We start from the raw sequence: 56,506 nt of genomic DNA on the forward strand, positions 1-56,506 counted from the left end.
ACTGCAGGCTTGTGATCTCGCTGCGCCGCATGGCGGTCTCGATGGCGAGGATCAGGATCGCCTCCATGGAGGTGTTGCGGGCCGGGTGGTTGTGGTGCCCCGGCTGGCGCTCGGGGCGAGCAGCGCGCAGGAGGTATTCCTCTTCCGGGCCGCGCAGACGACGGTCCCGCGCACCGCCCGATCGGGGCTTGCGGATACGTCGTACGGGGTTCTCCTTGAGGTTATACCCCCAGTCCTGAATCGCGGCCTCGATCACACGGCTGAGCAGGCCAAGCTCCTTGTTGACGGTGCTGGGCTTGACCACCTCCAGGCGGTCATCACGCCAGTCGGAGAGCTGTCCGCGGTGGATCTCGTTGAGCGGTACATCTCGCAGCGGATGCGAACGGATCCAGCGGCTCAGGCGTGCCGAGTCGGAATCGCCGCCCTTGAGGGTGGGGCAGATGTCGGTGATGTAACGCTGACAGGCGTCGGCGAGCGTGAGCTTGGAGACGTCCTGCGGATTGGCCTTGAGCTCCCGACGGATCTCGCCCTCGTGCTCGCGCAGCCAGGTTCGGGCCTCGCGTCGGGTATCGAACGTCTGCGCGTGGCGACGTCGCTTGCGGTCGTAAGGGTTAATGACCTCGATCTGGGTCTGGTAGACGGTCTGGCCCGCAGGCCCTTTGCGTTCGATGATGGTTCCCATGGAACCCTCCTTCTGCAGGTGAATGCAAAAGGGAAGGGATCCTCGATCACACCGAATTGCACCGAACGCAAAGCGAACCCTTCCCTCAGCCCCTGCAAGCGCCCTGCAAAGGTCTGTGAAGCGAAGGGTTCCGACTCGGAGATGGCTCTAAGCCGTTGATTTGGTTGGTGGGCGGCGCTGGGATCGAACCAGCGACCCCTGCCGTGTGAAGGCAGTGCTCTCCCGCTGAGCTAGCCGCCCAACTCTGGAACTACGCAGTGTACCGGCGCCGTCTCCCTGCGTCAAATGGGGCGCGTGGGCGGTGGTGCATTTGGTAGCATACGCGCCTTCAGCACGGGGAGAAGAAGGAAGACAGGCCACCATGACCATGATCCGCACGCGTTTCGCGCCCAGCCCGACAGGCTACCTGCACATCGGCGGTGCCCGGACCGCTCTCTACTCCTGGCTGCACACCCGCCGTCACGGGGGCCGGTTCGTGCTGCGGATCGAGGACACGGATCGCGAGCGCTCCACGCCGGAGGCGGTCAACGCCATCCTCGAGGGCATGGCCTGGCTCGGGCTCGATTACGACGAGGGCCCCTTCTACCAGACCGAGCGCTACGACCGGTACCGCGAGCACCTGCAGACGCTGCTCGACTCCGGGCAGGCGTATTACTGCTATTGCACCAAGGATCGGCTGGAGCGGCTGCGCACCGAGCAGCAGGCGCGCAAGGAGAAGCCGCGCTACGACGGCCGGTGCCGGGATCTGGATGGGCCGCCTTCCGGGGACGTCGCCGATGAGCCGGTGATCCGCTTCCGCACGCCGCTGGAAGGTCACGTGGTGGTCGAGGACGCCATCCGCGGCAAGGTCCAGTTCCTCAATTCGGAGCTCGATGATCTGGTCATCGCACGCGGCGACGGCTCGCCGACCTACAACTTCACCGTGGTGGTCGATGACCTGGAGATGGGGGTGACGGATGTCATCCGCGGTGATGACCATCTGAACAACACGCCGCGGCAGATTCACCTCTACCAGGCCCTGGGGGTCGAGCCGCCGCGCTTCGCCCACGTGCCCATGATCCTCGGTGAGGACGGCAAGCGCCTGTCCAAGCGCCACGGCTCGGTCAGCGTGCTGCAATATCGCGACGAGGGGTATCTGCCCGAGGCGCTGCTCAACTACCTGGTGCGGCTGGGCTGGTCCCACGGCGATCAGGAGGTCTTCGGCGTTGAGGAGCTGATCCAGCTCTTCGACATCAACGACGTCAACCACTCGGCGTCGACCTTCAATCCCTCCAAGCTGCAGTGGCTCAACCAGCAGCACATCATGCGCGCGGCGCCGAATCACATCGCCCGCCACCTGGGGCCGTTCCTCGCCGAGCGGGGCGTGGACCCTGCCGAGGGGCCGTCGCTGGAGGCGGTGGTGCGCACCCAGCAGGAGCGCGCCAAGACGCTGGTGGAGATGGCCGACAACAGCCTGTTCTTCTACCGCCGCCCGGAGGCCTACGAGGAGAAGGCCGCGCGCAAGAACTTCAAGGAGGGCACCGCCGAGATCCTCGAGCACTGCCAGCACCTCTTTGTCGGGCTGCCGAGCTGGGATGCCGAGTCGATCCACGGGGTGGTCACCGAGGCGGCCGAGGCCTTCGAGGTGAAGATGGGTAAGGTGGCCCAGCCGATTCGGGTGGCGGTCTCCGGCGGTGCCGTCTCGCCGCCGATCGATGCCACGCTGGAGCTGCTCGGGCGCGAGGAGACCGTGGCGCGGCTCAGCGCGGCCGTCGAGTGGGTTCGGGAGAATGTGGGGGTAAATGGCTCCGAGGGGTGTTGACGACCCCCGGGGCCATCCCTAGAATACGCACACATAACGCAACGGGGCCATAGCTCAGCTGGGAGAGCGCCTGCATGGCATGCAGGAGGTCGGCGGTTCGATCCCGCCTGGCTCCACCAAACAAGCAGGGCGATACAGTCCTCCGCAAAGCCCCGAGTCGGTTTCCGGCTCGGGGCTTTTCTTTTTTCGGGCGCCCGCCGCGGCTCAGGGGTGGGCCGCGCTAAGCTCCAGCCGGGCGACCTCCACCCGCGCCTCGAACGCTGCCCCGTAGGCCACCACGGCCACCGACGTGAGCCGTGCCGGATCGAGGTCCGCCTGCAGTCCCCGTGGTTCGAAGGCCGTGAAGGGGACCACGACGTCCTGCCAGTCTTCCGCGACGGCCAAGGGGGCGCGGTAGTGCTGCCACGGTTGGTGGGTGTCGGCGCTTCGCACGTGCAGGCAGTACGGGCCGGGCGTTCCACGCACGGTGACGCCGAAACCCGACCATGCGGAGGCGTCGAAGCTTTCACCGGATGGGGCGAGGGGCAGTCGGCTCTGGATGAACCCGCCGTTGTTCTCGAGCCGGACCTGGCCGCTGAGCCGGAGGGCTGGCCCCCGGTCCGTCTCGACGATGCCGGCGTGCATGTCCGAGCGCCCGCCCATGACCCGGTCGGTGAACCCTTGCCAGGCGGTGCCGATCGCCGCCCGGCCGTCCGCGGCGGTGAAGTCGTCCAGGAGGTAGGCGGCGGGTGATTCCGTTCCGGACATGGCGGGCTCCTTCCGGGGCTGGATGGCTGCGGGCCAGTGGTCCGCGATGGTGATCTCAGCTTATCCGCGGGCGTGGCCGATGGCCAGGGTGGCCCGGCGGCCCTCGGCGCGCCGGCAGGGTAGATGCCCCGTGTTTTGTGGGCTGTCTGATGCTAGGCTGAGATCTAGAATTGTTCCAGACAAACACGGCGAGGAGCCCACGATGACCGCATCCACCACACGACCGGTCGTATTCTTTGATGGGCAGTGCCCCGTCTGTAGTCGCGAGATCGGCCTCTATCAGCGCCTGGATACCGCCGGAGCGGTGGAATGGCGCGATCTGCACGCACCGGGGGCGCTCGACGACACCGAGCTGACCTGGGATCAGGCCATGCAGCGCTTCCACTGCCGGGACGCCGATGGCGTGATGCGCAGCGGCGTGGACGCCTTTGCCCTGGTCTGGTCCTATCTTCCCTACTGGCGTTGGGCGTCGCGGGTCGTGCGCGGGCTGGGGCTGGTCAGGCCCATGGAGCCGCTTTACGATTGGTACGCACGCCGTCGCTACAGCCGGAGCTGCTCGGTACAGGGGGACTGCCGCTAGGCGCAGGGGCCTGGACCGCACCCGGGTGGGGCAGGCGCGGGTGCGTGTTCAGACTCCGGCGGAAAGGAGCCCCGCTTGGCGGCCGAGGAGCCCATCGAACCTGGTTTTCTGACCATCCATGGCAATCGCCTGGAGGACCTGCGGCAGGTGGCCGTGGAGTGGGTGCAGCGCCACCCGCTTGCGCCGCTTGAGGACGAGGTCTTCCTGGTCCAGAGCAATGGCATGGCCCAGTGGCTGCGCCTGGCCCTGGCGCGACACCCGGAGGCGGAGCAGGGCGGCTGCGGGATCGCTGCGGCGGTCTCGATGCAGTTGCCGGCGCGCTTTCTCTGGTCGGTCTACCGCGCGGTCCTCGGCCCGGAGGGCGCCCCGCGCGAGTCGCCCTTCGGCAAGGATCCGCTCCTCTGGCGGCTGGCCCGCCTGCTCCCCGCACTTGGTGATCAGCCTGGGTTCGAGCCGCTGCGCGGCTTCCTGGCCGACGACCCGGATGGGCGCAAGCGCTACCAGCTCGCGGCACGCATCGCCGATCTCTTCGATCAGTACCAGGTCTACCGTGCGGACTGGTTGGCGGACTGGTCGCGGGGCGAAGACGTCTGCCGCGATGCGCGGGGACAGGCACGCGATCTGGCCGAGACGCAGCGCTGGCAGGCCTCGCTCTGGCGCGCCGTGTGCGCGGAGCTTGCCGAGGTGGCGGGTGAGGCGGGCCAGGCCACGGTCCATCAGCTCTACCGGGAGCGCATCGCAAGCCTGGACACCGCGCCGGCCGGTCTGCCGCGGCGGGTGATCGTCTTCGGCATCTCGTCGCTACCGCGCCAGACCCTGGAGGCGCTGCAGGAGCTCTCGCGTTTCGCCCAGGTGCTCGTCTTCGTCCATAACCCCTGCGCCTTCTACTGGGCGGATATCATCGCCGATAAGGATCTGCTGCGTGCCGGCCCCGGGCGGCGGCCGCGCAAGGCCGGCATGCCCGAGGTGCTGGAGGCGGAGGAGCTGCACAACCACGCCCACCCCCTGCTCGCCGCCTGGGGCAAGCAGGGCCGCGACTACATCGGTCTGCTGGACGCCCACGAAGACCCCCACGCCCATCCCCACCGGGCCCTGGCCCAGGCGGGCGAGCGCATCGATCTCTTCAGTAACCCGGAGACCGGATCGCTGCTCGGCCAGCTCCAGGACGATATCCTCCAGCTGCGGCCGCTGGCCGAGACCCGGGAGGTCTGGCCGGCGGTCGGGTGCGAGGATGCGTCGCTGCAGTTCCATCTCGCCCACAGCGCCCAGCGCGAGGTCGAGGTCCTCCATGACCGGCTGCTTGCCGCATTCTCGGAGGATGCGTCGCTGCGCCCGCGCGATGTGATCGTGATGGTGCCGGATATCGACGCCTACGCCCCGCACATCGAGGCCGTCTTCGGCCGTTTTGATACCGGCGATGCGCGCCATATCCCCTATACGGTGGCCGACCAGGGCGAGCGGGGGCTGGATCCGCTGCTCATCGCCGTGGAGCAGCTTCTGAGCCTGCCCGAGTCGCGCTGCGGGCTGAGTGATCTGCTCGATCTGCTGGAGGCGCCGGCGCTGCGCCGGCGCTTTGGGATCACCGAGGCGGATCTCGCCACCCTGCACGGTTGGGCGGAGGAGGCCGGGGTCCGCTGGGGGCTCAACCGCGATCAGCGCGCCGGGCTGCAGTTGCCCGAGGGGCTGGAGCAGAACACCTGGCGCTTCGGCCTGCGCCGTATGCTGCTCGGCTACGCCGTCGGCGCCGGCGAGGCGTGGTCCGGGGTCGAACCGTATGCGCAGGTGGGCGGGCTGGACGCCGCCCTCGTCGGGCGTCTCGAGCGGCTGGTCGGCGCCCTGGAGGGCACCTGGGGCGAGCTGCGCGCGGAGGCCACCCCACAGCAGTGGGGCGAGCGGCTGCAGCGGCTGCTGGGGACCTACTTCGAGCCCTCCGGCGAGGGGGAGTCGTTGACCCTGGAGCGGCTGCGCGATGCCCTGGAGAAGTGGCAGCGGGACTGCGAGAGCGGGGCGTTCGCCGAGCCGCTGCCGCTGAACGTGGTGCGCGAGCATTGGCTGCAGGCGCTGGAGGATACGCGACTGAGCCAGCGCTTCCTGGTCGGGGCGGTGAATTTCTGCACCCTGATGCCCATGCGCGCGATCCCCTTTCGCCACGTCTGCCTGCTGGGGATGAACGATGGCGACTACCCGCGCAGCCCCACGCCCCTGGATTTTGATCTGATGGCCGATGATTACCGGCCCGGCGACCGCTCGCGCCGCGAGGACGATCGCTACCTCTTCCTCGAGGCGCTGCTCTCGGCCCGGGATCGGCTCTACATCAGCTGGGTCGGGCGCAGCGTACGCGATAACGAGCCGCGTCCGCCCTCGGTGCTGGTCGGTCAGCTGCGCGATCACCTGGCCGCGGGCTGGCGCCTGGCCGACGATGAGCACGGCGGCGGTCTGCTCGAGGCGTTGACCGTCGAGCACCCGCTGCAGCCGTTCAGCCGCCAGAATTTCCAGACCGACCCCTCGGCGCGCCACTTCACCTACGCCCGCGAGTGGTGGGCGGCCCATCAGGGCGATGAGAGCGAGTCCGAACCTCTGGCCACGACGCTGCCCGAGCGGCCGGTGGAGGAGCCGCCGGCGCCGGTCACGCCCGAAACCTTGGGGGCGCTGCTCAAGCAGCCCGTACAGACCTTCTTCAACCGTCGCCTGGGGGTCCATTTCGACGACGATCCGCTGGCCAGTGAGGACCAGGAGCCCTTCGGCCTCGACGGGCTGACCCGCTGGCAGATGCGCGAGGCGCTCTTTCTGGCCGGGCGAGAGGCGGCCGGCGATCCCGAGATACGCCGCGAACGCCTGGCCGCCGAGGCGCAGCGGTTGCAGCGCACCGGCGCGCTGCCGCTGGGCCCAGCCGGCACCGTCTGGGCCGAGACGCTCCAGCTCGAGGCCGATGAGCAGCTGGAGCGCTACCACCGGCATCTGGCCACCTTCGCCCAGGAGCTGGAGCCGCTGCAGCGGCTGACGCACCGCTACGGGGATTGGCAGCTGGAGGGCGGGGTGGATGGGATCCGCAGTGACGGGCAGCGGCGTGTGCGCCTGACCCACCACCTCAGTCGCCTGGCGGTCAACCGCCGGGAGGTACGCTGGCGCTTTGACCTGCTGGCCGCACCCTGGGTCACCCACCTGATGGCCAACGCGGCCGGCGAGCCGCTGACGACCGTGATCATCGGGCACGACCTCGACGTGGCCCTGGCGCCGCTGGAGCCGGGTCAGGCCGGCGAGCACCTGAGCCAGCTGCTTGCTGGCTGGGCGCAGGCGCAGCGCCGACCGCTGCCGGTGCCCTGCCAGCCAACCTGCGCCTGGCTGACCGCGCAGGACGAGGAGCGCGGTGATCCGGCGGCCGCAGCCGAACGGGTCTACGCCGGGGACACCTACACCCGGGGGGCCGCCGACGCCCACGACCTGCGCGCCTTCCCGCGGGCGGCGGACTGGCTGGAGGATGAGGGCTTCCCGATCTGGCGCGAGGCGCTCTACGCGCCGCTGCAGCGGGCGGTCCAGGCGTACACGGAGGACGGCGATGGGCACGGCTGAGGACGCCAGCGCGCTCGAGCCGCTGCGCTTCCCGCTGCACGGGTCGCGGCTGATCGAGGCCAGCGCCGGGACGGGCAAGACCTACACCATCGCCGCGCTCTACCTGCGCCTGGTCCTCAACCACGGGGGTGAGGCCGCGTTCGGGCGATCGCTGACCCCGCCGCAGATCCTCGTGGTGACCTTCACCGAGGCGGCCACCCGCGAGCTGCGCGAGCGCATACGCAGCCGCCTGGCGGAGGCGGCCGCGGTCTTCCGGGATCCGGAGCAGGCCGCGGAGGTGGATCCGTTTCTCGATGGGCTGCTGCGGGCGTATCCGCAGCACTCGGAACGGGCCCAGGCCGCCCGGGTGTTGGAGCTGGCCGCCGAGTGGATGGACGAGGCGGCCGTGGCCACCATCCACGCCTGGTGCTATCGGATGCTGCGCGAGCACGCCTTCGATAGCGGCAGTCTCTTCACCCAGGATCTGGAGACCGACCCCGGCGATCTGCTCGCCGAATCGGTCCGCGATTACTGGCGGACCTTCGTCTATCCCCTCGACCCGGCGGCCTTCCAGCTCTTCCGGCACGCGGTGGGCGCGGCGGACCCGGAGGCCCTGCAGCGGGCGCTGTCGCGCCTGATCGGCGCCGATGAGGAGCTCATCGACGACGCGGACGGCTGCCTGCTCGAGCCCCACGGCCTGGCCGAGCGCCTGAGCGCCTGGCACGAGGCGTTGGAGGCGATCAAGGCGCCCTGGCGCGAGGAGCGCGAGGCGGTGGAGGCCGAGTTCCTCGATCTGCACCGCCGGGTGCTCAACGGCAATAAGTACAAGAACCCACAGCGCTTACTTGAGCGCATGGCGGCCTGGGCGGACGATCCGGCCCAACCGGTGCCTTTGAATGATCAGGGCAAGCCCGACCCGGGCCTGCTCGAGCGCATGAGCGCCGCCGGCCTGGCGGACCCGTCGCGACACAAGAAGGGCCAGAGCCTGCCGGCCTCGCTCCATCGCGCCTTCCAGGCGCTGGATCGTCACGCGGAACTGGATGCACCCGGGGTGGCAATCCTGCGCGCCGCCGCCTGCTGGATCACCCGGCGTTTCCAGGCCGAGCAGCGCCGCCGGGCGCAGCTCGGTTTCCAGGATCTGCTCACCCGGCTGCGCGATGCCCTGCGCGGCCCCGGCGGCGCCCGTCTGGCGCAGACCATCCGCAGCCAGTTCCCGGTGGCGCTCATCGACGAGTTCCAGGACACCGACCCGGTCCAGTACGAGCTCTTCGAGACGGTGTACCGGATCACGGACAACGACCCCGGGTTGGGGCTGTTCCTCATCGGGGATCCCAAGCAGGCGATCTACGGCTTCCGCGGGGCGGACATCCACAGCTACCTGCGCGCCCGGGCGGCCACCGCGGGGCGGCACTACACGCTGCCGCGCAACTTCCGCTCCAGCGAGGCGCTGGTCGGCGCGGTCAACCAGCTCTTCGCCCGGGCCGAGGAGAACTGGCCCGCGGGCGCCTTCGCCTTCCGGGGTGGCCCCGGGGGCGGGTTGCCCTTCCACCCGGTGCAGGCCCAGGGACGCGCCGAGTGCTTCGAGGAGGCGGGGGCGGAGCACCCGGCGCTGAACCTCTGGTGCCACGACCCTGGCGTGTCGGTGGCGAAAAACGCCTACCTCCCGGTCTACGCCGAGGCGTGTGCCGCGCGCATGGTGGCGTTGCTCAACGGCGGTGCCGCGCGGCCGGCCGTCACCGGGTTCCGCCACCCGGATGGTCGCCTGGAGCCGGTGCGCCCGCGGGATATGGCGGTGCTGGTGCGTGATCGCCACGAGGCGCGCGCCATCCAGGATGCGTTGGCCGCCCGCGATGTGCGCAGTGTCTACCTGTCTGATAACGACTCGGTGCTGGCCACCGCCGAGGCCGACGATCTGGTGCGCTGGCTGCGCGCCTGTGCCGAGCCGACGGAGGAGGGCCTGGTGCGGGCGGCCCTGGCCACGCCCACCCTCGGGCTGGCGCTGAGCGAGCTCGACCGGCTGGTCACCGATGAGCTGGCCTGGGAGCGGCGCATCGAGCAGTTCGGCGGGTATCGCCGACTCTGGCGCAGCCGCGGGGTGCTGGCGATGCTCCACCGCCTCCTGCACGACTTCGGCGTGCCGCAGCGGCTGTTGGCCACTGGCGGCGGCGAGCGCTCGCTGACCAATCTGCTCCATCTCGCCGAGCTGTTGCAGCAGTGGGCGCGCGAGCACGACGGTGAGCAGGCGCTGATCCGCCACCTCGTGGAGCTGCGCCAGCGGGCCCGCAACGGCGTCGAGGATCAGATCCTGCGCCTGGAAAGCGACGAGGACCTGGTCAAGGTGGTGACCATCCATAAGTCCAAGGGGCTGCAGTATCCGTTGGTCTTCCTGCCTTTTGCCTGCACCTTCCGCGCGGTCAGCGCGGGGGACGCGCCCCGCCGGGTGCCGGATCGGGACGGGCGGCTGCGCTGGCGTTTCGAGCTCGATGCGGAGGACGTCGAGGTGGCCGATGCCGAGCGCCTGGCCGAGGACCTGCGGCTATTCTACGTCGCCCTGACCCGCGCCCAGCACGCCTGCTGGGTCGGCATGGCGCCGATCACCCAGGGCAACAACAAGCGCAGCCTGCTCGAGCGCAGCGCGGCGGGCTATCTGCTCGCCGGGCCGGATGGGGTGGAACCCGGGGGGCTTGAGACCGTGTTGGAGCGAGTCGCGGCCGTCGATCCGGGGATCACTGTCAGCGAGCCGCTGCTCGATGCCCCGAGTCGTTTCGTCGGGGATCCGGCGCTGCCGCCGCTCGGCGAGCCGTGTCGGCCCCGGCGGCGGGCCGCGGATGCCTGGTGGATCGCCAGCTACAGCGCCCTGGTCCGCCACGATACCGGCGGGAGCGCCCACCCGGCGCCGGCGAGCGCGGCCGAGGACGTGTTGCGCGAGGAGTCGGGGCAGGCGCCGGCCCAGGAGGCCGGGGGGACGGCCGGCTCTTGGCACGGCTTCCCACGCGGTCCGGATGCCGGCACCTTCCTGCACAACCTTCTGGAGTGGGCGGCGACGCAGTTGGGGCTGGCCGTGGCCGGGTCGCAGCCCGAAGGGCTGGATGCCGAGGTGGAGCGGCGCTGCCGCTTTCGCGGTTGGGAGGATCACACGGCGACGGTGCAGGGCTGGCTGCGCGCGCTGCTCGCTGCCGAGCTCTCCTTGCCCGGTGCGCAGACGCCCCTCGCGCTGGGACGGCTGCAGACCTATCAGGCGGAACTGGAGTTCCTGATCGAGACCCAGCCGCTGCGCGCCGAGCGGCTTGATGAACGGGTGTGCCAGCACCTGCTGCCGGGCCGGGCCCGTCCACCGGTGGCCCCGGCGCGGCTCAACGGCATGCTCAAGGGCTTCATCGACCTGGTCTGCTGCCATGAGGGGCGCTACTACGTCGCCGACTACAAGTCCAACTGGCTTGGCGGTGGCGATGGACACTACGCCCCGGAGCACCTGGAGGCCGAGGTGCTGGAGCGCCGCTACGACCTGCAGCTGGTGATCTACACCCTGGCGCTGCACCGGCTCCTGCGTGCCCGCCTGCCGGATTACGACTACGACCGCCACGTCGGTGGCGGCTTCTATCTCTTTCTGCGCGGCGTACAGGCGCCGGGGCAGGGCGTGTTCCACGCCCGTCCGCCGCGGGCCCTGATCGAGGAGCTCGATGGGTGGCTGCGCGACGGGCCGGATGGGCAGCAGGAGCAGGCGTCGTGAGCGAGCGCTTCGATCAGCAGGCGATCCTCCAGTGGCTGCGCGAGGCCGAGGCGCTGGGCTGGCTGCGCCCGCTGGACGGGGCCCTGGCGGAGTTCCTGCGTGAGCAGGTGCCCGATGCGCCGCCGTTGCTGCTGCTGGCCGCGGCGCTGACCAGTCATCAGGCCGGCCGTGGCCATGTCTGCCTGGATCTCGATCAACTCTGGGAGCGGGCCGAGCCGGTCCTCAGCCTGCCGCCGGAGACCGCCGAAACCCCCGAGCCGGTGAGGCCTCCCGGGGAGCTCCTGGCCGCCGCCGGCGGTCGGGATGCCTTTGAGCGGCAGCTGGCGTGCCCGGAATTGGTGGGCAGCGGCCCCGGATCCACACCGCTGGTGCGCGACGGACCGAGGCTCTACCTGCGCCGCTACTGGGCCTGCGAGCGCACCATCGCCCAGGCGGTGCGCCAGCGCGTCGATGCAGCGGCGCAGTGGCGCGCGCAGCTCGACCCGGCCGCGGTCCGGCGCTGGCTGGATGGGTTGTTCGGCGCGCCGGCGGACGGTGGCCCGGATTGGCAGCGGGTCGCCTGTGCCGTGGCCGCCGGGGGCGGTTTCAGCGTGATCACCGGCGGACCGGGGACCGGCAAGACCACGACGGTGTTGCGCCTGCTGGCGTTGCTGCAGGGGCTCCACGGCGGGGCCCTGCGCATCCGTCTGACGGCGCCCACCGGCAAGGCGGCGGCGCGGCTGAACGCGAGCATCGCCGGGGCGGTGGACCGGCTGGGCCTGGAGGCGTTGGAGGGCGGCGCTGAGCTGCGCGCGCGGATCCCCACCGAGGTGGTGACGGTCCACCGGCTGCTGGGCGCAGGCGGCGGGCGGCGCTTCCGCCACCACGCCGGGGAGCCCCTGGCCGCCGATGTGGTGGTCGTGGATGAGGCGTCGATGATCGATGTGGAGCTGATGGCGGCGCTGCTGGAGGCCCTGCCGGATGGGGCCCGGCTGGTGCTGCTCGGCGACAAGGATCAGTTGGCCTCGGTGGAGGCCGGCGCCATCCTCGGCGAGCTCTGCGCCCGGGCGGATCAGGGCGGTTATCGGCCCGAGAGCGCCGAGTGGCTGGAGGCGGTCAGCGGTCAGCGCATCCCGCCGGCGCTGATCGATCGCGACGGCGGGGGGATCGACCAACACGTCGTCATGCTGCGGCACAGTCACCGCTTCGGTGCCGACAGCGGGATCGGGCGCCTGGCTCGGGCGGTGAATGCCGGTGACCAGGCGGCGGTCGAGGCCTGGGGCTATGGGCACGAGGGCGATCTGGCGCGGGTGAAGCTCGCCGACGGCGAGCACGATCCGGCGCTGATCGACTGGGCGGTGGACGGCGGGCAGACCGGGGTCGGGCATGCGGTCTATCTGCAGGAGATCCAGGCGCTGCGGCCGGGCCGGGATGCGTCCGCCGCGGCCTACGCCGACTGGGCCGCGCAGGTGCTGGGGACGCACGGGGCGTTCCAGTTGCTGGCGGCGCTGCGGCGTGGACCGTACGGGGTCGAGGCCCTGAATGAGCGCCTGGCGGCAGCGCTGCGCCAGCGCGGTCTGATCCACGGGGAGGGGGCCTGGTACGAGGGGCGGCCGGTGATCGTCACCCGCAACGACTATGGCCTGGGGCTGATCAACGGGGATATCGGCATCGCCCTTCGGGTCCCGCGTTCGCTGGTGCAGGGGCCCCAGGCGCAGGGCGCCGAGGAGGACCGGCAGGCGGTGCTGCGGGTTGCCTTCCGCGCCGCCGATGGCAGCGGGCGGATCCGCTGGATCCCGCCCCATCGGCTGGAGTCGGTGGAGACGGCTTTCGCCTTGACGGTGCACAAGGCCCAGGGCTCGGAGTTTCGCCACGCGGCGCTGTTGCTGCCGGATCGGCCCAGCCCGGTGCTCACCCGGGAGCTCCTCTACACCGGCATCACCCGGGCCAGTCAGTGGTTCACGTTGCTGGAGTCGCAACCGGGCGTCCTGAAGGCGGCGGTGCGCCAGCGTACGGTGCGTGGCGGTGGCCTGCGGGCCATGCTCGAGGACTTCGGCTAGGCGGCCGCCGGTGAGGGCGCACAAAAAAAAGCCGCCCTGGAGGGCGGCGAACGTCATCGTCATGTGGAGTCGGAAACGCTGGTGGCGGCTGGGGGCGGCCGCCGGTGTTGCGGAGGATCGTTGGCGATAGCTCGAACGTTACGGTTCCTACCTTAAGCATCGCGCCCCGATGCGTACAGTCTTTATTCTGAACCGCTGTGATAGCACAAACCTATTGGGGCGCCGCGGTCCGGCTCACAGCTCCTGGCTGATCGCCATGGCGCAGTGGCGGGGCCCGCACATCGAGCAGAAGGAAGCCTCTTTGTGGGAGGCCTTCGGCAGCGTCTCGTCGTGATAGGCACGGGCCCGCTCCGGGTCCAGAGAGAGGTTGAACTGGTCCTCCCAGCGGAACTCGTAGCGGGCGCGGGAGAGCGCATCGTCCCGATCGCGTGCCCCCGGGTGGCCGCGCGCCACATCCGCCGCGTGGGCGGCCGCCTTGTAGGTGACGATGCCGGTGCGCACGTCATCGGCGTTGGGCAGCCCCAGGTGCTCCTTCGGGGTGACGTAGCAGAGCATCGCCGTGCCGTGCCAGCCGATCTGTGCCGCGCCAATGGCCGAGGTGATGTGGTCGTACCCCGGCGCGATGTCGGTGACGATGGGGCCGAGGGTGTAGAACGGGGCCTGAAGGCAGGTCTCGCTCTGCAGGCGCATGTTCTCCTCGATCTGGTTCATCGGGATGTGCCCCGGTCCCTCGATGATGACCTGCACGCCGCGCGCCCAAGCGCGTTCAGTGAGCGCACCCAGGGTCCGCAGCTCGGCCAGCTGTGCCTCGTCCGAGGCATCGGCCACGGAGCCCGGCCGCAGGCCGTCACCGAGGGAGATGGTGATGTCGTAGCGGGCCAGGATTTCGCAGATCTCGTCGAAGCGCTCGTAGAGGAAGCTCTCGGCCTGGTGGTGGCTGCACCACTTGGCCATGACCGATCCGCCGCGGGAGACGATCCCGGTCAGACGGCCGCGGGCCAGGTCGACGTGGTTGTAGCGTACGCCCGCATGGATGGTGAAGTAGTCCACCCCTTGTTCGGCCTGTTCGATGAGGGTGTCGCGGAACACCTCCCAAGTGAGGTCTTCCGGGCGTCCGGCCTTCTCCAGCGCTTGGTAGATCGGCACGGTGCCGATCGGCACCGGCGAGTTGCGCAGCAGCCAGGCGCGGGTCTCGTGGATAGCCTCGCCGGTGGACAGGTCCATGACGGTGTCGGCGCCCCAGCGCACGGCGTGGATGAGCTTCTCGAGCTCTTCCGGGATGCCGGAACTCAGCGGCGAGTTGCCGATGTTGGCGTTGACCTTGACCTTGAAATGGCGGCCGATGGCCATCGGCTCCGCCTCGGGGTGGCGATGATTGGCCGGGATCACGGCCCGCCCGCGGGCGATCTCGTCGCGCACGAACTCCGCCGACAGGCCCTCGCGCAGGGCGACGTACTCCATCTCCGGGGTGATGACGCCGGCACGCGCGTGGTCGAGCTGGGTGGGGGTCCTGGTGCCGCGCTCGGCGATCCAGGGAGCGCGGACGGGGTGGATGCCCCGGGCGGGGTCGAGCTTGGCCTCGGCATCCGTGTAGGGGCCGCCGGTGTCGTAGACGCGCAGGGGCGGGTTCTCGCGCGGCCCGTCGCTGGTCTGGGTCGGGCTCTGGACGATCTCGCGCATGGCCACCCGGAGATCCTCCCGGCTTCCCTGCAGGTAGACCCGGTGCGAAGCCGGGAACGGGCCGGCGGCTGCACAGGCACGCTCGCGGACGGCTTGGCTGAGCGGACAGTTGCTGGTGTCGCGGGTCTGATCCGGGGTCGGCGGACGGGTGGTTGCGGAATCCATCTCGTTCAAGGCTCCATCTCCCTTGTCATTGGCCGTTTGGAGACGGAGCGGGGCGGGTGTAGAGCGTGCGGGCTCAGTCCGAGGCTGGCGCGCACCACCCGGAAGCTCCCTACGCCGGTACGAACCGGATCAGGTTCCAAGGGACTCTCTCAGCCCCCCGGCCGGCTGGCCGGGGGGCACCCCCGCTTCCGTCTTGAGCCGCATTAGAGCATTTGCGGATCAGGTGTGCAAAGATGCCCCCTAGGGCCTGCAGGAAGCGGAGGTTGCCATGGGAGCGGAGCGCCAGGACCCTCGGGTGTGGCTTGAGCGTTGGTTCCAGGCGGCTTTGGCGGCGGTGGATCCGGCCCGTTGTCTGCCCCCCATGCTCCCGGAGCCCGGGGCGGGCAGGACGGTGGTTGTGGGCGCTGGCAAGGCGGCTGCCTCGATGGCAGCAGCCGTCGAAACGAACTGGACTGGCCCGCTGAGCGGCACCGTGATCGTGCCGTACGGACACGCCATGGCTACCGGCAGCATTGTGGTGCGCGAGGCCGGCCATCCGGTGCCGGACGAGGCGGGTGTTGAAGCGACGCAGGAGCTGCTCGGCCAGCTCGACGGCCTGGGGTCGGACGACTTGGTCCTGGTGCTGCTCTCCGGGGGTGGGTCGGCGCTGCTGACCGCCCCTGCACCGCCGCTGACCTTGGCTGGGAAGCAGGCGACAACCCGGGCCCTGCTGCGCAGCGGTGCACCGATCGATGCCATCAACACCGTCCGCCGTCACCTGTCGGCAGTGAAGGGCGGGCGCCTGGCTGCGCGCGCCCACCCGGCACGGGTCGTCACCCTGCTGATCTCCGACGTGCCGGGAGACGATCCGGCGACCATCGCCTCCGGCCCCACCAGCCCGGATACTTCGACACCGGAGGATGCGCGCCGAATCCTGGATCGTTATCAAGTGCCCTGCGACCCCTCGGTCACCGCAGCGCTGGAGCAGGCGCAGCCACCCCCGCGGCCCGATGATGCGCGTCTGCGGCGCGTGTCATGCCATGTGGTCGCCGGGGCTCAGGCAGCCCTGCAGGCCGCGGCGCAGGCGGCCCGGGCGGATGGTGTGACCCCGCTGGTACTGGGCGACACCATCGAGGGCGAGGCCCGCGAGGTGGCGCGCGTACTGATTGGCATGGGTCGCTCCTGCCGGCGTTGGGGCGCGCCGGTGCCGCCGCCCTGTGTGCTGCTCTCCGGTGGCGAGACCTCGGTGACCGTGCGCGGTTCGGGCCGGGGGGGTCGCAACACCGAGCTGGCCCTGGCGGCGGCCCTGGCTGCCGACGGGATCCCGGGCTTCCACCTGCTCTGCGCCGATACCGACGGCATCGACGGCAGTGAAGACAACGCCGGCGCGCTGGTCGATCCGGCCACCCTGGAACGCGCCTGTGCCCAAGGGCTGGACGCCTGGGCGCACCTGGCGGAGAACGACAGCTACGGCTTCTTTGAGGCCGTCGGGGGGCTGCTGCACACCGGGCCGACGCTGACCAACGTCAACGACTTCCGCGCGCTCCTGGTCCCGTAGGCAAATCCCGCGGGCCGTTTAAGGTGTCCCGGTTCCGGGGAGGGGACCTACACTGGACGGGAAGGACCGTGGTCAACCGTGGAGGTAGTCGAGATGAGTCTGACCGAGAAGACGTGCGTGCCGTGCCAGGGCGGCGTGGCGCCCATGGACCGGGAGCAGGCGGAGGGCATGCTGGCGCAGGTCCCCGAGTGGTCCCTGGATGCCGATGCCCGGATGATCTACCGGCGTTTCAAGTTCCGCAACTTCATTGATGCTCTGGCCTTCGTCAATCGGGTCACGGAAGTGGCCGAGGCGGAGGATCACCACCCGGACATCCTCCTCGGCTACGGCTACGCCGAGGTGCAGATCCAGACGCACAAGATCGAGGGGTTGCACGAGAACGACTTCATCCTCGCCGCCAAGGTCGATGCCCTGGGCGCCTAGTCCGGATCGTCGCCCCAGTGCCCGGAGCGTCCGCCTCGCTTGTGCACGAGACGGACGCCGCCAATTTCCATGCCGCGGTCGAGCCCCTTGCACATGTCGTAGACGGTCAGCAGGGCTGTCTGCACCGCGGTGAGCGCCTCCATCTCCACCCCGGTGGCGCTGGTGGTTTCAACCCGGGTGCGGCAATGGACCCGGTGGCTTTCCGCCTGCAGGGTCAACGTAACCTCGGCGTGACTCAACGCCACGGGGTGGCACAGGGGGACGAGTTCTGCCGTGCGCTTGGCGGCCATCAGCCCGGCGATGCGGGCCGTGGCCAAGGCGTCGCCCTTTTTCAGGTTGCCGGCCTCCAGGGCCGAGAAGGCCGATTCCGACAGGGCGATCCAGCCCTCGGCGACGGCCACCCGTCGCGTGGCCGCCTTATCGCCGATATCGACGATGTGCGCCTCGCCGCTACCTGTCAGGTGGGGCAGCGGTGAGGCGGCTTGATCCTTGTGGCCAGACCCGTCGCCCATGGGCGTGCCTCCTCGGCGGGGGCTCCGGTCAATCCTGGACGTAGTAGCTGCGCTGCACGCCCAGGTTGTCGTCTAGCTCGTAGACCAGCGGCCGTCCGGTGGGAATCTCGACCTTCATGATCGCGTCATCAGCCAGCCCGTCGAGGTGCTTGACCAGCGCACGCAGGCTGTTGCCGTGGGCGGCGATGAGCACGCAGTCGTACTGGCGCAGCGCCGGTGCGATCTCGCGCTCCCAGCAGGGGAGCACGCGCTCCAGGGTCAGCTTGAGCGACTCCGTACCCGGCAGCTGCTGCGGATCCAAATCGGCGTAGCGCGGATCGTGGCGCGGGTGGCGTTCGTCGTCCGGCTCCAGGGCCGGGGGCGGGGTGTCGTAGCTGCGCCGCCAGATGTGGACCTGCTCGTCGCCGTACTGCTCGGCCGTTTCCGCTTTGTTCAGGCCGGTGAGTGCACCGTAGTGGCGCTCATTCAGCCGCCAGTCCTTGATCTCGGGGATCCACATGCGGTCGAGTTCGGCGAGGCTCAACCAAAGGGTGCGAATGGCCCGTTTAAGCACCGAGGTGTAGGCGACCTGCGGGGTGATCCCCGCCTCGCGTAGGGCGACGCCTGCCTCCCGGGCTTCGTCGATCCCCTGATCGCTCAGGTCGACGTCGTACCAGCCCGTGAACCGGTTCTCGAGATTCCAGATGCTCTGGCCGTGACGCAGTAGAACGAGTTTCGGCATCAGGTTCACACCCTCCGTGACGGAAAGGGCCGATAGTGTAATGCCTCGGGCCGTCCTCGGCGAGGGGGGGCGCCGTTGTGACGGCGCACGCTACGGGTTGTATGGTAACGCCATTCACGTGGTTCAAGTGGAGGATGAAGTGGCGCAAGAAATCGAGCGCAAGTTTCTGCTCAGCGGCGATGATTGGCGTGAGCATGCCGATACCGGACAGCGCATGCGCCAGGGGTATTTGGTGGGGGCGCAGCGCGCCTCGATCCGTGTGCGCGTCGCCGGAGAGCAGGCGTGGCTGAACATCAAGAGCGCCACCCTGGGAGTGGAACGCCGTGAGTACGAGTATCCGATCCCGCTGCGGGATGCCGAGGAGATGCTCGCGGAGCTCTGCGAGCGGCCGCAGATCGAGAAGGTGCGCTACGAGGTGCCGTGGGCGGGGCATACTTGGGAGGTTGATGTCTTCGAGGGCGACAACGCGGGACTGGTGGTTGCCGAAATCGAGCTCGGCGATGCCGATGAGGACTTCGAGTGCCCCCCTTGGGTCGGCGAGGAGGTCTCCGATGACCCGCGCTACTACAACGTCTGCCTCATCCACAACCCCTACTCGCAATGGGCCGCGCGGTGAGCCGTGCCCTGCCGCAACGCTGGCTGGGTGTTGATCTGCCGGCGCAGCGGTTGACCCTCCACGAGGGGGAGGCCGCGCTGCGCGTGTTCCCGGTGGCCACGGCTGCCCGCGGTCCCGGGGAGCGCCATGGCGGTGGCGGGACCCCGCGCGGCTGGCACTCCGTGCGGGCCCGCATCGGCGCCGATCAGCCCTGCCGGGCGGTGTTCGTGGCCCGGCGCCCGACCGGCGAGGTGTGGACACCGGCCCTGCACCGAGAGCACCCGCAGCGTGACTGGATCCTGAGTCGTATCCTGTGGCTATCCGGCCTGGAGCGCGGGGTGAATCGCCTCGGTGCGGTGGATACCATGAAGCGGTTCATCTACATCCACGGGTGCCCGGACAGCGAGCCTGTCGGTGTGCCGTGCTCCCACGGATGCATCCGCATGCGCAACGCGGACGTGATCGAGCTGTTCGACGCGGTGGATGCGGGCACCCCGGTCTGGATCGGTTCGCGCTGGCCGAGCCGGCCGATGCCGACCCGGGGCGGCTGATTCGGGGCGACAGGGAGGGGCACGCCATGCTGGGCCCGTTGATGATCGGTATCGAGGGGGTGGAACTCCCCGCGCAGTCGCGGGAACTCCTGCGCCACCCGGCCGTCGGTGGCGTCGTCCTCTTTGCCCGCAACTTTCAGAATGTGCAGCAACTGCATGATCTCACGCGGGACATCCACGCCGTGCGCGAGCCGCCGCTGTTGATCGCGGTGGATCAGGAGGGTGGGCGCGTGCAGCGATTCCGCGAGGGGTTCACGCCGCTTCCCCCCGCTTCTTGGCTGGGTCGCCTGAACGATCTCGACCCGCATCAGGCTCGGCTGACCGCACAGAGGACCGCGTGGGTCATGGCTGCGGAGCTCCGCGCCTGCGGAGTGGATCTGAGCTTCGCCCCGGTGCTGGATCTCGATGGCGGGATCAGCCGCGTCATTGGCGCGCGCGCCCTGCACGGGGATCCGGCCACGGTGGCGCGGTTGGGGCATGCCTGGATGCGCGGTATGCGCCAGGCGGGTATGGCGGCGGTAGGCAAGCACTTCCCGGGGCACGGCTCGGTTGAGGCTGACAGTCACGTTGCGCTGCCGTGCGATGGGCGGCCATTGGCAGAGATCGCGCGCCGGGATCTGGTACCCTTTCAGCGCCTGGCCGCCGCCGGGCTGCCGGGGATCATGGCGGCGCACGTGGTCTACCCCGAGGTGGATGACCGGCCCGCCGGGTTCTCCCGGCGCTGGATCGGTGACATCCTGCGTCGTCGCGTGGGCTTCCTCGGGGCCGTTTTCAGTGACGACCTCGGTATGCGCGGGGCGGAGACGGCCGGCACCATGCTGGAACGGGTGGATGCGTGCCTCGGGGCCGGCTGCGATGCAGCGCTGGTCTGCGATCCGCCGCAGGCCGAGGCGCTGCTCGGCGAGGTCGCGGCAGACCGCTGGCTGGAACCTGCATCCGGACTGCGTATGGTGCGTATGCATGGTCGGCCGGCCCCGGCATGGTCCGAACTCCAGGAGGATGCTGCCTATCAGGCAGCGGTCCGCGAGCTGACTGAGGGGATCCCGGGCTTCGAGGCGCCGGGGTGAGTCCATCGAAATCGACAACGGTAAAAGACAACGGTACCAGGAGGGCTGCGATGCCTTGGGACGATGCCCCGGATCTGCGCGGGGCCGAACTGATCCATGACCGGCGGGCCATCGAGCGGGCCCTGGACCGCATGGCCGCGGAGATCACCGAGGATCTCGGCGGGCGCAACCCGCTGATCCTGGGCGTCATGATCGGCGGGATGATCCCGGCAGGGCGGCTGCTGCCGCGCCTGGAGTTCCCGCTCGAGGTCGACTATGTCCACGCCACCCGGTACCGCAACGAACTCAGCGGCCAGGATCTGGTGTGGCATGCGCTACCCACGACGCCGATGGAGGGGCGAGACCTGCTGATCGTCGATGACATCCTGGATGAGGGCCATACGCTGGCCGGGATCATCGAGGCCTTCCGCAACGGCGGGGCGCGCTCGGTGCGAACCGCCGTGTTGGTCGATAAGCGCCACGATCGCAAGTTCGAGGGGCTGTGCGCCGACTACGTCGGGCTCGAAGTGGAGGACCGCTACGTCTTCGGCGCCGGGATGGACTGCCGGGGGCTGGGGCGCAACGCCGATGGCATCTACGCCATCGATGCCCGCACCGAGCAGGCCGCAAGGTCGCAACAGGAACCGGATACGGAGGAGCGTTGATGAGTGTTGGCATTATCGGCGGGACCGGGCTGACCTCCCTCGAGGGGCTGGAAATCACCCGTCGCGAGGTGGTCCGGACTCCGTTCGGCGAGCCATCGGCGCCATTGATCCACGGCACATTCCGTGGCCACGATGTCACCTTCTTGGCGCGCCACGGCCACAGCCACAATATCCCGCCGCACCAGGTCAACTATCGCGCCAACATCTGGGCCCTGCGTCACGTCGGCGTCGACCGGGTGATCGCCGTCGCGGCGGTCGGTGGCCTAGGGGAGGAGTACGCGCCGCGCCGGGTCGCGATCCCGGATCAGATCATCGACTACACGCACTCGCGTATCGCCACCTTTTACCACCAGGATCTGGATCACGTTACCCACATCGATTTCACCTATCCCTACGACGGCACTGTGCGGGAGTGGCTGCTCGGCGCCGCGCGCGAGGCCGGCGTCGATGCGATCGATGGCGGCACCTACGGCGCCACCCAGGGGCCGCGCCTGGAGACGGCTGCGGAGATCCGCCGCATGCGCCGGGACGGCTGCGATCTGGTGGGGATGACCGGCATGCCGGAGGCGGCGTTGGCGCGCGAGGCCGAGTTGCGCTACGCCCACTGCGCCGTGGTGGCCAATTGGGCCGCCGGCATGGGCGACGGGGCGGAGCTGTCCATGGACGAGATCCGCGATCACCTCCTCCACGGCATGGAGGCGGTGCGCAGGATCATCGCGGCGCTGAGCTAGACGACCGGCCCAGACGGAAGCCGGCGACGCGCAACGCGTCGCCGGTCGGCCCCCGAACGGGGCGCCTTCGGTCAGCCGTCGGGCGGTTGGTCGGCTGGGTGGATGATGATGAGCACGCCCAGAGCTGGATGGTCCAGGTAATGGAGCTCGCCGCTGCGCATGCGGCGGTTTTCTTGCATACGGTGGAGCGGGGCCCGAATCTGCTCGGCCTCATCGATCTCCCGCCCGACCGCTCGCCAGTGCAGACGCAGATCGACTGCGGCGTGGAGGAAGCGCTCCCGATAGATGCGGATCAGCCCAAAGGCCGGGGGCTGATACTGTGGGTCGCGGAGTTCCTGGTTCCGGGCCTCGGCCTCGGTGGGCGGCGTCCAGTGGTAGGGCACAGGGACCGCTACGGCCCGGTCCCGCCCGACGCCCGGCTGCAGCCAGGCGAGGTGGTACAGCGGCTGGTAGGCGTCGGATCGGGTCAGGGCTCCCCAGTGGGCGGTTAACCGCCGCCGCTCGGCGGGCAGGCAGTGTAGGCGGGTCTCTTGGGCGTCCAGATCGTCGGTCTCGATTTCGGCCGAGGCCGGGTCGTCCTCGATGCCGAGTTCCCGCCGGCTCGCCTGGTCGCTTCCACATCCGGCCGGAATCTGCCAGAGCGGGTAATGGGGGAGGTCGGCGCGGGTTGGCCAGCGCTCGGCGTGGCGCCCGCCCTGTTCCCACTGCCGGAAGACGATGACCTCCACCTCGTACCATTCATCCGCCTCGGCCGCCTGTGCCGACACGGACACGCCCGCGCCCCCGGTGAGCAGAAGCGTCGCGCTCAGTACCACGCCCGCAAGCCCGCGCCGCGGTCTCCGCGTGCCGGGAGTCACCCCTCTCATCCTGCCACCTCCTCGCTGGCGTGAAGCCTCTCCAGAAGTCGCTCGATCACTTCGAAGCGGGTCTGCTCATCGCTGAGATCGGCACGGACGTGGAGACGCTGCTGCCCGTCCAGGCGGTACTTGTCGGGCTCCTGCTGAACCATCTGAACCAGGCGAGCCGGATCGATTTGGGGCTGTGGGCCGAACTGGATGGTCCCGCCGGAGGGGCCGGCCTCGATCTTGCGAATGCCCAGCGCCTCGGCCCGAAGCTTGAGGGCGGCCGTCCGGAAGAGGTTGCGTGCTGCATCGGGCAGCAGGCCGAAGCGGTCGATCATCTCCACCTGGAGCTCTTCGAGGTCGGCGTCGCTGCGGGCGCTGCTGATCCGCTTGTACTGCACCAGGCGGGTGTGGACATCCGGCAGGTAGTCGGCCGGGAGCAGGGCGGAAAGGCGCAGGTCCACCTCCACACCGCTCTCCAGCTCGGCCTCCGGTGCCGGATCGCGTCCGGCCTTGAGATCCTTGACCGCCCGCTCGAGGAGCTGACTGTACAGCGTGAACCCGACCTCCTGGATCTGTCCGCTCTGCTCATCGCCGAGCAGCTCACCGGCGCCGCGGATCTCCAGGTCGTGGGAGGCAAGCGCGAAACCGACGCCGAGGTCCTCGAGCTGAGAGATAGCCTCCAGACGCTTGAGCGCGTCGGCGGTCATCGCGCTCGGCGGCGGCGCGAGCAGATAGGCGTAGGCCCGGTGGTGGGAGCGCCCGACGCGGCCGCGAAGCTGGTGCAACTGGGCGAGCCCAAAACGATCGGCCCGATGGATAATGATCGTATTGGCGGTGGGGATATCGATCCCCGATTCGATGATCGTGGTACACACCAGGATATCGAAGCGTTGGTGGTAGAAGTCGAGCATCACCTGCTCGAGTTCCCGCTCGCGCATCTGGCCGTGGGCAACACCGATCCGCGCTTCCGGCATCAGCTCACGCAGATGGTTGGCGGTGCGATCGATCGTCTTGACGTCGTTGTAGAGGAAATAGGCCTGCCCGCCCCGCTGGAGTTCCCGCTGGCAGGCCTCGCGGATGAGGCCGTCGTTCCATTCGTGGACAAAGGTCTTCACCGCCAGGCGTCGCTCCGGCGGCGTGGCGATGATCGACAGGTCCCGGATACCCGCCAGGGACATGTTTAGGGTGCGCGGGATGGGCGTGGCGGTCAGGGTCAGGACATCGACCTCGGCGCGGAGGCGCTTGAGCCGTTCCTTCTGCCGGACGCCGAAGCGCTGCTCCTCGTCGATGATCACCAGCCCCAGGTTCTTGAACTGGATCTCGCTGCCGAGCAGCTTGTGGGTGCCGATGACGATGTCGGCTTGTCCGTTGGCGATCCGATCCAGGGCCTGCTCGTTGCCCTTCTTGCCCGTGAAGCGCGACAGCGACTCGATGCGCACGGGCCAGTCGGCGAAGCGGTCGGCGAAGTTCTGGTAGTGCTGCTGCGCCAGCAGGGTCGTCGGCACCAGCATGGCCACCTGGCGCCCGGCCTGCACACCGGCGAAGGCGGCCCGCATGGCCACCTCGGTCTTGCCGAAGCCGACATCGCCGCAGACCACCCGGTCCATGGGCTGATCCGAGCGCAGATCCTGAAGGACCGCCTGGATGGCCGCTTGTTGGTCCGGTGTCTCTTCGAAGGGGAAGGCGGCGGCGAAGGCCTCATAGGCCTCGTCGTCGAACAGACAGGCATCGCCGGCCCGGGCCTGACGCCGCGCGTAGAGGTCGAGCAACTCGGCGGCCACGTCGCGGGCGCGCTTGGCCGCCCGGCGCCGCGCCTTATCCCACTGATCGCTGCCCAGGCGGTGCTGCGGGGCCTCATCGGCGTCGGCCCCGGTGTAGCGCGAGATCCGATCCAGCGCGGAAACCGGGACGTAGAGCTTGTCGCCGCCCGCGTACTCGAGGGTGAGGAATTCGGTGGTAACGTCCCCGACGGTGAGGCTCTGCAGGCCGACATAGCGGCCGACCCCGTGGTCCTCGTGGACTACCGGGGCGCCCTCGTGCAGGTCGGAGAGGTCGCGGATCACCGCCGCCGGGTCGGTGGAGGCACTGGAGCGCCGGCGCCGGCTTTGCCGGGCGCGCTCGCCGTAGAGCGCGCTCTCCGGAATGATAGCCATCCCGTCAATGCGCGCGCCGCTCTCCAGCGGGGCGACGGTGATCGCCGCCGTCGCGTCGCCGTCGAGGAATTCGCGCCAGCCACGCACCGGCTCAGCCTCGATGCCGGCTCGGGTCAGCCGTTCCTGCAGCCCCTGGCGGCGTCCGGCGCTCTCGGCAGTGAACAGGACCCGTCCGTTGTGTCCGGCGTGGAAGTGCTCGAGCCGTTCCAGTGGTCTTTCCGCCTGGGGCCGGGCGGCCAGCTCGGGCAGGGCGCTGACTTCGGCCTCGGCGCCGCGCCCGGGTTCGGTGTGCAGCGCCACCTGGGGGCAGCGGTTGAGGCCGGCGCGTAGCTCGTCCCCGTCGAGGAAGACTCGACGGGGCGGCAGTGGGGGACGGTCCATATCGCCAGTGCGCTGCTCGTAACGGTCCTGAACCTGCCGCCAGAAGCTGTCCGCCGCTTCGTCGACCCCCTCCAGACGCACAGACAGGGTCCCTTCCGGCAGGTAGTCGAACAGCGTGGCCGTCTCCTCGAAGAAGAGCGGCAGGTAGTACTCGATCCCCCCGGGGATGCGGCCCTCGCTGACGGCGCGATAGAGGAAGCTGCGCCCCGGATCGCCCTCGAACTCGGCCCGGAATGCCTGTCTGAAGCGGGTGACCCCGTCCTCGTCGGTGGGGAACTCCCGGCCCGGCAGTAGCTCGATGGCGTCGACCTTCTCGGTGGTGCGCTGGGTCTCGGGATCGAAGCGGCGCAGGCTCTCGACCTCGTCGTCGAACAGGTCGATGCGATAGGGCGTTTCGCCTCCCATCGGGAAGAGATCGAGTAGGGCGCCCCGGACCGCGAATTCACCGTGTTCGCCGACCTCGGGGACGCATCGGTAGCCGGCGGCCTCCAGACGTCGGCGCATGGATTCGATCTCCAGCTGGTCGCCGGGACGCAGCATCAGCGATCGACCCTCGAGCCAGCCGCGCGGCGGCAGGCGATGCATGAGGGTTGCCACCGGAACCACCAGAACGCCGCGGTCCATCCCCGGCAGGCGGTAGAGCCCGAGCAGACGCTCCGAGATGATGTCCTGATGCGGGGAGAAGACGTCGTAGGGCAGGGTTTCCCAGTCCGGAAAGCCGAGCACGGACGCGTCGTCTCCCAGGAAAAAACCGAGCGCCTCTTGCAGGGCGGCGGCCTGCTGCGGCGTTCCGGTAACTGCGATGACTGGTCCGTCATGCTGCCGGGCGGCTTCCGCGATGGCTAGCGGCTGGGCCGCGCCGAGCAGCCCGGACCAGTCCCGCCGCTCGGCGGGGCGTCGGGGTAGGGGCAGATCGCCGAGCAACACGCCGCTAACCGCTCCGGCTCCAGCCGAACAGCCAGGTCTCGGGGTCGGGGATCGGCTCCCGCGCATTGAGCTGACGCATGCCGTAGATACAGCGTACGAGCAGCCAGATAGTCAGGAACACGCCGAGCAGGAAACCGAGGCCGTAAAGGGGCATGGTGATGATGGCCACTGCGAAGATCAGCAGACCGATCCAGAAGGTGTTGATCTGGAATTGGTAGTGGCTCTGGACCCAAGGCGCTGCGTCACGGCGCTGCATATAGGCGACGATCACCCCGATGACCGCCGTCAGGCCGATGAACAGGCTACCCAGGTGAAGGATGTAGACCGCCCACGGGGCGACGCCGGGGGGCGTGTCGGCGGGCGGCTGCTGGCCGTTTTCCGTCTCTTGCATCGGTTCGCCTCACACTAGCGGATACCAGAGGCTGAGCATATTACCAGCCCGGCGCGGCGCCGTCCTACGCGTCTCCCGGGGTGTCGAGGTAGCGCCGGGCGAGGCCTTGGTAGGCTTCAATGCGCCGGTCGCGCAGGAACGGCCACATGCGCCGGACCTCCTCGGTGCGGTGGAGGTCGAGGCGGACAACGAGGACGGTCTCTTCCTCGCCGCCGCGGGCAAGGATCTCGCCCTGTGGGCCGCAGACGAAGCTGCGGCCCCAGAAACGGGCGGCCGGCTCGGTGCCCACCCGGTTGCACGCTGCCACCGGTAGGCCGTTGGCGATGGCGTGACCGCGCTGGATGGTCTCCCAGGCCTCGAGTTGCCGCGCCTGCTCATCGGCGGGCTCCTCCGGGGCGAAGCCGATGGCGGTGGGGTAGAGCAGGATTTCGGCCCCGGCGAGGGCCATGAGCCGGGCTGCCTCCGGGAACCACTGATCCCAGCACACCAGCACGCCCAGCCGCCCGGCGGAGGTGTCCACGGGGGTGAAGCCGCCATCGCCGGGGGTGAAGTAGAACTTCTCGTAATAGCCCGGGTCATCCGGAATGTGCATCTTACGATAGGTGCCGGCCAGCGTGCCGTCGCGCTCGAGCACCACCGCGGTGTTGTGGTAGAGCCCGGCCGCCCGGCGTTCGAAGAGCGAGCCGATGACCACCACGCCGTGTTCAGCAGCCGCCCGGCCCAGCCGCTCGGTCCCCGGGCCCGGGATGGGCTCAGCTGCGTCGAAATGGGCCGGGTGCTCCTCGTAACACGGGTAGTGCCCGCAATGTAGCTCCTGAAGCAGGACCACATCGGCCCCCGCCTCGGCGGCGCGGGCAATCCCCGCCTCCGAGCGTTCCAGGTTCTCTTGCCGGTCCGCACTGCACGGATGCTGGACCAGACCGAGCGTGGTTTGGCGGCTCATGCCTCGTGAACCCTCCCTGCGCCCGCAGTTGGCGCGGCCAGACCATCGACGATGACGCCCTCCGGCAGCTGCATCGTGGCGCAGTGAATGCTGCCGCCCTGGCGAATGAGGTCCCGCGCCGGCACCCGGACGATATCGCGATCCGGGCAGGCCTGGGCGAGCCGCGCGCAGGCCACTGCATCCGCAGGGTCGTCGTAGACCGGCACCAGCACGGCGCCATTGATGAAGACGAAATTGGCGTAGGTCGCGGGGAGGCGGTTGCCATTTTCGTCATGGATCGGGGCCGGGAGGGGCAGCCCGATCAGCCGGTAGGGCTCGCCGTGGAGGGTGCGTGCGGCGCTCAGCTCGGCGCGCAGCGCCTCCAGCGGTGCATGATGCGGGTCGTCGCGGTCCTCGCAGACCGCGTGGGCGATGGTGTGGCGGTCGACAAAGCGGGCCAGCATGTCGACATGGCCGTCGGTGTCGTCGCCGCAGAGCCAGCCCGACTCCAGCCAGAGTACACGGCGGACGCCGAGGCGGGCGCGGAGCTGGGCCTCCACTTCCTCGCGCCCGGAATCCTTGTTTCTATTGGGGTTGAGCAGGCAACGCGAGGTGGTCAGCAGGGTGCCGGCGCCGTCGCTGTCGATGCTGCCGCCTTCGAGGATCCACTCGATGCGCCGGTAGGACTCCCCCCCGACGACGCCCTCCTCGGTGAGTCTCCGCGTCAGGCGGTCGTCCTCGGCGGCGGCATAGCGCCCGCCCCACCCGTTGAAGCGGAAATCGAGCAGCTGCGCCCGGCCGCCCGCGCGCAGGACGGTGATCGGGCCGTGGTCCCGTGCCCAGACATCGTCGGAAGGCGCTTCGCTAAAGATCAGGCGCTGCGCCGGAACCCCCGCGGAGCGCAGGCGGTTGCGCACGCGGCCACTGGTTCGGCTGTCGGGACAGACGACAAGTACGGGCTGGTACTGCGCCGCAGCCGCAGCCAGGCGCTCGAGATTAGCCTCGGCGGCGGCGAGGTGTTCGCCCCAGTCGCCGCCGGAGTGGGGCCAAGTGAGCATCAGCGCTGCCTGGCGCTCCCATTCGGCGGGGAGGCGCGGATGTTGGCAATCGGGGTGAACGGGCGCGGACATGGCGTTGGTCGGATCCCGAAAAGGCGACACGGACTATACCCGATCACCGAGTCATGTAAAGGGTATGAGCGATGTGCCGCGGACGCGTAGACTGAGCGCGGATCAAGCCCGGAGGAGCCGTGTCGTGGAATTCGAGCAGGGGTTGACGGAGGCGCGACTGGTCCGCCGTTACAGGCGTTTTCTTGCCGATGTGGAGGACGCTGGCGGCCGACAGTGGACCGTGCACTGCCCGAATACCGGCTCGATGCTCGGTTGCACCGAGCCTGGCTCGCGGGTGTGGCTCAGCCACTCCGCGCGCCCCGGTCGGAAGTATGCGCACACCTGGGAACTGGTCGAGCTGCCGGGGTCGATCGTAGTGGGGGTCCACACTGGGCGCGCCAACGCGCTGGTCGGCGAGGCGCTGGATGCCGGATTGCTGCCCGGGTTGTCGGCTTACGCCACGCGTCGCCGCGAGGTCCGGGTGCCGGACGCCCCCATGCGTGCCGACTGGCTTCTGGAGGACCATCCGGGCGGGGAACCGCCGTGCTTTGTTGAGGTCAAGAACGTGACAGCGGCGGTGGAGCACGGCCGGGCGCTGTTCCCGGATGCGGTCACCGAGCGCGGGCGGCGGCATCTGGAGGTCCTTGCCGACTGGGTCCGCGGTGGTGGCCGTGCCGCCTTGATCTTCTGCGTGCAGCGCAGCGATGCGCTGGAGGTGCGTCCGGCCGAGTCGATCGACCCGCGCTATGCCGAGGCGCTGCGCGAGGCCGCAGCGGCGGGCGTCGACCTGCGGGCGATCCGGCTGCATCCGAGCGCCACCGGGATCCGCCCCGACTGTCCCCTGCCGGTCCATCATCAAGAGGAGCCGTAGTCCGTTGTTCCGACCTGTAGAGCTGTTCATCGGCCTTCGCTACACCCGGGCCCGCCGGCGGGGGCACTTCGTCTCGTTCATCTCCATGACCTCGATGATCGGCATCGCCCTGGGCGTGGCGGCCCTGATTACCGTGCTCTCGGTCATGAACGGGTTCGAGCGTGAGCTGCGCGAGCGGATCCTCGGCATGGTCTCGCACGCCGAGGTGCATGGCGCTCAGCGCCAGGTGGATGATTGGCCTGGGGTGCTGGAACGCGCCGAGCAACATCCCCGTGTGGTGGGGGCCGCGCCGTTCATCGACGGAGAGGTCATGGTGACCCGCGGCGGCCAGGTTAGCGGGACGCTGATCCGTGGCGTGGATCCGGATCGGGAGCCTCGTGTTTCCGATGTGCTGGATCAGGTCATCGCCGGGGATGCGCAACTGGAAGCCGGGGAGTTCGGGCTGATCATGGGCTCGGCCCTGGCGCGCGAGCTCGGCGCACGGATCGGCGACCGGATTACCGTGATCACCCCGGAGGCCCGTGTCTCTGTCGCCGGCATTACCCCCCGCATGCGGCGTTTCACGCTGACCGGTATCTTCGAGGTGGGGATGCACGAGTACGACCGGACCCTGGCCATCGCCCATATCGGTGATATGGCGCGGGTCCAGGGCATGGGCGACGCGGTCAGCGGCATCCGGCTCAAGCTCGACGACATGATGGCCGCGCCCTGGCTGGCCCGCGAGGTGGCCAACGAATTGCCGGGGCACTACCGGGTGGTGGACTGGACCCGCCAGCACGCTAATTTCTTCCGGGCGGTGCAGACCGAGAAAACGGTGATGTTCGTCATCCTGGCGCTGATCGTGGCGGTGGCGGCCTTCAACATCGTCTCGACGTTGGTGATGGTCGTCCGCGATAAGCAGGCCGATATTGCCATACTGCGCACCGTCGGGCTGAGCCCCGGCAGCGTCATGGCGGTGTTCATCATCCAGGGGGCGGTGATCGGCGTCGTCGGGACCGCGCTCGGGGTCGCCGGAGGTGTATCACTGGCGCTCAACGTGGAGAACATCGTCCCGGCGGTGGAGCAGCTGCTCAATTTCGAGTTCCTGCCCGCCGATGTCTACTACATCAGCGATCTGCCCTCCGAACTGTGTGGCGAGGACGTGGGGCGGATTACGGCACTGGCGCTGGTGCTGTCCCTGGTCGCCACGCTCTACCCGGCGTGGCGGGCGGCACGCACCGAGCCTGCGGAGGCGTTGCGCTATGAGTGATGCCCAAGTGGTCATCGACTGTCGGGGGGTGGCCAAGCGTTTTAGCGAGGGGCCGCAGGAGATCGAGGTCCTCAGCGGTCTGGATCTGCGCGTGCGCGCCGGTGAGCAAGTGGCCGTGGTCGGGCCATCCGGCTCCGGCAAGAGCACCCTGCTGCACATCCTCGGCGGTCTTGACACCCCTTCCGCCGGCGCGGTCCACGTGGCCGGCCAGCGGATCTACGACCTTAAGCAGGCGGCCCGCGGGCGCCTACGCAACGAGGCGCTGGGGTTCGTCTACCAGTTTCACCACCTGCTGCCGGAGTTCACGGCTCTGGAGAACGTTGCCATGCCGCTTCTCATCCGGCGCGAGCCAGCGGCACGGGCGCGTGCCACGGCGGCCGGGCTGCTCGAGCGGATCGGGTTGGAAGCGCGCATGAGCCACCGCCCGTCGGAACTCTCCGGAGGTGAGCGGCAGCGGGTGGCCATTGCGCGCGCCCTGGTGACGCGACCGAAGTGCATCCTCGCCGATGAGCCTACCGGGAATCTGGATCGTCATACGGCCGAGCGCGTGTTCGGGATGCTGCAGAGCCTTAACGAGGAACTCGGTACCGCGCTCGTCTTCGTGACCCACGACCTGGACCTGGCGCACCGCACCGAGCGGGTCTACAAACTCGAGGACGGCCACCTGCTGGCGCAGCAGGGGCGGTCGCAGGAGCCGGCGTTGGGCTAGCGGTCAAGGCTTGTCGCCGCCTTGCCCCTGCGCGGTGATACTACGGCGTCGGTGAGCGATGCGGATCCGGCGCTGGTTGCGCTCGCGGTGGACGGCGTAGCGCCAGATCAGCAGGACCGCAATGTAGGTGATGACCCCGGCAAGCGCCCCGAGCACCAATGATCCGGCTAGCACCGGCTGCCAGGCCTGGTTCAGATTGCCCAGGAACCACTGCACGGTGTTGTCGTAGTCGAACTGTTCAAACTCCGCGCCGAGCAGCCACGCGCCAGTGCGGTAGCTGGCGTAGATCATCGGCCCCATGGTCAGGGGATTGCTCACCCAGACCAGAATCACGGCGAGGATCAGATTAACGCGGACCAGGATGGCGATGACCGCGGCCAGCAGCATCTGCAGCGGGATGGGCAGGAAGGCCACGAACACCCCGATCGCGACACCGCCGGCCGTCGAGCGGCGGTTTAGGTGGAACAGGAACGGATCCTCAAGCAGTCGGCCCAGGAAGCCGAAGCGCCCCTGCTGCTTGAGCCGCTGCAGATCCGGTAACGTTCCCTTGAGCCACCGTCGCATGAATGTTCCTCGATACCTGCCTGACCGGGCCGCTGTCCAAGCCGGGGCGCTGGCGCCCCGGCGGGGTTCTCAGCTAGCCTAACCGACCACGCATACGCCAAGGATGGCTGATGCGAGCCGGATCGCTTGCTTTCGCGGCCGGAATCGTACTGGTCGTGAGCTTGTTACGGGAGCCCCCCGGCGTCCTGTCGGTCGTGGCGGCGACTGCCACCGCGCTCGGGTGGGCCCTGATCGCCCCGCGTGGTTGGCGCTGGCCGGCTGCCGGTTTGCTGGGTTGCGCTTGGGCCCTGCTCAGCGCCTGCTGGCTCTTGGCCCACGAACTCGACCCGGGCCTGGATGGTACGGACGCCTGCCTAGAAGGGCGGATCGTCTCCATCCCCGAGGTTGAGAGTCATCGAACGCGTTTCGAGTTCCGTCCGGAGCGGCAGGTCGAGGGCAAGCTGACCGATCCGTTGCCGCGTCGGGTTCGCGTGGACTGGTACGGTGCGGGGGAGGGCCAGCCGGGCCCCGGGGAACGTTGGCACCTCTGCCTGCGCTTGCGCGCCCCGGACGGCTTCCTCAACCCGGCGGGTTTCGACTACCAGCGCTGGCTATTCCAGCACCGCATCGGTGCCACGGGCTACGTGCGGGATGCGGATCGCGCCGAGCGCCTGGCCGGCCGCTGGCAGATGGATCGGCTCCGAGCGCGGATTGCCGAGGTGATGGCCGAGCGGCTCGGCGATTCGCGGTATCTGGGGCTGGTCCAAGGGCTCGGCGTCGCGGTGCGCGCCGGAATCAGCGACAATCAGTGGGACGTGCTCTCGGTTACCGGGACCGCCCATCTGTTGGCCATCTCCGGGCTGCACATCGGTCTGGTCGCCGGATTGGCCGGGATGCTGGCTGGCGTGCTCTGGCGCTGGATCCCGCCACTGGTTCGCCGGGTGCCGGCGGTGGTCGCCGGCACCCTGGCCGGAGCGCTGGCTGCTGCGGGCTACGCGGCCCTGGCCGGTTTCACCCTGCCCACCCAGCGCGCGCTGGTTATGGTGCTGGTCTTCGCGGGGGCGCTCGCCCTGCGCCGCCCCCTGAGCCCTTGGCACAGCCTCACCGTGGCCGCGGCCGCCGTCCTGGCCGTCGACCCCTGGGCGCCCCTCGGGGCCGGATTCTGGCTTTCATTCGGGGCCGTGGCCATCATCCTGGCGGCTACGACGGGTCGGCCGGTGCAGCGCGGCCCGCTGCCCTGGCTGCGCATTCAGACGCTGGTGGGCATCGGCATGTTGCCCGCGACTGCCGTCTGGTTCGGGCACTTGCCGTTGCTCTCGCCGCTGGCCAATCTCTTGGCCGTGCCATGGGTCAGCCTGCTGGTAGTGCCCCCGGTGCTGGCTGGTATCGCCCTGCATCCCCTGGTGCCTGCCTGGGGCGGCTGGTTGTGGCAGGCCGCGGAGGCCTCGCTTGGCCTGCTCATGTCGGTGCTCGGCTGGATGGCCCAGGCCTTCGGGGCCGTCGAGGTGCCTGCCCCCTCGGCGGGCGCCGTGGCTCTGGCGGTTTTCGGGGTGGCGCTGGTGCTCGGTCCGCACGCCTTGCCCGGGCGCTGGTTGGCCGGTCCGTTACTAGCCCTGCTGCTGCTCGGCCCGGGCGACCACGGGGGGGGGCAGACTGCGCGGGTGGTGGTCTTCGACACCGGCTCCGGGCTGACCGCGCTGCTCTGCGACGGGGAGCGCGCGGTGGTCTATGGCGGCGGCCCCGGCGGAGGGCTCGATGCGGCGAGCGTGGCCGTGGAGCCGTTTCTCGAGGCCCGGGGGCTAACCCTCGAAGCGTGGCTGGTACCGCGCAAGCAGTCCCCCTGGGACGGGGCCGTGGCCGAAGCGCGGCAGCGCTGGGCGGACGCCGAGTGGTTGGGAGCCGGGCGCGAGGCGGAGACCGATGGGTGGTCCATCACCCTGGGCAGTCTGACGCTGCGGGCCACGCCCCTCGACGACGGGGCATGGGGGCTCGATGTGGAGGGCCGGGCGGATGACCTGTCTTTGCGACCGGAACTCGATGCCGACACTGCCGGATGGGTCGTGGGGGCGGCTGGCTGCGCCGAGGACCGAGGTACGTGCAGCGCGGCCGTCGCGCCAGAGGATGGCCGGATGCTGCGCACCGACGAGCACGGGGCACTAATCCTTAGCGACGATGGGCGCACATGGCAGCTGCGCAGCGAGCTGCAGCGCAGTGGCCGGATCTATCATCGGGGCGGTGCGGCTGCGTCGGCGGGCGGGATGCTTTAGAATCCGCCGCCACGCCCACCCGTTTCCGGACTGCGCGCCCTTGACCGACCCCGGGGAGTGATCATGCTTGAGCTCATCCAGGCCGGCGGCTGGCTGATGGTGCCGATCCTGATCGGCTCCGTGCTCGCCCTAGCCATCATCATCGAGCGTTTCTGGACCCTGCAGCAGCGGCGGATCCTGCCCCAGCCGCTGCGCGGTCGGGCCTGGCGCCTGGCGCAGGAGCATGAGCTCGAGGCCCATCACCTAGAGACGCTCAAGGAGAGTTCACCGCTGGGCCGGATCCTGGCGGCCGGTCTGGCCAACCGGCACCACGGCCGCAGTGTGATGGCCGAGGCTATTGAGGATGCCGGCCGACACGAGGCGCACCGTCTCGAGCGCTACCTGAATACACTGGGCACGATCGCTGCGATCAGCCCGCTGCTGGGCCTGCTGGGTACCGTGATCGGGATGATCAAGGTGTTCGGTGCGATCAGTGCCGAGGGGCTTGGGGACATGCAGGCGCTCTCCGGGGGTATCGCCGAGGCGTTGATCACGACGGCCTCCGGGCTGACGGTGGCCATTCCGGCGCTGATGGCGTACCGCTATCTGCGCGGGCTGGTGGATGACCGCGTGGTCGAGATGGAACAGGAGGCCATGCTGCTGCTAGAGGCCAGCGATCCTGAGCGCTCGGCACAGCGCGATCGGGGGACAGCTTGAACCTGCGACGCCGCCAACGCCGGGACGAGCCAGATCTCAATCTGACGCCGCTGATCGACGTCGTCTTCCTGCTGCTGATCTTCTTCATGGTGACCACCACCTTCGTCGATCAGGTCGGCCTCGACATCACACTGCCCGAGGCCGAACAGGAGACCGAGGAAGCGCAGCCCCGTTTGCTCGAGATCGGCATCAGCGCCGAAGGGGAGTACTTCGTCGACGGCAGCCCCCTGGTCAATCGGGAGATCGACACCCTGGTCCGGGCACTGGAGGAGGCGCGGGAGGCCGGAGACGTTGCCGGAATCGTGGTCCGCGCCGACGCTGATGCTCCGCACCGGGCCGTGGTCCGTGCGCTCGATGGGGCCGGCCGGGTCGGTATCGATCGCGTTTCCATCGCCACCAAACGCTCCGACGACCCGTGAGGGAGACGGTTTGAGCACGCAAGCACAAGCCCCTGGGCAGCCACTGCCCGACAGCGCTCAGACGCGCAAGCTGGATCGCCGGACGTGGCCGACGTTCCGTCGGCTGTTCGTCGGGTACGTCCTACCGCACTGGAAGGTGGGAGTGGTGGCGATCCTGGCGATGCTGGCGCTTGCCGGCACGCAGACCGGCGTGGTGGCGTTGATCCGGCCGCTGCTCGATGACGGTTTCGTCGAGCAGGATGCAGCCACGATCCGCTTTTATGCGTTGCTGCTGATCGTGTTCATCGTTTTCCAGGGCGTTGCTCACTTCACCTCCCACTATCTGATGACCTGGATCGGTCGCCAGCTGGTCAAGCGTTTGCGGCTGGACGTTCACGACCGGCTGCTGGTCATGCCGAATTGGGTCTTCGACCAGCAGTCCTCGGGCCGGTTGGTTTCCAAGCTCACTTATGAAGCCGAGCAGGTGGCCGGTGCGGTGACGCGTGCCGTCTTGAGCCTAATCCAGGACGGCGCGCGGGTGGTCTTTCTGCTGGGCTACATGACCTACCTCTCACCGTGGCTGATGCTGATCGTGCTCGGGGTTCTGCCCGTGGTCGGTGGGATCATCGCCTACATCACCAAGCGCTTCCGCAAGATCAGCAAGCGCATCCACCACGCCGTCGGTGGCGTGGGCAGCGTGGCCGAAGAGAGCGTGCACGGTTATCAGGTGGTCAAGGCCTTCGGGCAGGCGGATCGCGAGCGGCAGCGTTTCGAGCGCGTGAACGAGCGCAACCGCAAGCAGTTCATGAAATTCATGGCCACCAAGTACGCCTCGGTTCCGCTGATCCGCCTGGTTGCCGGCATCGCCCTGGCGGTGGTGATCTACCTTGTCACCGTCGATGCGGTGGTTGAGACCATAACTGTGGGTACTTTTGTCTCGTTTGCCGGCGCTATCCTGTTGCTGAATCCGCCGCTCAAGTCCCTGGTCGCTGTCAACGCGACCATCCAGAAGGGGCTGACGGCTGCGCAGAGCATCTTTGATGTGGTGGACGCCCCGCAGGAGCCGGATCATGGTACACGGGGCATTGATCGCGCCGGGGGGCACGTCGAGCTGGAGGGTCTACGGTTCTCCTACGACGGCGAGCGGGAGGTCCTGCGCGGGATCGATGTGGATGTGCAGGCCGGCGAGACCGTGGCGCTGGTGGGGCCGTCGGGCAGCGGCAAGACGACGCTGGTCAATCTGCTGCCGCGCTTCTACGAGCCGACCGGCGGTGAGATCCGCCTCGACGGGCTGCCGCTGCAAGAGTACCGGCTGGCCGATCTGCGCCGACAGTTCTCGATGGTCGGGCAGAATGTGATGCTGTTCAACGCCTCGGTGGCCGACAACATCCGCTTCGGGGCCCAGGGGGCGGTGAGCGATGACCAGGTCCGCGCGGCAGCGGATGCCGCCAACGCAACCGGCTTCATCGAGGCCCTGCCGCAGGGCTTCGAGACCGAGGTGGGTGAGGATGGGGTGCTGCTCTCCGGCGGGCAGCGCCAGCGCATCGCCATAGCCCGGGCGGTGCTCAAGGATGCTCCGATCCTGATCTTGGACGAGGCGACCTCGGCGCTGGACACGGAGTCCGAGCGACACATCCAAGGGGCGCTGGAGCGTCTGATGGAGGGCCGGACGAGCTTTGTCATTGCCCACCGGCTCTCGACGGTCGAGAACGCGGATCAGATCCTCTTCCTTGACGGCGGACGAATCGTCGAGCGCGGTACGCATCGCGAGCTGCTCGAACGCGGCGGGCGATACGCCGGGCTGTACCGGATGCAGTTCGAAGACCGCACCGATCCTCCGGTGGAAGGGTAGGCTGATGTCCGTCCCGCGCTTCTGGCTGGAAGGCGGTCCGGCAGCGCGCGCTCTGGCGCCGCTCGCCGCGTTCTACGGGGGTGTGGTGGCGTTGCGTCGGGGACTCTACCAGCGCGGCTGGCTTGGCCGTCCGGTATCCCCCGTGCCGGTGATCGTGGTCGGCAACCTCTTTGTCGGTGGCACGGGCAAGACCCCGCTGGTGGCGTGGCTGGTCGCCCGGTTGCGGGAGCAGGGTTGGCAGCCGGGGATTGTAGCGCGCGGTTACGGCGGTCGGGCCGGGAAGGGGCCGGTGACCGTGACTGCGGAGTCGGACCCTGGGCAGGTGGGTGACGAGCCGGTGTTGCTTGCGCGGCGTTGCGGGGTGCCGGTACGGGTCGGTGCTGATCGCCCGGCCGCGGTACGCGCGGCCTGGCAGGCGGGCTGCGATGTGGTGGTCAGTGACGACGGGCTACAGCACTACCGGATGCGGCGAGCCGCCGAAATCGTGGTTCTGGATGCGCGGCGCAGGCTGGGCAACCGGCGACTGCTGCCGGCCGGGCCGTTGCGGGAACCGGCCGGTCGGCTGGCCACAGTGGATATCGTTGCGGTGAACGGCGACGCGGTCCCCGAGGGCGATAGCGTGTTTCGTCTGCGTCCGGGCTCCCCCCTTGCCGTGGATGGCAGCGAGCGGCCCTGGCCGGATGGCATGGCCCACGCCGTGGCCGGTATCGGCCATCCCGAGCGGTTCTTTGCTTCCCTGGAGGAGGCGGGGATCCGCGTGGCGGAACGTCACGTATTCCCAGACCACCACGCCTTTTCACCGGGGGACTTTGCCTTTGTCGATGAGCGGCCTGTCGTGATGACCGAGAAGGATGCCGTGAAGTGTCGAAACCTGCCCGGGGTAGACCGCCTCTGGTACCTGCCCGTGGAGCTGGTTCCCGGAGCGAAGCTATCCGCAGCGGTGACCGGGCTGATCGACCGGCTCGGTACCCGGGAGGAGCGGCCATGACCCCCCCAGCGTTCACCGTCGTCATACCGGCTCGCTTCGGTGCTTCCCGGCTGCCCGGTAAGCCGCTGGCCAATCTGCTCGGCGAGCCGGTGATCCGGCATGTACACCGGCGGGCGGTCGAGAGTGGCGCGGAGCGCGTTGTGGTGGCTACCGACGACCGGCGCATTGAATCGGCTTGCCTCGACTTCGGGGCGGAGGTTTTATTAACCGCCCCGGATCACCCGACCGGCACGGACCGCATTGCCGAGGTGGTCGATCGGTTGGCGCTAGTCGATGACGCCATCGTGGTCAATCTGCAAGGCGATGAGCCGCTGATGCCGCCGGGGTTGGTCACTTTGGTGGCCGAACGACTCGGGGCCGATCCCGGAGCCGCCATCGCCACGCTGGCAACCCCGATCTCGGAGGCCGGTGAGCTTTTCGAGCCCTCGGTGGTCAAGGTGGTGCGGGACCGGCGTGGCCACGCCCTGTATTTCAGCCGGGCGCCGATCCCCTGGGACCGGGAGCGCTTCGGCGCGATCGATGACACGACGGTGGCGGCCGGCGGGTGGCTCAGGCACTTGGGGCTGTATGCTTACCGCGTCGCCTTCCTGCGCCGCTTCCCGGGGCTGGAACCGGCGCCGCCGGAGCAGCTTGAGTCGCTGGAACAGCTCCGGGCACTGTGGCACGGTTTTGCGATCCAGGTTGCCGTCACCGAACAGCGTCCGGGTCCCGGCGTCGATACGCCGGCCGACTTGGAGGCAGTGGCTCGACGACTGCAGTCACCTCAACCGTAAAAAGGTGCGGTCTCTGTAGGGTGCAGGTTTCGTGGAACCGACTGATCAGGAAAGCAAAATGAAGATACTTCTAGTTTGTATGGGCAATATCTGCCGTTCGCCGACAGCGGAGGGGGTGCTGCGCCAGCGCCTGCGCGAGGAGGGACTTGACCACCACGTGGACCTCGACTCCGCGGGCACCCATGACTTCCACGTCGGCAAAGGGCCGGACCAGCGCGCCCAAGAGGCCGCGCGGCGGCGCGGGGTCGACATCAGTGACCTGCGTGCCCGCCAGGTGGAGCGCTACGACTTCCAGGAGCACGATCTGATCCTGGCTATGGACGAGGCCAACCTCGGCATCCTCCAAGCCGATTGCCCGCCGAAGCACAAGCACAAGCTCGGACTCTTTCTCGATTACGCCCGCACCCGCAGTGAGCGGGAGGTGCCCGACCCGTACTACGGCGGTGAGCGCGGTTTCGAGCACGTGCTCGACTTGATCCAGGATGCCGCCGATGGGCTGATCGACGAGGTACGCCGGAACCAGGGCTAGTCACGAAAGACTGCGGGCGGCGTGACGCCGCCCGCAGTCAACCGTTATTGGGCGGATAGGGCGGCGGTTACTCGGCCTTTTCCGCCCCTTCACCTTCCGCGTGGGTCGAGGTGCGATCATCGCTGGTTGGTGATGATGCCTCGGTTCCGGATGTAGAAGCCTGCTTCGGTCGGCGCGGACGCCCCGAGCGGACCTGTTTGCGCCCGCCGTTGCCCTGGGCCGCATCGTCGGCGCTTCCCCGGGGCGCGGGGCCAGCAGACGGCTGTGAGGGCTGTACATCCCCGGTCTCCGCGCTCGGGGTAGGGGCGGTCTTCTCCGCTTTCGCCTCCGCGTGGGTGGCGGGCTTCTGTTCCGCGCGCGCCTTTCCGTTGTCCCCCGGTTTCCGGTTCCCCTTGTCTGGCCGCGGGGCATCTTGCTGCCCGCCCGCGCTCGGGGGCTGTGTATCCGCCCGGTCCGGCGCGTTTGCAGGTTTGTCCGGCGTCTTCTCCGCATCCGCGCCCGCCGGCGTGGAAGTGGCGGGCGATGCGGCAGCCGCCGGGTCAGGTGCCGGGGATTCCGGCCCCGTGTCGCCGTTCTCCTCCGCGCCTGAGGCGGTGGTGGATCCGTCGGCGTGCTCGTTGCCGTTGCTGGAGCGACGGCGCCGGCGACCCCCGCGGCGCCCGCGGCGGCTGCGACCGCTGCGGGCGGAGCGGGCTTCGGCGTTGCGGGAGGTGTCGTCCTGACCCGCTGCCGCCGAGGGGGTGTCCTGCCGGGTGCTGCCGCTGTCAGCGTCCGTGGTCTGGGCATCGTCCTCCGGGGGCTCGGCGGTGGCCTCAGCCTTGCCGTTGCCACCGGCATTCTTGCGCTTGCCGCCCGTGGAACGCCCTTTGCCGCCGTTGCCACCGTGCCCCTTGGTCTCATCCGGGGCGCGGGGCGCTTCGCTCGACGCGCCCTTCGACGGGCTCTCCTGCTCGTTTTGCTGCTGACCGTTGCCGCCCTCGCTGGCACCACCGCCGGGGCTGCGTCGACTCCGGCCGCCGCCGCGGGAGCGGCCACCGCGCCGGGTTCCCCGTCTGTTCTGGCCGGTGCTGGAGCCGTTGCCATCACTGGAGCTCCGCTCGCTCCGGGACCGTGGCTTCTTCTCGCGTCCGGAATCCCCCTCTTCGGTGCGCTCGTCGCCGGGCGCGCTCTGGAACAGCAGGCCGCGGAGACGGCGGAAGATCGAACTCAGCGGGGCATCCTCCTCCTGGTGGCCATCCCCGGCTGCAGCGTCCGATGTTTGTTGCGATTCCGGCGCGGGCGCCGGCGCGCTGGGGGTTACACCCTGCACGGCGGGTGCCGGTGGCCGGCTGGCCGGCAGGCCCGCTTCGATGACGGTCGGCTCCGGCGCGGGTGTCGCCAGGTTGTAGCTGGAGCCGCTCTGCTCGAGCCCCTCGTCGGTACGCACGCGCTGGACGTCGTAATGCGGGGTCTCCAGGTTGCGGTTCGGGATCAGCAGGACGTGCACGCCGTAGCGGTGTTCGAGCTCGGCGATCTGGGCCCGCTTTTCGTTGAGCAGGAAGGTGGCGACCTCGATCGGGAGCTGGGCGAGCACGCGCCCGGTCTTCTCCTTCATCGCCTCTTCCTCGATGATGCGCAAAATCGACAACGCCAGGGACTCGACGCTGCGCACCGTGCCCTGGCCGCCGCACCGACCGCAGACCTCTTGGTGGGCCTCACCAAGCGAGGAGCGCAGGCGCTGCCGGGACATCTCCAGAAGGCCGAACCGGGAGATTCGCCCGATCTGCACCCGGGCCCGATCCGCCTTGACCGCCTCACGCAGCCGATTCTCCACCTCCCGCTGGTGGCGCGGCGGACCCATGTCGATGAAGTCGATCACGATCAGGCCACCGAGGTCGCGCAGGCGCAGTTGCCGGGCGATCTCGTCGGCGGCCTCGAGGTTTGTGTTAAGCGCCGTCTCCTCGATGTCAGCACCCTTGGTGGCGCGCGAGGAGTTGATGTCGATGGAGATCAGCGCCTCGGTATGGTCGATGGCGATCGCACCGCCGGAAGGGAGGCGCACGTCCCGCTGGAACGCCGACTCGATCTGGCTCTCGATCTGGTAGCGCGAGAAGAGGGGCACCGGGTCGGTGTATTGCTTGAGCTTCTGCCGGTTGTACGGCATGACCTGCTCGATGAAGTCGCGCGCCTTGGCGAAGACCTCGTCGTCATCAACCAGGATTTCGCCGATGTCCGAGCGGAGATAGTCGCGCAGGGCGCGGATGATGACGTCGCTCTCCTGGTAGACCAGAAACGGAGCGGCGCGCTCGGCGGTGGCGTTCTGGATGGCGTCCCAGAGCTTGAGCAGGTAATCCAGGTCCCACTGGAGCTCTTCGGTGCTGCGCCCCACGCCCGCTGTACGCACGATCAAGCCCATGCCCTCCGGGACATCGAGCTGGCGCAGGCTTTCACGAATCTCGGCGCGATCGGAGCCTTCGATCCGGCGGGACACGCCGCCGGCCCGGGGGTTGTTCGGCATGAGCACCAGGTAGCGCCCGGCCAGGCTGATATAAGTGGTCAGCGCGGCGCCCTTGTTGCCACGCTCCTCCTTATCGACCTGGACGAGGACTTCCTGGTTTTCGCGCAGGCCGTCTTTCGGCGTGTTCCGCTGACCATCCGCCGAGGTGAAGTAGGCGGGCGCGATTTCCTTGAAGGGCAGAAAGCCGTGGCGCTCCGCACCGTACTGGACGAACGCGGCCTCCAGGCTCGGCTCAACCCGGGTGATGATCCCCTTGTAGATGTTCGCCTTTTTCTGCTCGCGGGAGGGCGCCTCGATGTCGAGATCGTAGAGGATCTGGCCGTCCACCAGCGCAACGCGCAACTCTTCCGGCTGAGTTGCGTTGATCAGCATTCTTTTCATGGGTGCGCAATCTCCGCAGCCCTGCCGCCATCGCTTCCAGGCCGCCGGACAGGACGGACCGGTACGTCGGCGTCGTATCTGGCCACGCCACCAAGGGCCGCTCGGGCGACATTGGTGGCGCCGACCAGGCGGCGAGCCAGACCATCCAGTGCGACAGATCCGTCCGTGTCATCCGCGCTCGACTCCTGTTGAAGGGGCGCAGGGCTTGTTGGTCGTGGTCAAGTGGCCCGCGCCGCGTCCGGGCGCGGGCCCGTTGTCTCGTTCTGGTGCTGCAATCAGTGCCGCACGAGGTGCGACACTGCATGAAACCCGTCGTCGCGGATCCCGGCTTAACCGGTCGCCACGTGCGGCTAATTGTATCAGTGACTTGCGTCACCCTTCAAATTTCTTCTTTTGCTAAAATTTCCGAATGAGTGCCTCTGATCCCAAGGTTCGACACCATCAGGTACTGGCCGAAGAGGCCGGGCAACGAATCGACAACTTCCTCCTGCGCCAGCTCAAGGGCGTTCCGCGCAGCCGGATCTATCGCCTGCTGCGCAAGGGGGAGGTCCGGGTCGACGGGGGGCGGGCGCGGCCCACGCGCCGCCTGAGCACCGGGGAGGTGGTGCGCATACCGCCGGTTTCGGGGCAGCGTCAGCCCGCTGAGGTCGCTTCCGGCGGGCTGCCCGACGGCCTAGAGGCGCGACTGCGCGATGGGGTCCTCTACGAGGATGAACGGCTGCTAATCCTGGACAAGCCGTCGGGGCTTGCTGTGCATGGCGGTTCTACCGTGCGTGTCGGGTTGGTCGAGGCGATCCGGGGTATTCGGCCAGACCTTCCCTTCGTTGAGCTGGTTCACCGGTTGGACCAAGAGACCAGCGGTTGCCTGATGTTGGCCAAGCGGCGCTCCACCCTGCGTCGGCTCCACGAGCAGCTTCGCCAGGGCAAGGTGGAAAAGCATTACGCCGCGCTTCTGGCCGGGCGGGTGCGTGGGGCGATGCCGGTGCGGGTGGACGCGCCTCTGGAGCGCCTGCCCGGCGCACCGCGGGATCGCCAGGTGCGCGTCAGCAAGCAGGGGCGGGCGGCGGTGACCGAATTCCGCCCGGTACAGCGGTGGGTGCGGGCGACTCTGGTCACTGCGCGGCTGGAGACCGGACGCACTCACCAGATCCGGGTCCACGCCCGCCATATCGGCCACCCGGTCGCCGGCGATGAGCGCTACGGCGATCGTGCGGCGAATGCCGCGCTGCGTGAGTGCAGCCTGCGCCGGTTGTTTTTGCATGCTTCATCGCTGCGATTCCAGCATCCGGACAGTGGGGAGCCCCTATGTATCGAGGCACCGCTGGGCGATGAGTTGCAGGCGGTGCTTGAGCGCCTGTCGCAATCCCAAGACGAGGAGTCAGCATGAGCGAAGAGACATCCGAGCGCGAAGCGCTACTGGAGCTGCTGAAGGAGAATATCCGCGAGCAGCGGCGGGCACGGCGCTGGCGCCTGATTACCCGCGGTGCCGTTCTGGCGGTGGTTGTCTTGGTGGCGATCTCCCTCGGGCGCCTTGATTTCGCTGCCGAAGAGGAGGTTGGCCCGCACACGGCTGAGGTGCGGATCGATGGTCCGATCATGTCGGATTCTGCGGCCAGCGCCGAGCAGGTGATCCGCGGCTTGGAGCGCGCCTTCGAGGCGGACGATGTCGCCGGGGTGGTGCTGCGCATCAACAGCCCCGGCGGGAGCGCCGTGCACGCCCGGCAGATCTACCAGGAGATCCGGCGTCTGCGCGACGAGCATGAAGACATCCCGGTCCATGCGGTCATCGAGGACGTCGGCACCTCCGGCGCATACTATGTCGCTGCCGCCGCCGACCGGATCCACGTCAACGAGTCGAGTGTCGTGGGCTCGATCGGGGTGATCATGGGCAGCTTCGGTATTGGCGAGGCGCTGGAGAAACTCGGCATCGAGCGGCGAATCTATACGGCCGGAGAGGACAAGGCCTTCCTCGATCCCTTCGCGCCGGAGAACGAGGACCATGTCGAGCACGTCCGCACTATGCTCGACGATATCCATGGCCAGTTCATCGCCGCGGTCCGTGACGGGCGCGGGGAGCAGATCGACGCAGCTGGAGCCGACGAGGAGCGCCTGTTCTCGGGGCTGATCTGGACCGGGCGGCAGAGTCTCGACAAGGGGCTTGCCGACGAGATCGGCAGTGTGCGCAGCGTTGCCCGGGACGTGATCGGCGAGGAGGAGCTCGTCGACTACACAGCCCGTCGGGACTTCCTCTCCCAACTCGCCGAGCGTTTCGGCACCGCCGTGGGGCAGGGGGTCTACCAGTCGTTGCAGAGTCTCGAGTATCAGCCCCGCTGATGTCGCGCTGCGGGCCGGCCCCCGGGCCGGTCCGCAGCCGCAGGGGGATCAGGGCAAACGGTAGCCCTTGTCGCGCAGAAGCCGGGCGACGCCGATCAGCGGCAGGCCGATGAGCGCCGAGGGGTCGTTGCTCTCCACGGACTCCAGCAGAGCGGCACCAAGGCCCTCCGAGCGAATTGCCCCGGCACAGTCGAGGGGATGGTCGGCTCGGACGTAACGCTCGATGGTCTCTGCGTCGAGGCTCCGGAACCGGACCTGTACGGTTTCCAGCAGGTGTTCCTCGGCGCTGTCCTGGCATACGCAGACTGCGGTGAGAAAGCGCACGCATTGGCCGGAGTAGCGGCTCAGTTGCTCTCGGGCACGCTCTTCGCTTCCGGGCTTGCCGAGGATCTCGCTGCCGAGTGCCGCCACCTGGTCGCTGCCGATCACCACGGCTCCGGGGCGACGCTCGGCCACCGCCCGGGCCTTCTCCCGCGCTAGGCGCGCCACGGCGCCTTCCGGGGATTCGCCGCTGGCGATGGTCTCGTCAATAGAAGCGGCATCGATCTCAAACGGGATGCCCAGACGTTCGAGTAGCGCCCGACGATAAGGCGATGCGGAGGCCAGAATCAGCGATCCTGCTTCAGACATGGATTAAGACCCATTGGCTTGGAACGCCGTGCACCCTAGCGCCGTAAACGGCGCAGTGCCAGCACTTTACAGTATCCGGTGGCGGGGCTAGTATGCAGACCCTTATGTTGCCGGATGGGCTGGCTCCAGACGATTTTGGCACGCCGCCTCGTGTCCACCAGGGCACTCTGGCGCTGCCGACCATGCCGCGCCTGGCGCCATTGCTGGCGATCCAGGAAGGGCAGGCGTGGGCTCGCCTGGAAGGCAGCCTGGATGACGCGGGCCGGCGGGAACTGGCGGGGCGCATCGAGGCGGACGTGCCGCTGACGTGCCAGCGCTGCCTCGGGGTTTATTATCACCCGGTGGTCGTCGCCTTCCGGGTGGTCATCGTGGCGACCGAGGAGGAGGGCGAGGCCCTGCCCGACGAGCTGGAGCCCTATGTCTGCGGCTCGGCGGTTCGGCCCCTGCAGGTCGTCGAGGAAGAGATCCTGCTGGCGCTGCCGGTGGTGGCGCGGCATACAGGGGCGGATTGCACGCCCCCCGAACACGAGGCCGGTATCGCGCGGGAAGCCCTCAGCCCGTTTGCCAGCCTGCAGGGCAAGGTCCGCCGCCACGAGGCAGATGACTAACCAGGGCCCCGCCAAAAACGAATTTCTGAACCGATCGGAGTGATTAGACAATGGCCGTACAACAGAATCGCAAGACGCCCTCCAAGCGTGGTATGCGTCGCTCCCACGACAGCCTGAGCAAGCCGACGCTCGCCACGGAGCAGAGCACCGGCGAGACTCATCGCCGTCACCACATCAGCGCCGACGGCTACTACCGGGGCCGCAAGGTGACCCGCGGGCAGGACGACTGAGCCGCTCCGCCGTGGTCGTCATCGCGGGGTATTGCCCAGTCGTCGAGCGGGTGAAGGCATGACGGGCCATATAACCCTTTCGCTGGACGCTATGGGCGGGGATCACGGACCCAGTGTCGTGGTCCCCGCTGCTTTGCGGGCGCTGGAACGCCACCCCCATCTCCACGTGGTGCTCGTGGGGCAGGAAGAGACCCTGCGCGAGCACCTCCGGGCGGAGAGGTACGGCGATGCCGAGCGCGTGAGCGTGCGCCACTGCACGCAGGTCGTGGCCATGGACGAGCCGCCTTCCCAGGCGCTGCGCTCCAAGAAGGATTCGTCCATGCGTGTCACCCTGGAGATGGTCAAGGCCGGGGAGGCCGATGGCTGTGTAAGCGCCGGGAACACCGGTGCGCTCATGGCGACCGCCCGCTACTTGTTGAAGACCCTGCCGGGCATCGACCGGCCGGCGATCATGAGCACCCTCCCCACGCTTGACGGTGCCACACACATGCTGGATCTCGGTGCCAACGTCGACTGCACCGGCGACCACCTCTTTCAGTTTGCTGTCATGGGGGCGGTGGCCGCGGAGGCTGTCCACGGGGTGGAGCGTCCGCGTGTGGGGCTGCTGAACATCGGGGAAGAGGAGATCAAGGGCAACGAGTCGGTCAAGCACGCCGCGGAGCTGCTGCTGGAGTCCCGGGAGATCCACTACACCGGTTACATCGAGGGCGACGGCATCTTCAAGGGCGAGGCCGACGTGGTCGTTTGCGACGGATTCGTCGGCAACGTGGCCCTAAAGTCCAGTGAAGGCGTGGCGTCACTGATCTCCGAGTACATGCGCAGGGAGTTCCGCCGCAACCTTCTCTCGCGGATCGCCGGGTTGATCGCGCTGCCGGTGCTGCGTTCGCTGCGCGGGCGTATCGATCCCCGTCAGTATAACGGCGCGAGCCTGCTCGGCCTGCGGGGGGTTGCCCTCAAGAGTCACGGTTCGGCGGACAGCTTTGCCTTTGGTCGGGCCATCGACACCGCTGTCCGGGAGGCCGAACAGGGGGTCCCGGACCTGATCAATGCGCGCATCGAGCGGCTGCTGGGGGCGAGAGAAGGGGCGTGAGCAACGCAAGGATAATCGGCACCGGGAGCTACCTCCCCGAACGTGTGATCACAAACAAGGATCTCGAGCAGCATGTCGAGACCTCGGATCAGTGGATCCGCGAGCGCACGGGGATCGGCGAGCGGCGGGTGATCGCCGATGAGGAGGTCTGCGGCGATCTCGGTCGGATCGCGGCGCAGCGGGCGCTGGAAGCGGCCGGAGTCAGCGGCGATGAGATCGATCTGGTCATCGTCGCCACCTGCACGCCTGACCGGATCTTCCCAAGTACGGCCTCGTCCCTGCAGCGCGCCCTTGGGGTGCGTCCCGGTGCGGCGGCCTTCGACATCTCGGCGGCCTGCTCAGGGTTTATCTACGCTCTGGGTATCGCCGAGCGTTTCGTGCGTTGCGGTGATGCGCGCCGTGCCCTGGTGATCGGTGCCGAGGCGATGACCCGCATCCTCAACTGGGAGGATCGCGGGACCTGCGTGCTCTTCGGGGATGGCGGTGGAGCTGTGGTGCTTGAGGCCTCGGACGAACCCGGTGTGCTCTCCACCCACCTGCACTGTGACGGTCGCTATGAGCCGCTGCTGTATGTCCCGTGGGGGCCGGGGCGGGGCTACGCCGCCCTCGGGGCCGAAAGCGGCTACATCCACATGCGGGGCAACGAGGTGTTCAAGGTGGCCGTGAACACCCTTACGCGGATTGTCGAAGAGACCCTGGACTCGGCCGGGGTCGACAAGGGCGAGGTCGACTGGCTCGTCCCGCATCAGGCGAATATCCGCATCATCCAGGCCACCGCGAAGAAGCTCGATCTGCCCATGGAGCGCGTGGTGGTGACGGTGGGCGAGCACGGCAACACGTCGGCTGCGTCGATCCCCATCGCCTTGGATACCGCGGTGCGTGACGGTCGCATCCAGCGCGGGGAGACCCTGCTGCTGGAAGCCTTCGGTGGCGGGTTTACCTGGGGGTCGGCGCTGGTCCGGTACTAGCCCTCCCGAGATGGATTCCGTGCAGGAGCTGAGATGAGCAATCACACCCCGGAATTTGCAATGGTCTTTCCCGGCCAGGGCTCCCAGGCGGTCGGGATGATGGCGGCCTGGCAGGAAGACGAAACGGTCCGCGAGACCTTCGGCGAAGCCTCCGAGCCGCTGGGTTACGATCTCTGGGAACTGATCGCGAACGGGCCAGCTGAGGAACTCGATCGGACCGATCGTACGCAGCCGGCCATCCTGGTCGCCAGCGTGGCGCTGTGGCGCGTCTGGCAGGAACGAGGCGGTGCGGAGCCGGCGGTGCTGGCCGGACACAGCCTGGGGGAGTACAGCGCGCTGGTGGCTGCCGAGTCGCTGCAGCTCGCCGATGCGGCCGCGCTGGTGGCCGAGCGCGGTCGCTACATGCAGGAGGCCGTGCCGGCCGGCGAGGGCGCCATGGCGGCGGTCATCGGGCTTGAGGACGACAAGATCCGGGAGATCTGTGCCGGCGCCGCCCAGGGGGCCGTCGTGCAGCCCGTCAACTTCAACGCGCCGGGACAGGTGGTCATCGCCGGCAACCAGGAGGCAGTGGAACGGGCCGGTTCCGCCGCGAAGGAGGCCGGCGCCAAGCGAGTTCTGCCGCTGCCAGTCAGCGCGCCGTCCCACTGCAGCCTCATGCAGCCAGCCGCCGAGCGTCTGGCCCAGCGCCTCGAGGAAGTAGCGATCGAGGAGCCGCGCCGTCCGGTCATCCACAACGTCGATGTCTCGGTCAGCCGGGACGCTGCGTCGATCCGCCGCCGGCTGGTCGAGCAGCTGGCGAACCCGGTGCGGTGGACGGAGACGGTCCAGAAGATGAGCGGCGAAGGCGTTCAGGTCCTGGCGGAGTGCGGCCCGGGCAAGGTTCTGACCGGACTGACTCGCCGGATTGAGCGCAGCCTTCAGGGCGGATCGCTCAGCGAGCCGGACACTCTGGACGACATGCTGCGCCGTTTCCCGGCGACCAGCTAACCCCATCCGGACAGCTTTTGTTTGAAGGAGGCAGCGTGCACGGCAAAGACGACCTGCAGGGGCATATCGCCCTGGTAACCGGGGCGAGCCGGGGCATCGGCCAAGCCGTTCTGGAGTCCCTCGGCCGCGCCGGCGCGACGGTCATCGGGACCGCCACCAGCGAGCAGGGCGCCGAGGGAATTCGGCAGCGCCTGTCGGAGGCCGGGCTTATGGGCACCGGGATGGCACTGGATGTCACCGACTCGGAGCAGATTGCCGAGGTGCTGGGCGCCATTGGCCGTGACTTCGGGGCGCCAACCATCCTGGTGAATAACGCCGGCATCACCCGCGACAACCTGCTCATGCGGATGAAGGATGATGAGTGGGATCAGATCATCGACACGAACCTCAGCTCCGTCTACCGCATGAGCAAGGCGTGCCTGCGCGGCATGATGAAGGCGCGCGGCGGGCGCATCATCAACATCGGTTCGGTCGTCGGGGCCATGGGCAACGCCGGTCAGGCCAATTACTCTGCGGCGAAGGCCGGCATCATGGGCCTGACCAAGTCGATGGCCCGGGAGCTCGGTGCGCGCAACATCACGGTGAACACGGTAGCGCCCGGATTCATTGAGACGGATATGACGGCCGCCATGAGCGAGGAGCAGCGGGCGGCGCTGATTGGCAATGTGCCCCTGGAGCGGCTTGGCAGCCCGGAGGATATCGCCGCGGCGGTGACTTTCCTGGCCTCGCCGTCCGCCGGTTACATCACGGGCGAGACACTGCACGTCAACGGCGGCATGCACATGGCTTAAAACTCGTTGTTAAACAGTATCTTGTAAATGGTTCAGGATTCCGCTGGGGCGTTCTGGTACTCAGCGAACTGTTCCCCTACAATACGCGCCGCAGCCGGAAGACTGCGCCAATTAGAACCTCGGAGGACCTTTTAATGAGCAGCATCGAAGATCGCGTCAAGAAAATCGTCGTCGAGCAACTGGGGGTCAAAGAGGAAGAGGTCACTGGTGAGGCCTCGTTCGTGGACGACCTTGGCGCCGACTCGCTGGACACCGTCGAGCTCGTGATGGCGCTCGAGGAGGAGTTCGAGTGCGAGATCCCCGACGAGGAAGCCGAAAAGATCACGACGGTCCAGCAGGCCGTGGACTACATCAAGAAGCACCTGGAGGGGTAACCCCCACGGGCCACAGTCTGAAGGCGCAGCGGGGCCGGTCCGGTGGACCGGCCCCGATACATTCTGCGCCCCGAAGGGCACAAGGGTATGGATGATCGAGCCGTTGTCGTAACCGGGCTGGGGGTGGTCTCTCCGGTCGGTCACTCCGCTGATGAAGCCTGGTCCGCGGTGACCGAGGGCCGCAGCGGGATCCGGACCATCACCGAGTTTGATACGTCCGCCTACGCGGTCCAGTTCGGCGGGACGATCGAGGGCTTCGATGTGTCCCAGTATCTGCCGCGCAAAGAAGCACGGCGGATGGACCCGTTCATCCACTATGCCTTCGGCGCCTGTGCCGAAGCCCTGGAGTCGAGCGGCCTGGAGATCCGCGAGGACAACGCGGACCGGATCGGGCTGTCCGTTGGCTCCGGCATCGGCGGTATCCTGGGGATCGAGACGGGCCACCAGGCCCTGATGGAGGGTGGGCCACGCAAGGTCTCTCCCTTCCTGGTTCCGAGCAGCGTGATCAATATGGCGGCCGGGAACCTATCGATCCACTACGGACTGCGCGGCCCCAATCTCTCAACCGTCACCGCCTGCGCGGCGGGCACCCACAACCTCGGTGTCTCCGCCCGCATGATTGCCGCCGGAGACGCGGACGTCATGATCGCCGGCGGTGCGGAGAAGTGCATCACCCCGCTGGGACTGGCGGCGTTCTCGTCGGCGCGGGCGCTGTCGAGTCGCAACGATGATCCCTCGACGGCCAGTCGCCCCTGGGATGTCGATCGCGATGGTTTCGTCCTGAGCGAAGGCGCGGCGGTCCTGGTGCTGGAGTCCTATGCCCATGCGCGAGCGCGCGGGGCGACCATACTGGCCGAGCTGGCCGGGTTCGGCACCAGCTCGGATGCCCATCACATCACGCAGCCTGCCGAGAGCGGCGAGGGGGCGCAGCGCTGTATGGCGCGGGCCCTTGAAGACGCCGCCATGGCACCCGCGGATATCGATTACATCAACGCCCACGGTACATCGACCCAGGTCGGCGACCTGGCCGAGGCGGCGGCCGTCAAGCGCCTGTTTGGCGATCGGGCCGGCGAGGTGGCCATGAGTTCCACCAAGTCGGTGACCGGGCATCTGCTCGGCGCCGCCGGCGGGCTGGAGGCGGTATTCAGCGTGTTGGCGCTGCGCGACGGGATCATTCCGCCGACCTGCAATCTCCATCACCCGGAGGCCGATTGCGCCGGTCTCGATCTGGTACCCGGCGAGGCGCGGCAACAGCGGCTGCAGGCCGTACTCAGCAACTCCTTCGGATTCGGCGGGACGAACGCTTCCCTGATCTTTCGCAAGGCGAGCTGAGAAGTGGGGGCCCTTGAGCCGTAAGCAACTGGTCAACGGCAGAGCGGATACGGCCCTGGATGCCGAGGACCGTGGCCTGGCCTATGGCGACGGTCTGTTCGAAACCATAGCGGTGAATCGGGGGCGGCTGTGTCTATGGGACTACCATATGGACCGGCTGCTGGACGGGGCGCGGCAGCTGGGGCTCCCGGAGCCACCATTGGCGACCCTGCGAGAAGAGGCCCGCTTTCTTACCGAAAAGGTGGAGAGCGGGGTGCTCAAGGTGGTCTACACCCGGGGCAGCAGTGAAGGGCGCGGCTACCTGCCCCCGTCCCGGCCGATCCCCACCCGCATCCTGACGCTTCACAATCCGCCGGCGATCCCGCCGGAACGCTGGCAGGGGGTCGATGTCCGCCTCTGCCGGACGCGCATCAGTGCGCAGCCCCGGCTGGCCGGTATCAAGCACCTCAATCGCCTGGAGCAGGTGATGGCCCGTTCCGAGTGGCGGGATGCGGCCATCGCCGAGGGCTTGATGCTCGATGCCGACGGGCTCATCGTGGAGGGTACCGCGACCAACGTCTTCGCGGTCCGGAACCGGGTGTTGCTGACGCCGCCGCTGACCCACTCGGGCGTGGCCGGCGTGATGCGCCGCTGGATCGTGGAGCAGGCCGAGGCGTTCGGCCTGCGGGTGGAGAAACGCGGTTTCTATCCGGGTGAATTCGCCGAGATGGACGAGGTTTTCCTGACCAACAGCCTGATCGGCCTCTGGCCGGTCCGCTCGGTGGCCGGGACCTGGGTCCCCGTCGGGAAGGTCAGTCGCGGCTATCTCGAGCAGATCGGCAGTCGCGGGCTCACGCCGCTGGTGGACCCGCCCGAGGTTGGCGGAGAAGGGCGTTGGTGACGCGCGCATCCCGGCGGCGCTGGTGGATCCTCGCCCCGGTGCTTGTGCTTGTGCTTCTGCCGATCGTCGGCGGCGGCTGGCTGTTCTACGAGCTCGACCAGCGCCCTATGGCCGTTAGTGATCCGCCCGCGACCCTAGAGGTTCCGCGGGGCAGTTCGCTGCACGCCCTGGGGCGGGAACTGGAGGCGAGGGGCTGGATCTCCGGGGCGACGCGATTCGGGCTGCGGATCTACGGGCGCCTGACCGGTATCTCAGCTGAGCTCAAAGCGGGCGAGTACGCGGTGGAGCAGGGCATGAGCGTCCGTCAGCTCCTGGCGCGGGTGCGCGCCGGCCGGGTCAAGCTCCACCCGCTCACCGTGGTCGAGGGTTGGACGTTTGCACGCCTGCGCGAGGCCCTGGGCCGACACGATGCTGTAGAGCAGACGCTGGAGGGTATCCCCGATCATGAGATCATGGAGGAGCTCGGCCTCGGGGAGCGACACCCCGAGGGGATGTTCTTCCCCACTACTTACCATTTCCCGCGCGGTACCACGGATCGTGATCTGCTGCGCGTGGCGTTCGGGCAGATGCGTCAGGAACTGGCCCGCGTGTGGGCCGAGCGACGGCCGGAACTGCCCCTGGAAGATCCCTACGAGGTACTCACCCTCGCTTCGATCATCGAGCGCGAGACCGGCCGTGATGACGAGCGGCGGAAGGTGGCGGGGGTGTTCACGCGGCGGTTGGAGCAGGGCATGCGCCTGCAGACGGATCCAACCGTAATCTACGGCCTAGGCGAAGACTACGACGGGCGGCTGCGCCGATCCGATCTGCGCCGTGATACGCCTTACAACACCTACACGCGCCACGGCCTGCCGCCGACCCCGATCGCCCTTCCCGGGCGGGCCTCTCTGAAAGCGGCTGTCGACCCGAAGCCGGGCAGTGCGCTCTATTTCGTCTCCCGCGGCGACGGCAGCCACCATTTCTCGGACACGCTGGACGAGCACAACGAGGCCGTCCGACGCTACATCCTGGAGGAGGAGTGACGGAGCGAGGCCGTTTCATCACCGTCGAAGGGCTGGAAGGGGCCGGCAAGACCACCTGTCTGCGGGCCATCGAGCAGATGCTGGAAGAGGCCGGCATCGAGCGGCCGCTGTTCACCCGCGAGCCTGGGGGCACGCCTTTCGGCGAGGCCCTGCGCGGCGCGCTCCTCGACCCGCAGTACAGCGGTCTCAGCGCAGAGGCCGAGGCGTTGACCGTCTTCGCCGCGCGGGCCGAGCACCTCGCGCAGGTCATCCATCCAGCCCTGGCCACGGGGCGCTGGGTGGTCAGCGACCGCTTTACGGACGCCACCTACGCCTATCAGGGCGGCGGCCGCGGGCTCGGTGATGAACGGATCGCGGTACTGGAGCAGTGGGTCCACGGGGGCTTCGTGCCTGACCGGACGCTGCTGCTCGATGTGGATCCGTCGGTCGGACGCTCCCGGGTCGCCAGTCGGGGCAGCGGGGAGGATCGTTTCGAGCAGGAGCAGGACCCGTTCTTCCTTGCGGCGCGCGCCGCTTACGCCCGTCGTGCCGCAGCGGAACCAGCGCGCTTCCGTTGCATTGACGCGAACCGGCCGGAAGACGACGTGGCCCGCCAGGCACGCGCCGCACTGGCCGACCTGCTCCCGGCGCGGAGTGCGTCATGAGCGAAGCACCCGAGCATCCGGACTGGGTGCCGCCGGGGCAGGGACGGGGCGAGCTCCCGCCCTGGCTGCTCCCGGAACTTGACCGGCTGCTCGCCCTGCACGACCAGGGTCGGTTGCATCACGCCCTGCTGCTGACTGGGCGAACCGGACTCGGAAAGAGGCTGCTGGCCGGCGTCCTGGCCCGGGCGCTGCTCTGTCAGGGTGGGGAGGAGGGCGGACAGCGGCCCTGCGGGGAATGCCGTGGCTGTCGTCTGACCGGTGGCGGGGCCCATCCCGATCTGCGCACCCTCAGCCCCAGCCGCGGTGGCGAGCGCGGCGAAATCGTGGTCGATAGCGTCCGCGGGCTGGTCGATTTCCTGCATCTGAGCGCGCAGCTCAGCGGTAGCCGGGTCGCGGTGATTGTGCCGTGCGACCGGCTCAACCGCGCAGCGGCCAACAGCCTGCTCAAGACACTGGAGGAGCCGCCCGCAGGGGTGTTCCTCATCTTGGCTACCGGGCGACCGGGGCGGCTGCCACCGACCGTACGCAGCCGGTGCACGGTGCGCGGGTTGTCGCCACCGCCTTGGGGCACGGCACGGCAGTGGCTAATCGAGCGTGCCGCGGCCGGGGCTGAGCGGGCAGACAAGGCACTGGCGCTGGCCGGCGGCATGCCGTTGGCGGCCGAGCGCATCCTCCGCGAACAGGGCCTTGAGGGGTACGAGGCATTGCTCCAGCAGCTTCACCGGTTGAGTGCCGGTGGCGATCCGGTCAAAGAGGCAGAGACCTGGGAACGGGCGCCGGAGGCGTTGGCCGACGCGGTTTCGGCGATCCTCGCGGATCTGCTGCGTCAGCGCCACGGCGCACCGGATCGCGGGCTGCTGCCCTCAACCCTGGCGCAACAGCTGATTCGGCAGGCATCGCCGGAGTCGCTGCACCAGACGTTCCTGCGCATCGGCGAGCACCGGCGCAGCCTGGAGCAACCCCTGAATGGACGTCTGGCCGCGGAGGCGATCCTCCTCGACCTGGCCGCAGCCCTGCGGCCCGTGGGTCACTCGGCCGCCAGGCAGGCCTGAAGCCGCCGCCAGGCTTCCTCCAGGTCCTCGGCCGTGTTGTAGAAGTGCGCCGAGAAACGGATGCCGCCACAACGCGAGGCACAGGCAACATCGCGGGCGCGCAGAGCCGCCAGGAGGCGCTCCGGGGCGGCGCCCGGGACGCGGAAGGTGACAATACCGGCGTGGCGATCCGCTTCAGTCGGTGTCACCAGCTCGAAACCGTGGCGCCGGACGCCTTCCATGGCCTCCCGGGCGTTCGTCAGGACGCGCCGCTCGACCTCCTTCAAGCCGACATCCTCGAGCACCGCCAGGCTCGCTTCGAGGGCGTGGCTGCCAAGCAGGTTCGGGCTACCGGGTTCCAAGCACCGGCCGGTGCCGGCGGGATCCCAGTCGGGTCGGTCGAAGGCGCCCAGATCTTCGGCCATATGCCAGCCGATCTGCCAGATCCGCAGCTCATCGCGCACCCGGGGATGGACGTACAGCCCGCCGATCCCCTCCGGGCCGAGCATCCACTTGTGTCCATCCGCGACAATGAAATCGGCGTCCACGGCAAGCTGAAGGGCGCCCAGCGTCTGGATCGCATCGACGCAGAGCAGGACGCCGCGCTCGCGACAGGCGTTACTCAGCCGCTCCAGGTCCATGCGCAGTCCCGTGCCGTACTGGACACTGCTGATCGGAAGCAGCCGGGTGCGTGGCGTCAGGGCGTCGATGAGGGCGTCCTCCGGCGTGGCGCCGTCGCTCAGTCGCACCTGACGGACGTGGACGCCGTAGTGTCGGGCCAGGGATTGCCAGACCCAGCGATTGGAGGGGAATTCCTGGTCGTTGATGATCACCTCGTCGCCGGGCTGCCAGGTCACCCCGTGGGCGACCATGGAGAGGCCCGCCGAGGTGTTCGGCACCAGGGCGATGTCCGACACGGCACCAGCGACACCCATCAGTCGTGCCAGCCGGGCCCGTAGACGGTCTTCCGCCTCCAGCCAGTTGGGATAGTCCGCGGCTCCGCGATGGAGGCATTCGTCGGCAAATCGGTTGACGGCATCCCGAGTCCGCTGCGGCCAGGTGCCGACCCCGGCGTGGTTGAGATAGACCAGGTTCGGGTCGAGCGGGAACTCCGGGTGGGCCATTGCCGTTGCCTTTGTCGTTGCCATCGGATCCGGGGGGCGAGTATACCGGCCCGTCGCCGGGCTGTCGGCAGGCTGGCCGCTCAGTCACCCGTGCGATCGGGGTCACCCGGAGAGCCGCGGAAGGTATATTATGTTAAATTATGTTAGACGCAAGCAGCGCGGCTCTCCCGCCACGCTGCCATGGGCTTGTTTCGGCTTGTTTCCGTCTCTCTTCGCCTCAGCTACT

Annotated in this window: 50 protein-coding genes, 2 tRNA genes, 1 pseudogene and 1 riboswitch (1 of these 54 cut by a window edge); of the genes and pseudogenes, 37 read left to right on the forward strand and 16 right to left on the reverse strand. The window is 68.7% G+C overall.

Features of this window, described 5'->3' with window-relative positions:
- Nucleotides 1-682, reverse strand: a pseudogene (locus tag LRG07_RS03155) (hypothetical protein); the annotation flags it as partial.
- A gap of 165 nt (nucleotides 683-847) precedes the next feature.
- Nucleotides 848-922: transfer RNA gene (locus tag LRG07_RS03160), tRNA-Val, on the reverse strand.
- A 121-nt stretch (nucleotides 923-1,043) separates the two neighbouring features.
- On the opposite strand from LRG07_RS03160, the gene gltX reads away from it, so the two are divergent.
- Together gltX and LRG07_RS03170 are read left to right on the forward strand one after the other, a co-directional pair.
- Entirely contained in the window at nucleotides 1,044-2,483 is a 1,440-nt protein-coding gene (gene gltX, locus LRG07_RS03165) for a glutamate--tRNA ligase (protein ID WP_238641791.1), read from the forward strand.
- 43 nt (nucleotides 2,484-2,526) lie between these two features.
- Nucleotides 2,527-2,602, forward strand: a tRNA-Ala gene (locus LRG07_RS03170).
- Between the two features lie 85 nt (nucleotides 2,603-2,687).
- On the opposite strand, the gene LRG07_RS03175 is transcribed toward LRG07_RS03170, so the two are convergent.
- Nucleotides 2,688-3,230: a CIA30 family protein gene (locus tag LRG07_RS03175; protein ID WP_238641792.1), complete on the reverse strand. Its 543-nt coding sequence runs from the start codon at nucleotides 3,228-3,230 to the stop codon at nucleotides 2,688-2,690.
- A 202-nt stretch (nucleotides 3,231-3,432) separates the two neighbouring features.
- Between LRG07_RS03175 and LRG07_RS03180 the strand changes: the two genes are divergently transcribed.
- From LRG07_RS03180 to recD, 4 genes are all read left to right on the forward strand, one after another.
- Nucleotides 3,433-3,810: a thiol-disulfide oxidoreductase DCC family protein gene (locus LRG07_RS03180; RefSeq protein ID WP_201167079.1), complete on the forward strand. Its 378-nt coding sequence runs from the start codon at nucleotides 3,433-3,435 to the stop codon at nucleotides 3,808-3,810.
- A 75-nt stretch (nucleotides 3,811-3,885) separates the two neighbouring features.
- Nucleotides 3,886-7,380 (forward strand): exodeoxyribonuclease V subunit gamma, encoded by a 3,495-nt coding sequence (recC, locus tag LRG07_RS03185; RefSeq protein ID WP_238641793.1) that lies wholly within the window; start codon nucleotides 3,886-3,888, stop codon nucleotides 7,378-7,380.
- Entirely contained in the window at nucleotides 7,367-11,089 is a 3,723-nt protein-coding gene (gene recB / locus LRG07_RS03190; RefSeq protein ID WP_238641794.1) for an exodeoxyribonuclease V subunit beta, read from the forward strand. Before recC ends, recB begins: the two co-directional genes overlap by 14 nt.
- On the forward strand, nucleotides 11,086-13,128 hold the full coding sequence (gene recD / locus LRG07_RS03195; protein ID WP_238641795.1) for an exodeoxyribonuclease V subunit alpha: 2,043 nt from the start codon (nucleotides 11,086-11,088) through the stop codon (nucleotides 13,126-13,128). The genes recB and recD overlap by 4 nt, the downstream gene beginning before the upstream one ends.
- A gap of 234 nt (nucleotides 13,129-13,362) precedes the next feature.
- Here recD and thiC read toward each other — a convergent pair whose 3' ends face one another.
- A complete protein-coding gene (gene thiC, locus LRG07_RS03200; RefSeq protein WP_238641796.1) occupies nucleotides 13,363-14,973 on the reverse strand; it encodes a phosphomethylpyrimidine synthase ThiC in 1,611 nt (536 codons plus the stop codon).
- A gap of 89 nt (nucleotides 14,974-15,062) precedes the next feature.
- Nucleotides 15,063-15,167: riboswitch (TPP riboswitch) on the reverse strand.
- A 74-nt stretch (nucleotides 15,168-15,241) separates the two neighbouring features.
- On the opposite strand from thiC, the gene LRG07_RS03205 reads away from it, so the two are divergent.
- Together LRG07_RS03205 and LRG07_RS03210 are read left to right on the forward strand one after the other, a co-directional pair.
- Nucleotides 15,242-16,510, forward strand: coding sequence for a glycerate kinase (locus LRG07_RS03205; protein ID WP_238636400.1), 1,269 nt, complete (start codon nucleotides 15,242-15,244; stop codon nucleotides 16,508-16,510).
- Nucleotides 16,511-16,603: 93 nt separating this feature from the next.
- On the forward strand, nucleotides 16,604-16,933 hold the full coding sequence (locus tag LRG07_RS03210) for a 4a-hydroxytetrahydrobiopterin dehydratase (RefSeq protein ID WP_201167095.1): 330 nt from the start codon (nucleotides 16,604-16,606) through the stop codon (nucleotides 16,931-16,933).
- Here LRG07_RS03210 and moaC read toward each other — a convergent pair.
- Nucleotides 16,930-17,445: a cyclic pyranopterin monophosphate synthase MoaC gene (gene moaC, locus LRG07_RS03215; protein ID WP_238632618.1), complete on the reverse strand. Its 516-nt coding sequence runs from the start codon at nucleotides 17,443-17,445 to the stop codon at nucleotides 16,930-16,932. The two genes, LRG07_RS03210 and moaC, sit on opposite strands and share 4 nt — an antisense overlap.
- Before the next feature lie 28 nt (nucleotides 17,446-17,473).
- A complete protein-coding gene (gene gpmA, locus LRG07_RS03220; protein ID WP_201242492.1) occupies nucleotides 17,474-18,166 on the reverse strand; it encodes a 2,3-diphosphoglycerate-dependent phosphoglycerate mutase in 693 nt (230 codons plus the stop codon).
- 139 nt (nucleotides 18,167-18,305) lie between these two features.
- Here gpmA and LRG07_RS03225 point away from each other — a divergent pair, with 139 nt between their 5' ends.
- The 5 genes from LRG07_RS03225 to LRG07_RS03245 are packed head-to-tail and all read left to right on the forward strand — an operon-like array spanning nucleotide 18,306 to nucleotide 21,754.
- Nucleotides 18,306-18,782 (forward strand): CYTH domain-containing protein, encoded by a 477-nt coding sequence (locus LRG07_RS03225; RefSeq protein ID WP_238641797.1) that lies wholly within the window; start codon nucleotides 18,306-18,308, stop codon nucleotides 18,780-18,782.
- Complete coding sequence (locus LRG07_RS03230; RefSeq protein WP_238641798.1) at nucleotides 18,767-19,312, forward strand: L,D-transpeptidase; 546 nt, start codon at nucleotides 18,767-18,769, stop codon at nucleotides 19,310-19,312. Before LRG07_RS03225 ends, LRG07_RS03230 begins: the two co-directional genes overlap by 16 nt.
- Before the next feature lie 26 nt (nucleotides 19,313-19,338).
- Complete coding sequence (nagZ, locus tag LRG07_RS03235; RefSeq protein ID WP_201242494.1) at nucleotides 19,339-20,379, forward strand: beta-N-acetylhexosaminidase; 1,041 nt, start codon at nucleotides 19,339-19,341, stop codon at nucleotides 20,377-20,379.
- Nucleotides 20,380-20,429: 50 nt separating this feature from the next.
- Nucleotides 20,430-21,023, forward strand: coding sequence for a hypoxanthine-guanine phosphoribosyltransferase (locus LRG07_RS03240; RefSeq protein WP_201242495.1), 594 nt, complete (start codon nucleotides 20,430-20,432; stop codon nucleotides 21,021-21,023).
- Entirely contained in the window at nucleotides 21,023-21,754 is a 732-nt protein-coding gene (locus LRG07_RS03245) for an S-methyl-5'-thioinosine phosphorylase (protein WP_201167117.1), read from the forward strand. Before LRG07_RS03240 ends, LRG07_RS03245 begins: the two co-directional genes overlap by 1 nt.
- A gap of 71 nt (nucleotides 21,755-21,825) precedes the next feature.
- Here the strand turns inward: LRG07_RS03245 and LRG07_RS03250 are convergent, their stop codons facing one another.
- From LRG07_RS03250 to LRG07_RS03270, 5 genes are all read right to left on the reverse strand, one after another.
- Nucleotides 21,826-22,527: a peptidoglycan binding protein CsiV gene (locus tag LRG07_RS03250; RefSeq protein ID WP_201167127.1), complete on the reverse strand. Its 702-nt coding sequence runs from the start codon at nucleotides 22,525-22,527 to the stop codon at nucleotides 21,826-21,828.
- An 89-nt stretch (nucleotides 22,528-22,616) separates the two neighbouring features.
- Entirely contained in the window at nucleotides 22,617-26,060 is a 3,444-nt protein-coding gene (mfd, locus tag LRG07_RS03255; RefSeq protein ID WP_201242496.1) for a transcription-repair coupling factor, read from the reverse strand.
- A gap of 4 nt (nucleotides 26,061-26,064) precedes the next feature.
- Nucleotides 26,065-26,451 carry a DUF4870 domain-containing protein gene (locus LRG07_RS03260; protein ID WP_238641799.1) on the reverse strand — a complete coding sequence of 129 codons (387 nt, stop codon included), beginning with the start codon at nucleotides 26,449-26,451 and terminating at the stop codon, nucleotides 26,065-26,067.
- Between the two features lie 64 nt (nucleotides 26,452-26,515).
- Nucleotides 26,516-27,394, reverse strand: a complete 879-nt coding sequence (locus LRG07_RS03265; protein ID WP_201242497.1) for a carbon-nitrogen hydrolase — start codon at nucleotides 27,392-27,394, stop codon at nucleotides 26,516-26,518.
- On the reverse strand, nucleotides 27,391-28,503 hold the full coding sequence (locus LRG07_RS03270) for an agmatine/peptidylarginine deiminase (RefSeq protein ID WP_238641800.1): 1,113 nt from the start codon (nucleotides 28,501-28,503) through the stop codon (nucleotides 27,391-27,393). Before LRG07_RS03270 ends, LRG07_RS03265 begins: the two co-directional genes overlap by 4 nt.
- Nucleotides 28,504-28,627: 124 nt before the next feature.
- Here LRG07_RS03270 and sfsA point away from each other — a divergent pair, with 124 nt between their 5' ends.
- The 3 genes from sfsA to lolD are packed head-to-tail and all read left to right on the forward strand — an operon-like array spanning nucleotide 28,628 to nucleotide 31,311.
- Entirely contained in the window at nucleotides 28,628-29,353 is a 726-nt protein-coding gene (gene sfsA / locus LRG07_RS03275; RefSeq protein ID WP_201167138.1) for a DNA/RNA nuclease SfsA, read from the forward strand.
- 4 nt (nucleotides 29,354-29,357) lie between these two features.
- Nucleotides 29,358-30,602 carry a lipoprotein-releasing ABC transporter permease subunit gene (locus LRG07_RS03280; protein ID WP_238641801.1) on the forward strand — a complete coding sequence of 415 codons (1,245 nt, stop codon included), beginning with the start codon at nucleotides 29,358-29,360 and terminating at the stop codon, nucleotides 30,600-30,602.
- The gene (gene lolD / locus LRG07_RS03285) at nucleotides 30,595-31,311 is read left to right on the forward strand and encodes a lipoprotein-releasing ABC transporter ATP-binding protein LolD (RefSeq protein ID WP_238641802.1); all 717 of its coding nucleotides are present in this window, start codon (nucleotides 30,595-30,597) and stop codon (nucleotides 31,309-31,311) included. The genes LRG07_RS03280 and lolD overlap by 8 nt, the downstream gene beginning before the upstream one ends.
- A gap of 3 nt (nucleotides 31,312-31,314) precedes the next feature.
- Here lolD and LRG07_RS03290 read toward each other — a convergent pair whose 3' ends face one another.
- On the reverse strand, nucleotides 31,315-31,875 hold the full coding sequence (locus tag LRG07_RS03290; protein WP_238641803.1) for a DUF2062 domain-containing protein: 561 nt from the start codon (nucleotides 31,873-31,875) through the stop codon (nucleotides 31,315-31,317).
- Nucleotides 31,876-32,030: 155 nt separating this feature from the next.
- Here LRG07_RS03290 and LRG07_RS03295 point away from each other — a divergent pair, with 155 nt between their 5' ends.
- The 7 genes from LRG07_RS03295 to LRG07_RS03325 all read left to right on the forward strand — a co-directional run bounded on the left by LRG07_RS03295 (nucleotide 32,031) and on the right by LRG07_RS03325 (nucleotide 39,357).
- Nucleotides 32,031-34,121: a ComEC/Rec2 family competence protein gene (locus tag LRG07_RS03295; RefSeq protein WP_238641804.1), complete on the forward strand. Its 2,091-nt coding sequence runs from the start codon at nucleotides 32,031-32,033 to the stop codon at nucleotides 34,119-34,121.
- Nucleotides 34,122-34,184: 63 nt separating this feature from the next.
- Nucleotides 34,185-34,817 (forward strand): MotA/TolQ/ExbB proton channel family protein, encoded by a 633-nt coding sequence (locus LRG07_RS03300; RefSeq protein ID WP_201167161.1) that lies wholly within the window; start codon nucleotides 34,185-34,187, stop codon nucleotides 34,815-34,817.
- Nucleotides 34,814-35,236, forward strand: a complete 423-nt coding sequence (locus LRG07_RS03305) for a biopolymer transporter ExbD (protein WP_238634820.1) — start codon at nucleotides 34,814-34,816, stop codon at nucleotides 35,234-35,236. Before LRG07_RS03300 ends, LRG07_RS03305 begins: the two co-directional genes overlap by 4 nt.
- 10 nt (nucleotides 35,237-35,246) lie before the next feature.
- Nucleotides 35,247-37,067, forward strand: coding sequence for a lipid A export permease/ATP-binding protein MsbA (msbA, locus tag LRG07_RS03310; protein WP_238632609.1), 1,821 nt, complete (start codon nucleotides 35,247-35,249; stop codon nucleotides 37,065-37,067).
- A 4-nt stretch (nucleotides 37,068-37,071) separates the two neighbouring features.
- Nucleotides 37,072-38,055, forward strand: coding sequence for a tetraacyldisaccharide 4'-kinase (gene lpxK, locus LRG07_RS03315; protein WP_201167165.1), 984 nt, complete (start codon nucleotides 37,072-37,074; stop codon nucleotides 38,053-38,055).
- Nucleotides 38,052-38,828, forward strand: coding sequence for a 3-deoxy-manno-octulosonate cytidylyltransferase (gene kdsB, locus LRG07_RS03320; RefSeq protein WP_201167166.1), 777 nt, complete (start codon nucleotides 38,052-38,054; stop codon nucleotides 38,826-38,828). Before lpxK ends, kdsB begins: the two co-directional genes overlap by 4 nt.
- Nucleotides 38,829-38,886: 58 nt before the next feature.
- Entirely contained in the window at nucleotides 38,887-39,357 is a 471-nt protein-coding gene (locus LRG07_RS03325; RefSeq protein ID WP_201167169.1) for a low molecular weight protein-tyrosine-phosphatase, read from the forward strand.
- A 67-nt stretch (nucleotides 39,358-39,424) separates the two neighbouring features.
- Here the strand turns inward: LRG07_RS03325 and rne are convergent, their stop codons facing one another.
- Nucleotides 39,425-42,235 (reverse strand): ribonuclease E, encoded by a 2,811-nt coding sequence (gene rne / locus LRG07_RS03330; RefSeq protein WP_201167172.1) that lies wholly within the window; start codon nucleotides 42,233-42,235, stop codon nucleotides 39,425-39,427.
- Nucleotides 42,236-42,644: 409 nt separating this feature from the next.
- Between rne and LRG07_RS03335 the strand changes: the two genes are divergently transcribed.
- Complete coding sequence (locus LRG07_RS03335; protein ID WP_201167175.1) at nucleotides 42,645-43,622, forward strand: RluA family pseudouridine synthase; 978 nt, start codon at nucleotides 42,645-42,647, stop codon at nucleotides 43,620-43,622.
- Nucleotides 43,619-44,569 carry a S49 family peptidase gene (locus tag LRG07_RS03340; RefSeq protein ID WP_201167178.1) on the forward strand — a complete coding sequence of 317 codons (951 nt, stop codon included), beginning with the start codon at nucleotides 43,619-43,621 and terminating at the stop codon, nucleotides 44,567-44,569. Before LRG07_RS03335 ends, LRG07_RS03340 begins: the two co-directional genes overlap by 4 nt.
- Before the next feature lie 48 nt (nucleotides 44,570-44,617).
- On the opposite strand, the gene LRG07_RS03345 is transcribed toward LRG07_RS03340, so the two are convergent.
- Nucleotides 44,618-45,199, reverse strand: a complete 582-nt coding sequence (locus LRG07_RS03345) for a nucleoside triphosphate pyrophosphatase (RefSeq protein WP_201167181.1) — start codon at nucleotides 45,197-45,199, stop codon at nucleotides 44,618-44,620.
- Between the two features lie 92 nt (nucleotides 45,200-45,291).
- Between LRG07_RS03345 and LRG07_RS03350 the strand changes: the two genes are divergently transcribed.
- The 12 genes from LRG07_RS03350 to holB all read left to right on the forward strand — a co-directional run bounded on the left by LRG07_RS03350 (nucleotide 45,292) and on the right by holB (nucleotide 55,177).
- Nucleotides 45,292-45,807: a YceD family protein gene (locus LRG07_RS03350; RefSeq protein WP_201167185.1), complete on the forward strand. Its 516-nt coding sequence runs from the start codon at nucleotides 45,292-45,294 to the stop codon at nucleotides 45,805-45,807.
- A gap of 50 nt (nucleotides 45,808-45,857) precedes the next feature.
- Complete coding sequence (gene rpmF, locus LRG07_RS03355) at nucleotides 45,858-46,037, forward strand: 50S ribosomal protein L32 (RefSeq protein WP_201167188.1); 180 nt, start codon at nucleotides 45,858-45,860, stop codon at nucleotides 46,035-46,037.
- Nucleotides 46,038-46,095: 58 nt separating this feature from the next.
- Complete coding sequence (gene plsX, locus LRG07_RS03360; RefSeq protein ID WP_201242510.1) at nucleotides 46,096-47,127, forward strand: phosphate acyltransferase PlsX; 1,032 nt, start codon at nucleotides 46,096-46,098, stop codon at nucleotides 47,125-47,127.
- Nucleotides 47,124-48,095, forward strand: a complete 972-nt coding sequence (locus LRG07_RS03365; RefSeq protein ID WP_201167192.1) for a beta-ketoacyl-ACP synthase III — start codon at nucleotides 47,124-47,126, stop codon at nucleotides 48,093-48,095. Before plsX ends, LRG07_RS03365 begins: the two co-directional genes overlap by 4 nt.
- A 33-nt stretch (nucleotides 48,096-48,128) precedes the next feature.
- A complete protein-coding gene (gene fabD / locus LRG07_RS03370; protein WP_201167194.1) occupies nucleotides 48,129-49,082 on the forward strand; it encodes an ACP S-malonyltransferase in 954 nt (317 codons plus the stop codon).
- Nucleotides 49,083-49,117: 35 nt separating this feature from the next.
- On the forward strand, nucleotides 49,118-49,873 hold the full coding sequence (fabG, locus tag LRG07_RS03375; RefSeq protein ID WP_201167196.1) for a 3-oxoacyl-ACP reductase FabG: 756 nt from the start codon (nucleotides 49,118-49,120) through the stop codon (nucleotides 49,871-49,873).
- A gap of 134 nt (nucleotides 49,874-50,007) precedes the next feature.
- Nucleotides 50,008-50,247 (forward strand): acyl carrier protein, encoded by a 240-nt coding sequence (acpP, locus tag LRG07_RS03380; protein WP_011814030.1) that lies wholly within the window; start codon nucleotides 50,008-50,010, stop codon nucleotides 50,245-50,247.
- 87 nt (nucleotides 50,248-50,334) lie between these two features.
- Nucleotides 50,335-51,579 (forward strand): beta-ketoacyl-ACP synthase II, encoded by a 1,245-nt coding sequence (gene fabF / locus LRG07_RS03385; protein ID WP_201242516.1) that lies wholly within the window; start codon nucleotides 50,335-50,337, stop codon nucleotides 51,577-51,579.
- A 13-nt stretch (nucleotides 51,580-51,592) separates the two neighbouring features.
- The gene (gene pabC, locus LRG07_RS03390) at nucleotides 51,593-52,459 is read left to right on the forward strand and encodes an aminodeoxychorismate lyase (RefSeq protein WP_238634814.1); all 867 of its coding nucleotides are present in this window, start codon (nucleotides 51,593-51,595) and stop codon (nucleotides 52,457-52,459) included.
- Nucleotides 52,456-53,481, forward strand: a complete 1,026-nt coding sequence (gene mltG, locus LRG07_RS03395) for an endolytic transglycosylase MltG (protein ID WP_238641805.1) — start codon at nucleotides 52,456-52,458, stop codon at nucleotides 53,479-53,481. Before pabC ends, mltG begins: the two co-directional genes overlap by 4 nt.
- Complete coding sequence (tmk, locus tag LRG07_RS03400) at nucleotides 53,478-54,125, forward strand: dTMP kinase (protein ID WP_238641806.1); 648 nt, start codon at nucleotides 53,478-53,480, stop codon at nucleotides 54,123-54,125. Before mltG ends, tmk begins: the two co-directional genes overlap by 4 nt.
- Nucleotides 54,122-55,177 carry a DNA polymerase III subunit delta' gene (gene holB / locus LRG07_RS03405; RefSeq protein ID WP_238641807.1) on the forward strand — a complete coding sequence of 352 codons (1,056 nt, stop codon included), beginning with the start codon at nucleotides 54,122-54,124 and terminating at the stop codon, nucleotides 55,175-55,177. The genes tmk and holB overlap by 4 nt, the downstream gene beginning before the upstream one ends.
- Here holB and LRG07_RS03410 read toward each other — a convergent pair.
- On the reverse strand, nucleotides 55,153-56,304 hold the full coding sequence (locus LRG07_RS03410) for an aminotransferase class V-fold PLP-dependent enzyme (RefSeq protein WP_238641808.1): 1,152 nt from the start codon (nucleotides 56,302-56,304) through the stop codon (nucleotides 55,153-55,155). The genes holB and LRG07_RS03410 overlap by 25 nt on opposite strands.
- A gap of 193 nt (nucleotides 56,305-56,497) precedes the next feature.
- Nucleotides 56,498-56,506: the end of a cytochrome b/b6 domain-containing protein gene (locus LRG07_RS03415; protein ID WP_201167206.1), read on the reverse strand. It continues 558 nt past the right edge of the window; only the last 9 of its 567 coding nucleotides appear in the window; its start codon lies beyond the right edge, outside the window — the gene reads right to left on this strand; its stop codon occupies nucleotides 56,498-56,500.

The organism is Halorhodospira sp. 9622 (assembly GCF_022228025.1).
GTDB lineage: Bacteria > Pseudomonadota > Gammaproteobacteria > Nitrococcales > Halorhodospiraceae > Halorhodospira > Halorhodospira halophila_A.

Excerpts from the sequence above, each read along its gene's own strand:
- gltX (WP_238641791.1), top strand. The coding sequence starts at position 1,044 with ATGACCATGATCCGCACGCGTTTCGCGCCCAGCCCGACAGGCTACCTG.
- LRG07_RS03175 (WP_238641792.1), bottom strand. The coding sequence starts at position 3,230 with ATGTCCGGAACGGAATCACCCGCCGCCTACCTCCTGGACGACTTCACC.
- LRG07_RS03180 (WP_201167079.1), top strand. The coding sequence starts at position 3,433 with ATGACCGCATCCACCACACGACCGGTCGTATTCTTTGATGGGCAGTGC.
- recB (WP_238641794.1), top strand. The coding sequence starts at position 7,367 with ATGGGCACGGCTGAGGACGCCAGCGCGCTCGAGCCGCTGCGCTTCCCG.
- thiC (WP_238641796.1), bottom strand. The coding sequence starts at position 14,973 with ATGGATTCCGCAACCACCCGTCCGCCGACCCCGGATCAGACCCGCGAC.
- LRG07_RS03205 (WP_238636400.1), top strand. The coding sequence starts at position 15,242 with ATGGGAGCGGAGCGCCAGGACCCTCGGGTGTGGCTTGAGCGTTGGTTC.
- LRG07_RS03210 (WP_201167095.1), top strand. The coding sequence starts at position 16,604 with ATGAGTCTGACCGAGAAGACGTGCGTGCCGTGCCAGGGCGGCGTGGCG.
- moaC (WP_238632618.1), bottom strand. The coding sequence starts at position 17,445 with ATGGGCGACGGGTCTGGCCACAAGGATCAAGCCGCCTCACCGCTGCCC.
- gpmA (WP_201242492.1), bottom strand. The coding sequence starts at position 18,166 with ATGCCGAAACTCGTTCTACTGCGTCACGGCCAGAGCATCTGGAATCTC.
- LRG07_RS03230 (WP_238641798.1), top strand. The coding sequence starts at position 18,767 with ATGGGCCGCGCGGTGAGCCGTGCCCTGCCGCAACGCTGGCTGGGTGTT.
- nagZ (WP_201242494.1), top strand. The coding sequence starts at position 19,339 with ATGCTGGGCCCGTTGATGATCGGTATCGAGGGGGTGGAACTCCCCGCG.
- LRG07_RS03240 (WP_201242495.1), top strand. The coding sequence starts at position 20,430 with ATGCCTTGGGACGATGCCCCGGATCTGCGCGGGGCCGAACTGATCCAT.
- LRG07_RS03245 (WP_201167117.1), top strand. The coding sequence starts at position 21,023 with ATGAGTGTTGGCATTATCGGCGGGACCGGGCTGACCTCCCTCGAGGGG.
- LRG07_RS03260 (WP_238641799.1), bottom strand. The coding sequence starts at position 26,451 with ATGCAAGAGACGGAAAACGGCCAGCAGCCGCCCGCCGACACGCCCCCC.
- LRG07_RS03265 (WP_201242497.1), bottom strand. The coding sequence starts at position 27,394 with ATGAGCCGCCAAACCACGCTCGGTCTGGTCCAGCATCCGTGCAGTGCG.
- LRG07_RS03270 (WP_238641800.1), bottom strand. The coding sequence starts at position 28,503 with ATGTCCGCGCCCGTTCACCCCGATTGCCAACATCCGCGCCTCCCCGCC.
- lolD (WP_238641802.1), top strand. The coding sequence starts at position 30,595 with ATGAGTGATGCCCAAGTGGTCATCGACTGTCGGGGGGTGGCCAAGCGT.
- LRG07_RS03290 (WP_238641803.1), bottom strand. The coding sequence starts at position 31,875 with ATGCGACGGTGGCTCAAGGGAACGTTACCGGATCTGCAGCGGCTCAAG.
- LRG07_RS03300 (WP_201167161.1), top strand. The coding sequence starts at position 34,185 with ATGCTTGAGCTCATCCAGGCCGGCGGCTGGCTGATGGTGCCGATCCTG.
- lpxK (WP_201167165.1), top strand. The coding sequence starts at position 37,072 with ATGTCCGTCCCGCGCTTCTGGCTGGAAGGCGGTCCGGCAGCGCGCGCT.
- kdsB (WP_201167166.1), top strand. The coding sequence starts at position 38,052 with ATGACCCCCCCAGCGTTCACCGTCGTCATACCGGCTCGCTTCGGTGCT.
- LRG07_RS03325 (WP_201167169.1), top strand. The coding sequence starts at position 38,887 with ATGAAGATACTTCTAGTTTGTATGGGCAATATCTGCCGTTCGCCGACA.
- rne (WP_201167172.1), bottom strand. The coding sequence starts at position 42,235 with ATGAAAAGAATGCTGATCAACGCAACTCAGCCGGAAGAGTTGCGCGTT.
- LRG07_RS03335 (WP_201167175.1), top strand. The coding sequence starts at position 42,645 with ATGAGTGCCTCTGATCCCAAGGTTCGACACCATCAGGTACTGGCCGAA.
- LRG07_RS03340 (WP_201167178.1), top strand. The coding sequence starts at position 43,619 with ATGAGCGAAGAGACATCCGAGCGCGAAGCGCTACTGGAGCTGCTGAAG.
- LRG07_RS03345 (WP_201167181.1), bottom strand. The coding sequence starts at position 45,199 with ATGTCTGAAGCAGGATCGCTGATTCTGGCCTCCGCATCGCCTTATCGT.
- LRG07_RS03350 (WP_201167185.1), top strand. The coding sequence starts at position 45,292 with ATGCAGACCCTTATGTTGCCGGATGGGCTGGCTCCAGACGATTTTGGC.
- rpmF (WP_201167188.1), top strand. The coding sequence starts at position 45,858 with ATGGCCGTACAACAGAATCGCAAGACGCCCTCCAAGCGTGGTATGCGT.
- plsX (WP_201242510.1), top strand. The coding sequence starts at position 46,096 with ATGACGGGCCATATAACCCTTTCGCTGGACGCTATGGGCGGGGATCAC.
- fabD (WP_201167194.1), top strand. The coding sequence starts at position 48,129 with ATGAGCAATCACACCCCGGAATTTGCAATGGTCTTTCCCGGCCAGGGC.
- acpP (WP_011814030.1), top strand. The coding sequence starts at position 50,008 with ATGAGCAGCATCGAAGATCGCGTCAAGAAAATCGTCGTCGAGCAACTG.
- fabF (WP_201242516.1), top strand. The coding sequence starts at position 50,335 with ATGGATGATCGAGCCGTTGTCGTAACCGGGCTGGGGGTGGTCTCTCCG.
- holB (WP_238641807.1), top strand. The coding sequence starts at position 54,122 with ATGAGCGAAGCACCCGAGCATCCGGACTGGGTGCCGCCGGGGCAGGGA.
- LRG07_RS03410 (WP_238641808.1), bottom strand. The coding sequence starts at position 56,304 with ATGGCAACGACAAAGGCAACGGCAATGGCCCACCCGGAGTTCCCGCTC.